Consider the following 55,283-nt stretch of genomic DNA (forward strand, 5'->3'; position numbering starts at 1 on the left):
TTCATTCTTGACGGTTCAATTCGAAAAGGTGAAACGATAAAAAGTGCTACCGAAAATCAGCTATTCCGCGTCAATAGTTTGCGTCTGCGCGATGAGAAGGAAGTTCCCAATGAACCTGGGTACTGCGTCAAACATGGCTTCATGAGCGACAACAAGTATGAGAGTCAGGAAATGGCAGATGCGGGCCTATATTTCCCCAGCTTGCCAGATGTGACATTTTCCATCACATCGAATAAAAATGCCTACGGCGACTATCCTCCTGCTGAATATGATGCAAAAGTACGCGGGAAATTATCATTGCTTGCTCGTATCCAGCAGGCGAAAGACCAACAAGGCAGGAATTATCCTGCTCGCACGCTACTACGCGAAGGCAAACGTGACGTGCAGCATTGGCATGGCGAGGAATCACTGATACGGCGTACCGATGGCGTGCATGATTTCGAATGGACATTAGTAGGGACGCCGCGTGATATCGCCTATCCATCAGTGCTGGAAGCATCCATGTACACCAAAGTCGCCCACAATATGGTCGGTGCCGCCGAAGCCGCGTCGTTGACCGATGAGGAGGCCATTGCCTTGTGGGACAAGCTGTTGTCGGGTCTGAAGTTCCGGGTGAAGGTGCCGGGGGCGCCGCCGGGGTCCTACTACATCGATCCGGACAAGCCTGCGCAATGACGGCTTGATAAGCCCTTGCTGGCGCCATGTCAGCTATTGCGCTAGCATGACCCTTTTGCCCGGAAAGCCTCCATGACCATCACCCTGCGCCCCGCCCTGTCCGACGACATCGCCGCCCTGTGGGCGCTGCGCACGGTGGCTGTGCGCGTCAGTTGCGCCACGCACTATGCGCCGGAGCAAATTGGCGTGTGGACGGCCTCGCCCGTGCCGGACGGCTATGCCGCCATGCTGGCTGCCGGTGGCGGCATCGTGGCGATGCAGGGCGGGATCATCGCCGGCTACGCCATGCTGGACGCCAATAAACAGGAAGTCGATGCCGTGTTTGTCGATCCCGCGCGCGCGGGACTCGGCATCGGCAAGCGGCTGCTGGCGGCGCTGGAACAATTGGCGCGCGGGCGCGGCATTGCCCGCCTGCACCTGTCCGCGTCGCTGAACGCCGTGCCGTTTTACGCGGCGGCCGGTTTTACGGCCTTGCGCGAGGAAGCGTATGCGCATCCCAGCGGCATCAGCCTGGCCAGCGTGGCGATGGAAAAGGCGCTGACGCCCGCCTGAACCTTCAGTCGGGCACCGCGCCCGCCTCCGACTCTGCCAGGCATTGCTGCAGCTTCGCGATCAGGGCGCACACTTCGTCGTCGCCCAGGTCCAGCGGGCTGCCTTGCGCACCGACGGCAATCAGGCAGATGGCCGAGCCGTCGTACCAGGCGTCGAGGCGTTCTTCCTGATTATTCATACTGTTCTGCCTCCTGCTGCAAGTCCGCCAGCAAATCGCCAGGCGCCGCGACGCTGGCGCTGCCTTGCGGCACGGGAAACACGAACGCCAGCTGGTGATTCTCCGCCATGCCAGGCAGCCATTTATTCAGAAAATCATCGAGCGCGATGGCGCGCGGCTGGAAATGTTCCCAGTCGTCGCTGGCGCACGCCTGTGCAAACGCCGCTTCCGGCCAGAACGGAAGCGCCACCTTGCCCTCAAGCTGCGCCGTGGCCCAGCCGTCATGGTGCAAGCCCCACACTTCTTGCGTATCGGCCACCTTGCGCACAAAGTAAGCATGGCGTTCGGCGGACGACAGCGCCGCCACCTGCTTGAACTTTTCAGGATGCACGGTTGCCCCCTGCCTCGTCCCATACCCGTAACTCCGGACCGCACCAGCCCGTCACCATGTCGAGGGCGTCCAGTATCGTGTCTTCCAGCGCCTCATCCTGCGTGGCGGCACGCAGCTCCTGCAGCAAGCCGGCCACTTGCGCGGCCGTCACCCCGCTGGCCTGGTAGCGCAGCAGGATGGCGCGCAGCGTCAATAGACCTGCCCTGGCGTCCAGCGCAGCGAGCAAGTCCTTGTCGATGCCGGCGATGATGGTGTGCGGCATGTCAATCGGCTTCCCAGGCAATGACGGCCGGCTGCGCGCCGCCTGTCTTGAAGAAAGCGAGGAAGGCACGTTGGCATTGTTCCACATCAATGCACCACGCTTCCGGATACTCGTCCACCTGGCCATTGGTCAGCAGGTAGCTGCAGGCGCCATCCGCCTCCTCATCGCCCAGCGAGTGATAACTGAGGTCGTCCTGCCCCGACAGATACATCAGCCAGGCATTGCCGCCATTGCGCAGCATGCACAGGGCCGGCCCCTGCTCCGCATCCGTCGCCTGGGTCAGCCACAGCTCGCACTGGGCCAGCGCACGCGCCTGCTGCAGCGCTTGTTCCAGCGCAGCGATGCTGTCAATCGCACGTGCCTCGCCGTGCAGATTCAGTTCCATGCTCATGCCTTGCTCCCGCTCAAATCGTTTGTCGCCAGCGCCGTGCTCAGGTACAGCTTGCCGCTCAGGTCTTTCAATAAACTGCTCTGGCGCAAGCGGTCCATCACGGGGCCCTTCACTTCGGCCAGGTTCAGGCTGATGCCGCGCTTGCTCAGCGCGCCATTGAGCTCGATCAAGCCCAGCAGGGCCGTGCTGTCGATCTGGTTGACGGCCGACAGCACCAGCACCAGGTGGCGCGCCGTCGGATGGGCGTGCAACTCTTCTTCCACGCGCTCCGTCACCGCCTCGACATTGCCGAAGAACAGGCCCGCATCTATGCGCAGCAGCAAGACGTCCGGCAGGGTCTGCGCTTCATAGCGCTCCACGTTGCGGAAGTGCTCGCTATTCGGGATACGTCCCAGCACGGCGATGTGCGGACGGCTGGCGCGCCAGATCAGGGTACCCATCGACAGCAGCACGCCGATCACCACGCCCGCTTCCACGCCCAGCACCAGCACGCCGGCCGTCGTCGCCAGCAGGGCCAGCGCATCGCTGCGGTCGTAGCGCCACGACAGTTTCAAGGTGTCCCAGTCCAGCAGGCTGGCCACGGCAAAGATGATGGTGGCCGCCAGCACGGGCAACGGCAGCAGGGCCAGCCAGCCCGTGGGCGCCACCAGCGCCAGCGCCAGCAAGCCGGCCGTGATGATGCTGGCCAGCGGCGTGTTGGCGCCCGCCTGGAAATTGACGGCCGAACGCGAAATCGAGCCCGTGACGGGGAAGCCGCCCGACAGCGCGCTGGCCACATTGGCCGCGCCCAGGCCCAGCAGTTCGCGGTTGGTGTGCAGTTTTTCGCCGCGCTTTTGCGCCAGGGTCTGGGCGGCGGACATGCTCATCAGAAAGATGATGAAGGCGATCAGCAGCGCCGGCGACAGCAGGGTGCGCCAATGGGCGCCCGACGTGGCCAGGTTCAGGCCCGGCAAGCCGCTGGGCACGTGGCCCGTCGTCTGCACGCCCATGGCTTCCAGGCCGCAATAAGCGACCAGGGCGATGCCGGCCAGCACCAGCGCCATGGGTGCCAGGCGCGCGCCCACGTCGGCCGCCACCTTGTTCAAGCCGCAGCGCTGCAGCAGACGCGACAGATAGCGCTTGGCCAGCCACAGGAACAGCAGGCTGGACAGCCCCAGCACGAGGCTGGGCAGATGCCAGTGGGGCAGGCTCGCGCCCAGCAAGGGCGTGATCTGGCCCCAGATGATCAGGATGGCGGCGCCATTGCTGAAACCGCTGATCACGGGACGTGACAGGAAACTGGCCATGAAGCCCAGGCGCAGCACGCCGCACAGCAGCAGGACCAGGCCGCTGATGAAGGCCAGCTGGGCGGCCAGCACGATGTACAGGGAAGAGCCGGGATCGGCCAGCGGCGCGAGGGCCGCGGCCGTCATCAGCGAGACGATGGCCATGGGCCCCACCGATTGCGTCATGCTGCTGCCGAACAAGGCGTACAGCACGGGCGGCAGGATGCTGGCATAAATGCCCACCACGGGCGGCAAACCGGCCACCAGCGCATAGGCCATGCCTTGCGGCACCATCATCATGGCGACAACGATACCGGCAGTGATGTCCCCGGCCAACAGAGGACGCCGGTATTGCCTGAGCCAAAGCAGCATGATGAAATCCCAAAATCTGAAAACCGAAGCCTATCATGCGACGAGGCCGGCTGACAGGGGGTACTGCGGCTGCGGCGATCAGTCTTGCAGCAATTGCGCCTTCACGGCATCGAGGATTTCCCCCGACAGGGCTTCGTCATCGACGGAACGGGCCAGCACCATGGCACCCACCATGGCGGCAAACGTGGCGATCGCCTGCTGGCGCCGCGCTTGCGGCGTACCGTCGGGCAGCAAGTCTTGCAGCAAGGCAAACTGCTGCTGCGTGGCCCTGGCAAACACGGGACGCGCGCCGGGCGACATGCGCGCCACGTCGACACCCATGGCCGCCGCCGGGCAGCCGCCGCCGGGCTGGTCGCGGTGCCTGGCCGTCAGGTAATTGTCGATGATGGCCGGCAGCGCCCCTTGCGGATCCTGCTCCACGCGGGCGTGCCAGCCTTCCAGCGATTTATCCAGCGCATGCTGGCACGCCTCGATCATCAGGTCTTCCTTCGACGCAAAATGGCCGTAAAAGCCCCCGTGCGTGAGGCCAGCGTTCTTCATCAGGTCGGCCACGCCGATGCCGTCGTAGCCCTTTTCGCGGAACAACCGTGCCGCCACCTCGACGATGCGTTCGCGGTTCAGCGCCGCTTGCTCTCTGCTCACTTTCATGCTGCCCTCCCACAATAATGTCAACCATCATATAACTTTACACCTGTTTGCGCCACTCTGTTAACAAGCGCACCGTTCGATGCTTGTGCCGCGCCGATACTGGATCTTCGTTTCCACGGAGGCCAGCATGAACGAGAACAAGGACCAGTCCGCCGGCAACTTGCAGCGCAGCATACAACAGGAGCAAGATCAGAAAGACCAGCGGCGCGATGCCGCCAAGCCGGACAAACGGGACAGCAGGCAAGCCGTGCAGACGGGCAGCCGCAGCCAGCCGGCGCCGCCCCTGCCCGCCCAGCACCTGGCCAAGCCCGGCATCGAAGCGCAGATGGAGCTCAAACCCCGTTTCCTGGCCCCCGACTACTGCGGCAGCGGCAAGCTGGCCGGCATGGTGGCCATCATCACGGGCGGCGATTCGGGCATCGGCCGCGCCGTGGCCGTGCTGTACGCGCGCGAAGGGGCGGACGTGGCCATCATTTACCTGAATGAACATGCGGACGCCAACGAAACGAAGCGCTACGTGGAAGCGGAAGGCCAAAGCTGCCTGCTGATCCCCGGCGACGTGCGCGAGCAGGGCTTTTGCCAGCAAGCCGTCAGCCAGGTGATGGAAAAGTTCAGCCATATCGACGTGCTGGTGAACAACGCCGCGTTCCAGGAACATGCGGAGTCCTTGCTGGACCTGAGCGAGGAACGCTTCGACCTCACCATGAAAACCAATGTCTACGGCTACTTTCACATGGCCAAGGCCGTGCTGCCCCATTTGCAGCGGGGCGCGTCCATCATCAACACGGGCTCCGTGACGGGCTTGCAAGGGTCGAAACACTTGCTCGACTATTCCACCACCAAGGGCGCCATCCATGCATTCACCATGGCGCTGGCCGGCAACCTGCTGGACAAGGGCATCCGCGTCAACGCCATCGCGCCGGGTCCCGTGTGGACGCCCCTGAACCCGGCCGACAAATCGCCGGAAGACATCAGGAACTTCGGCGCGGACACGGACATGCACCGCCCGGCCCAGCCCGAAGAATTGTCGCCCGCCTACGTCTTCCTCGCCTCGCCCGCCTGTTCCAGCTACATCACGGGCATCGTGCTGCCCGTCACCGGCAAGGTGGGGGAATAGCAATGGCGCGCGCACTATGGAAAGGCGCCATCAGCTTCGGCCTCGTGCACATCCCCGTCGAGCTGATCTCCGCCAGCCTCGACCATGAACTGGACCTGTCCATGCTGGACCGGCGCGACTTCGCGCCCATCGGCTACAAGCGCTACAACAAGCGGACGGGCAAGGAAGTGGAATGGGACGATATCATCAAGGGCTATGAATACAAGACGGATGCATACGTGGTGCTGTCCGATGAGGATTTAAGGCAAGCCAATGTGAAGGCCACGCAAACCATCGACATCCTCGCCTTTGTCGATGCGTCAGAAGTGCCGCTGACGTTTTATGAACACCCGTATTACCTGCTGCCCGCCAAGGGCGGCGAGAAAGTCTATGCGCTGCTGCGCGAAACCTTGCGCAAAGCCAATAAAGTGGGCATCGCCAGCGTGGTCATGCGCACCAAGCAGCATTTATGCGCACTGGTGTGCGTGGGCGACGCCATCGTGCTCAACACCCTGCGCTACGCCGATGAACTACGTCCCACGGACGACCTGGATTTGCCCGCAAGCACCCTGAAAGCGGCGGGTATTTCCGACAAGGAACTCAAGATGGCGCTGTCGCTGGTGGAAGGCATGAGCGAGACTTGGCAGCCTGAGCAATACCACGACAGCTACCGTGAAGACGTGCTGGCGCTGGTCAAGAAGAAAATCAAGGCCAGGCAGACCAAGACCATCACGCCGCCCGCGCCGGAGCCGGAAGAAGAGCGCGGCAGCAATGTGATCGACCTGGTCGCCCTGCTGCAGCAAAGCCTGGGCAGAAAGGCGCCCGCCCCGCCGCCGCGCAAGCGAGCAACCAGCGCCGCGGCCCGCAAAGCGGCCCCAGCCAAACGCAAGGCGGCCTGAAGCACGCCTGCCGGCAGGATGACCCTGCAAGTAACTAAAGACGTTGACTTTGATCATGCTTCTCGCTAGCGTATGCACACAGCCTGCCGCCCGGCAAGCCCATTCATGCGTGCGGGAACGAAATGGATGCCGAGTTAGATCAGCTTATCCTCAGCGGCGCCCCTGGCGGCGTGGTCGTCACGAGCGAAGACCACGCCGTCGTGCGCTGGACGGCCGGGGCACAGCGCATCTTCGGCTATGCCGGCGACGAGGCGCTGGGCCGCACGCTGTGGGAACTGATTTCGCTGCCGGGACAGGCCGAAGCGGCCCCGCTGATCGACGAACAACTGGCCTTGCATGGCAGCTACGACCGCGAAGCGCTGCGGCGGCGCAAGGATGGTGAGCTCATCTATGTGGACGTGGCGTGCCAGCCGGCACAGGCCAGGGCGGACGGGCCCCGCTACCTGATTTCCACCATGAAAGATACGACCGTGCTGAGAGCGGCGCGCGACGCCCAGTTCGTCGACGCGCGCTACCGCGTGCTGTTCGAATCGACGCCGGACAGCGTCATCATGGTCAATGCCACGGGCGCCATCGTGCTGGCCAACCAGCAGGCGCAGCGCCTGTTCGGCTACGGGGAAGGCGAATTGAGCGGCAGGCAAATCGATAGCCTGCTGCCGCAGCGCCTGCGCCACGCGCATGTGGCGCACCGCGCGCGCTATTTCGACCAGCCCCGCACGCGCACCATGGGCGCCGACCTGGAATTGCTGGGCTTGCGCAAGGATAATGTCGAGTTTCCCGTCGAAATCAGCCTCTCGCCCATCCAGACGGAAATCGGCACCTTCGTCATCAGCGCCATCCGCGACGTCAGCGACCGGCGCCGGGCCGAGCAGAAGTTCCGCGGCCTGCTCGAATCGGCGCCGGACGCCATCGTCATCGTCAACGGCGACGGCGAGATCGTACTCGTCAATTCGCAGACGGAGCGGCTGTTCGGCCACTCGCGCGCGGAGTTGCTGGGGCGCAATGTCGAAGTGCTGATCCCGGCCCGCTATGCGGTTGAGCATCCGCACCACCGCCAGGCTTTTTCCGCCGCGCCGCGCGCCCGCTCCATGGGCGCGGGACTGGAACTGTACGGCTTGCGCCGCGACGGCAGCGAGTTTCCCGTGGAAATCAGCCTGTCGCCGCTGGAAACGGACGAAGGCGTGCTCGTTTCAGCGGCCATCCGCGACATCACGGAACGCAAGCACATCGAGCACACGCTCAACGAACAGAAAATCGAACTGGAACGGGCCAGCCTGGCCAAGGACCGCTTTCTCACCAGCATGTCGCACGAGCTGCGCACGCCGCTCAACGCCATCCTCGGCTTTGCCCAGCTGCTGGCCAACGAAGCCCTGCCCGCCACCTCGCTGCAAAAACGGGCGTTCGTGCAAAACATCGTCACGTCGGGCCGCCATCTGCTGACCCTGATCAATGAAATCCTCGACCTGGCAAAGATCGAATCAGGCAGCCTGAGCCTGTCGATGGAAGCCGTGGCCCTGCCCCCGCTGATCGAGGAAGTGCGCGTGATGGTGGAAGAACAGGCGCTGCAGCGCCAGATCCTGCTGGTCTTTCCGGCCTGCGCGCCGCTGACGGTCAGGGCCGACCATACGCGCCTCAAGCAAGTGCTGCTGAACCTGCTGTCGAACGCCATCAAGTACAACCGCCCGGCCGGCAAGGTGGAGCTGGAAGTCTCGCAGCCCGATGCGCAACGCGTGCGCATCGCCATCCGCGACACGGGCAAGGGCCTGGGCGACGCGCAGATGGCGGAACTGTTCCAGCCATTTAACCGCCTGGGACAGGAGGCGGGCAGCGAGGAAGGCACGGGCATCGGCCTTGTCGTCACCAAGCGCCTGGTCGAATTGATGGGCGGCTGCATGGGCGTGCACAGCTGCCTCGGCGTGGGCAGCGTGTTCTGGATCGAACTGGACACCATGGCCGCGCCATCGTCCAGCCTGCAACCGGAAACGGAAGCGCTGTCCGGACCCGCCGCCGACGCCGGCAACGACGCCGATGGTCAGGCGCTGCTGCTGTACGTGGAAGACAATCCGGCCAGCCTGCGGTTGGTGGAAGACATCGTCAGCTTCCTGCCCCACCTGCGCATGATCTCGGCCACGGACGCGCGCCAGGGCATCGCGCTGGCGCTGGAACGCCATCCCGACGTCATCTTGATGGATATCAACCTGCCCGGCATGAACGGCAACCAGGCGCAGCGCATCCTGCGCAACGATACGCGCACGGCGCACATCCCCGTCATCGCGCTGACGGCCAACGCCATGAAGGGCGATATCCGGCACGGCCTGGCGTCGGGATTTTTCCGCTACCTGACCAAACCCGTCGAGATTGCCCAGCTCACCGCGGCCATCGACGAAGCGCTGCAACTGGCGCGCGCCACCCTGCCCGTCAAGCGGGCGCCGTGAATCCCAGTTTCTGCATGGCCCCGTCGATTCCCCTGGCGCTGCGCGCATAGCCCGCCCATGGCGCATTGCCCACGTCGAGGCGGCTGTGGACATTGCCCACGTTCCACTGGTCGCCCGCCTTCAGCTGGTCGAGCTCATCCCAGGCCAGCGGCACGGAAATGCCCAGCCCGGAACGCGTGCGGGCCGACCACGCGCACACGGTGGTGGCCCCCTTACCGTTGCGTAAATAGTCGATGAATATCTTGCCCACGCGGTTCGCGGGGCCGCTTTTCACGACGAAACGCTCCGGTATCAGCCGGGCCATGTGCGCCACAATGGCTTGCGAAAACGCCTTGACCGTCTCCCAGTCGTGCTTGGGGCGGATCGGCACGACCACGTGCAAGCCCTTGCCGCCGCTGGTTTTCAGCCAGGCGGGCAAGCCCAGCTCCGTCAGGAAGGCGCGCAGCAGCACGGCCGCCTCGCGGATGGCGGGCCAGGCCACGCCCTTGCCCGGGTCCAGGTCGAACACCAGGCGGTTCGGCGTATCGTAGGCGCTGGCCAGCGCGTTTTGCGTGTGAAATTCCACTACGTTCCACTGCGCCGCCGACAACAAGCCCTGCACGCTGGCCACTTCCAGCATGGGCGGATGTTCGGGGTCCAAGCTTGCGCCGAGCTGCCGGACGCCGGGCATGGTCGACGTATCCGCATGCTTCTGGAAGAACAGCTCGCCGCCCACGCCGGCCGGCGCGCGCACCAGCGAGACGGGCCGCCCCTTTAAATGCACGAGCATCAGCTTGCCCACCAGCGCGTAATAGCGCACCAGGTCGATCTTCCTGGCGCCGCTGTCCCTGTCGATCACCCGATCCGCGTGGCTGACCTTGAAGCTGGCCGGCAAGACGCTGTCCGCCTCCCCCTCATCGTGCTTGCGCATGGTGTTCTCCTTGCCGTGGTCGATTCGCTGTGGCCGTTCCCGCACGATGGCGGCCGGCTGTTTATCCTGGCGCAAGCCGTGAAACACGGCATGGCGCACTGCCCCGCCGCTGGTCCATTGCGCAAAACCCACTTCCGCCACCAGTTGCGGCCTGACCCACCGGGGCTGGCGCACGCCGCCCGCCTTGCCCGAAAACGGACTCGTCTCGATGGCCAGCGCGTCGAGCCGGCGCCGCAAGTCGCGCAAGGCCGCATCGTCGAAGCCGCTGCCCACATTGCCCGCGTAGCGCAAATCCCCGTGCGCATCGTGCACGCCCAGCAACAGCGAACCGAGCCCTTCGCGCGCGCCCTGCGGCGCCGTATAGCCGCCGATGACGAATTCCTGGCGCAGCCCGCATTTGAGCTTGATCCAGTCGCCGGAGCGGCGCGTGGCGTAGGGCGAGCCGCGCCGCTTGCCGATCACGCCTTCCAGCCCCAGGCGGCAAGCGTGGTCCAGCAGTTGCTGCGGCGCAGCATCAAGTGCCTCGCTGAAGCGCACCAGCGGCGAGGCGGGCAAACTCCGCAGCAGCTGTTCCAGCAAGGCCCTGCGCGCCTCGACGGGCTGACCCCGCAGATCGTGGCCATCGAAATACGGCACGTCGAACAGGTAATACACGATCTCGCCCGTCGTTTCCCCGTCGAACGCCCGCTGCAGGGCGCCAAAGTCCGGGTGGCCGCTGGCGTCCTGGACGACGATTTCGCCGTCATACCAGCCTGGCGGCAAGCCCAGCCTTTCCAGCGCCTGCCGCAGCGTGGGCAACCTGGCCGTCCAGTCATTGCCGTTGCGCGTGATCAATTTAACCCGTTCGCCATCGCAGCGCGCAAGCAACCGGTAACCGTCGAACTTCACCTCGAACAGCCACTGCTGGGCATCTGGCGGCGGCGCATCGGCCAGGGTGGCCAGCTGGGGAGACAGGGTGGCCGGCAGCCTGGCCGCTGGCGCTGGCGCCGGCTCGCCGCTCTTCTTGCGCCTGGGCATGGCCTTGTGCGCGACGCTGTCAGCCTGCTCGTCGACGACGGAAAATTCCAGGGCGGGCCGGGCAAACCCGTCCTTTTCCTTGATCAGCAGCCAGGCCGGCTGCTTTTCGCTGCGTTGATCCCCCTTGCCTTTCATGCGCACCAGCACCCAGTTGCCCTGCAGCTTGTGGCCGTGCAAGGTGAATTTCAGCTCACCGGCCGCCAGGGCCGCGCGCGCGTCCGGCGTGGCGGGCTGCGGCTGCCACGTCCCCTTGTCCCAGATAATGACCTTGCCTGCGCCATATTGCTTGGCGGGAATCGTGCCTTCAAAACGGGCGTAGGCCAGCGGATGGTCTTCCACCTGCACCGCCATGCGCTTGTCGTGCGGGTCGTAGCTGGGCCCTTTCGGCACGGCCCAGCTTTTCAGCGTGCCGTCCAGTTCCAGACGGAAATCATAGTGCAGGCGGCTGGCCCAGTGCTTCTGGATCACGAAAGCCAGCGCCCCGCCCGCCTCTTCGCCGCCGCTTGCAGGCTCGGGCGTGACAGCGAAATTGCGCTTCGCTCGATAGGGTTTCAAGGCGGTTTTCAAGGCGGCTTTCATGGCGAACCCATGCGGTGACGATGGCATCGAGTCTAGGCCTCCATGGGCCGTGGCGCCGTACGCCAGCTAACAGAACGCCTCCGGCGCGCGCTGGTCCCGCAAGGCGGTTACGCGGCAAGTGTAAGTATTTGTAATTGCCTGTCAACGGTATTGGCGCACGGCGCGTTTTTGGCTCAGTGACAGGGGAAATGCATCTCCTGAACTACAACCCCACTTCTCGAGGAACTGCACCATGAAAAAAGTAATCGCTACTCTGATCGCCGGCTTGTTCGCTACCGCAGCCTTTGCTCAAACGCCAGCCGTGCCTGCCAAGGCCGAAGCCAAGCACACCAAGGAAGTGGCTAAAGCGGAAGCCAAGGAAACCAAAGCCGTCGTCAAAGCCGATGCCAAAGAAGCCGCCGTCGCTGCCGATGCCAAGGCCGATGTCGCCAGCGCCAAAGCTGACGCAGCCGCCACCAAGGCCAAAGCCCATCACAAAGCAAAAAAAGCCAAGGCCAAGGCTGACGAAGCCAAAACTGAAGCGACCGCAGCAGCAGCCAAATAATCAGTTCCGCGCATTTTTCGCGCCACACAAAAAGACAGCTTCGGCTGTCTTTTTTCATTTTCATGCCCGCATCACGCAGCAACAGCCGATAAAACACCTGATTGTAAGAAAGTGTAAACAAGGTCAACGAACTCATCTTGGGACGCGTTTTATGCTCAGTGACACGGGAATCATCCCGGCACCAACAGACATACCAGACAAACCACCACTGAGGACTGCACCATGAAAAAAGTTATCGCTACCCTGATCGCCGGCCTGTTCGCCACCGCTGCCTTCGCTCAAACGCCAGCAGCTCCGGCAGCGTCCGCCAAAGTGGAAGCAGCCCACACCAAGGCCGTCGTGAAAGCCGACGCCAAGGAAGCGCAAACGGCCGTGAAAGCGGACGCGAAAGAAGCGAAAGCCGTCGTCGCCGCGAAAACGGAAGTCGCCAGCGCAAAAACGGAAGCAGCGGCCACCAAGGCCAAGGCACACCACGCAGCCAAGAAAACCAAGGCCAAGGCAGATGCAAAACTGGCTTCGGCCACTGCGGAAGCCGCACCAGCAGCAGCCAAGTAATCCCCCACACAATCGCTTACCACTCGCCAGGAAAATAAAATGAAAAAAGTTATCGCCACCCTCATCGCCGGCCTGTTCGCTACCGCAGCCTTCGCCCAAACCCCTGCCGCTCCGGCAGCGCCCGTCAAGGCGGAAGCGGCCCACACAAAAGCCGTGGCCAAAGCAGAAGCCAAGGAAACCAAGGCTGTCGTGAAAGCCGATGCGAAAGAAGCGGTTGCCGCCGCCGACGCGAAAGCCGACGTGGCCAGCGCCAAGGCCGACGCCAAAGCCACCAAGGCCAAGGCCCATCACAAGGCAGGCAAGGCCAAGGTCAAAGCGGATGCGGCAAAAGCAGCGGAAACCGCTCCGGCAGCGCCAGCGAAGTAAGCGCGAATCCGGCCACGGGAGCGCGTCCGCCGGGTCTGCGCTTGCGTGGCTACCTTCGCCTGCAGTACAAAGGACAGCTTCGGCTGTCCTTTTTGCATGCCGGGGCGCCAGATATCGCCTGTTTCGCCGCGCCTTCATGCGACCTTCATCGAACAGGCCAGCTTGCGCGCGACAAAGCGGCGCACATGGGCGACACTGGCACTCCCGCCATCGCCACGAAAGCTGTCCATGCGCCACCTGCCCTTGCTGCTGCTTGCCGCCCTGTCCCTGCCCTGCGCCGCCAGCGCGCAAGAGGCCCCCGCCACCCTGGCGCAAGTGCTGCAAGCCCAGGACCGCGACAGCCATGGCGACTTGCGCGCCGTCGTCGTGCTGCGCGACGGCGCCATCGTCGCCGAACGCTATTACAACGGCGAGACGGCCGATACCCTGCACGACATCCGCTCGGCCGGCAAGAGCATCACTGCGCTGCTGGTGGGCGCGGCCGTGGCGCGGGGCCAGCTGGCGACAACAGGAACGGTGGGCGACTACTGGCCCGACGTGGCGGGCAGCCCCGCGGGCAAGGTGGTGCTCGACGACTTGCTGACCATGCGTTCGGGCCTGGCCGCCTTCGACGAAGACGAACACTCGCCGGGCAATGAAGACAAGCTCGATGAAGCGTCCGACCCCGCCGCCTTCGTGCGCGGCGTGCCGGCCGCCGCGGCGCCGGGCAGCGTCTACCGCTACAACTCGCTGGGGTCCTACATCGCGGGGCGCGTGGTGGAAAACGCCAGCGGCACCGACCTGGAAGCCTACGCCGCCAAGGTATTGTTCGCGCCGCTGGGCATCACGCGCTGGAGCTGGGGCCGCGACGTGGCAAACCACCCGAAAGGCCAAGGCAACCTGTCGCTGCGCGCGCGCGACACGGCAAGAATTGGCCAGCTGGTGCTCGACGACGGCAAGGTTGACGGCCGGCCCGTGATCGATGGGGCATGGATCAAGGCCGCGCTGGCGCCGCGCGTGGCCATCGGCGCCGCGGACCGCTACGCGGACAGCTACGGCTATTTCTGGTACGCGAAGATGCAGGACGTCGGCGGCCGGAAGATTGCCGTGTATTTCGCCTCGGGTAATGGCGGCAACAAGATCTATGTCATCCCCGCGCGCCGCATGGTGGTGAGCGTGGCTTCCAGCGCCTACGGCAAGGGCTACGGGCAGCGCCGTTCGGAAGACATCCTGAAAGCCATTTTGGCCGTGGATGCAACGCAGATGTAAGCGTTTGTAATGACCGTCAACGCAAGCGCTCGGGGCCGCGTTTTATGCTCAGTGACACGGGAATCATCCCGGCACCAACAGACATACCAGACAAACCACCACTGAGGACTGCACCATGAAAAAAAGCATTTTCAACCTGAGCGCTACCCTGATCGCCGGCCTGTTCGCAACCGCTGCCTTTGCTCAAACGCCCGCAGCTCCAGAAGCCTCGGTTCCCGCCAAAGTGGAAGCGGCCCACACCAAGGCCGTCGTGAAAGCGGATGCAAAGGAAGCGCAAGCCGTCGTCAAAGCGGACGCCAAGGAAGCCAAGGCAGTCGTCGCCGCGAAAACGGAAGTAGCCAGCGCCAAAACCGACGCTGCCGCGACCAAGGCCAAGGCCCACCACACGGCGAAAAAAACCAAGGCCAAGGCAGATGCGAAACTGGCATCGGCCACCGCCGAAGCGGCACCAGCCAAGTAATTCCCGCACACTTTACTGACCACACCATACCAAGGAATTCATCATGAAAAAAGTTATCGCTACCCTGATCGCCAGCCTGTTCGCCACCGCCGCTTTCGCCCAGACGCCAGCCGCGCCTGCAGCACCGGCCGCTCCGGCAGCTTCTGCCGCCGCCGTCGCACCAGCAGCCAAGGCTGAAGCGCCAGCCGCCGTCAAACCGGCAGCGCACAAGAAAGCCAAGCACCACAAGGCGAAGAAGGCAGCACCGGCAACGCCAGCAGCTCCGGCCGCAGCGGCAGCTTCCGCACCAGCAGCAGCGCCAGCCAAGTAATCGGCGCCATGCAGGCAAAAAAGACAGGGGTTTCCCTGTCTTTTTTTTCGTCCGCTATTTCGTACTCTCTTTCATCCGCTTATTTCGGCATCAGGACCGTGTCGATGACATTGATCACGCCGTTCGATTGGTACACGTCATAGGTGCTGATGTTGGCGCTGTTGCCGCTCTCATCCATCACGACGATGTTGTGCATGCCGTTCATGGCGAACATCAGCTTGCCGCCGCTGGCCGTAGGCAAGGTGGCTTTACCATCGTGCATCTTGATTTCCCGGGCCAGCGCCTTGAAGTCGTACTTGCCGGGCACCACGTGATAGGTGAGGATTTTCGTCAGGGTCGCCTTGTTTTCCGGCTTGACCAGGGTGTCGACGGTGCCAGCCGGTAACTTGCCAAACGCCGCATTCGTCGGCGCGAACACGGTGAACGGGCCCTTGCCTTTCAAGGTATCGACCAGGCCGGCAGCCTTGACGGCAGCGACCAGAGTCGTGTGGTCGGCCGAATTGACGGCGTTGTCGACGATGTCCTTGCTGGGATACATGCTCTGGCCGCCCACCATGGTCGTCATGTCGGCGGCAAACGGGGCGCTGGCGGCCAGCATGGATGTGACAAACAGTGCTGCGGGAATAAAGGTGCGCATGATGGTATCTCCTGGATGACTGCGTTTGCATGATTGCAGGAGTACTTACGCGGCCTTGCCGCAAACGGATTCAATTCACTGAAAACAAAAAAACGGCGCCGTGCAAGCGCACGACGCCGTTTTGACGATGTTCCTTGCCGCGGGCAGGACATGCCAGCCCGCGGTGCCGGAAATCAGTTGGCCGCCACCTGCGGCTCCGTCTCGCCCCAGCCGCCGCCCAGGGCGCGGATCAGCGCCACCGTGGTGACGGCGCGGTTGCCGCGCAGCTGCACGGCATTGCGCTCGATGGACGCCAGGTTGCGCTGCGCGTCGAGCAGGTCCAGGTAGCTGGAACGGCCCGCGTCGTACAGCTTTTGCGCCAGGTCGGCCGAACGGCGCGCCGAGACGACGGCTTCGTCGATCTGCTGCGTCTGGCCAGACAGGATGCGCAGGCCGGCCAGGTTGTCTTCCACCTCGGCAAAGGCCACCAGCACGCTCTGGCGATACGTCGCCACCGATTCTTCCAGCTGCGCTTCGCTGCGGCTCACGGCCGCCTTGTTGCGGCCGCCGTCGATGATCGGCATCGACATCAAGGCGCCCAGCAGCCAGGAGCGGCTGCTCCACTTGAAGATGTCCGAGAACGTGTCGGACGCGCCGCCGCCGGATGCATTCAGGGTCAGCGCGGGGAACATGGCCGATTTCGCCACGCCGATGCGGGCATTCGACGCTTCCATGGTGCGCTGCGCCGACGCGATGTCGGGGCGGCGCTCCAGCAGCGACGACGGCATGCCGGCCGGGATCACGGGCAGGAAGCCGCTGTCCTGCAGCGGGTTGACGGTCGCCGTGAAGCTGGCGGCCGGTTTACCCAAGAGGACGGCCAGCGCATGCTCGCTGGTGGCGCGCTGGCGCTGCAGGCCGATGGCTTCGGCACGCGTCGTCGACAGCTCCGTGCGGGCACGGGACAGATCGAATTCACCGATGTCGCCCAGGTCATAGCGGCGCTGGTTCACATGCACGCTTTCCTCGCGCAGGCGCACCGTCTGTTCCAGCGTTGCCAGTTCGGCGTCCGTGGCGCGCAGCTGGAAGTAGGTTTGCGCCACGTCGGCCTGCAGGGACAGCAGCACCGAGCGGTAGGTCGCTTCCACGGCCAGCGCATCGCTGCGCGAGGCGCTGACGTTCGATGCCACGCGGCCGAACAGGTCGACTTCGTAGCTGGCCGTCAGGTTGGCCTGGTAGACATTAGTGGCCGCCACCGGCGCGCCGTTCGGCAAGCCCAGCGACACGGCCGAGGCGCGGTTGCGCTGGCCGCCCACGTTCACGCCCACTTGCGGGATGCGGTCCGCTTCGGCGATGCCGGCAATGGCCCTCGCCTGCTTGACGCGGGCGGCGGCCACGGCCAGATTGGCATTGGCCTGCGTGGCTTCGCTGATCAGGCTCGTGAGAGCCGGATCATTGAACGCCAGCCACCACTCGCCGCGCGCCTGGCGCTCGGCTGGCACGCCCTGTTTCCAGCGCGTGCCATCGGCTGCCGTCTGCACGGCAGGCGTTTGCGCTTCCTTGAACGCCGTCGGCGTCTCGATCTGCGGCTGCTTGAATTCGGGCGCCGCGCAGGCGGCCAGCAGTACGGCGGCGGCCATCGCGGTCAAGGCCGTGCGCAGCACGGTGACCCGCGTAGTTGCGTTGGTTTTCAATATATATCTCCTTCCAGGTTCAATGCTGGCGCGGCGGCAGGCTTGGCGGCAGCATCGGCTGGTTTTTTCTCAAAACGCTGCGCCAGGGTGCGCAGCAATACATAGAACACGGGCGTCAGGAACAGGCCGAAGAAGGTCACGCCCAGCATGCCGGCGAACACCGCCACACCCATCGCATGGCGCATTTCCGAACCGGCGCCGTGCGAGAACACCAGGGGCACCACGCCCATGATGAAGGCGATCGACGTCATCAGGATCGGACGCAGACGCAGACGGCACGCTTCCAGCGCCGCTTGCACGACGGTGCGTCCATGCTCTTCCAGTTCGCGGGCAAATTCCACGATCAGGATCGCATTCTTCGACGCCAGCCCCACCAGCACGAACAGCGCGATCTGCGTGAACACGTTGTTGTCGCCACCGGTCAATTTGACGCCCAGCAAGGCGCACAGGATGGACATCGGCACGATCAGGATCACGGCCAGCGGCAGGGTCCAGCTTTCGTACTGGGCGGCCAGCACCAGGAACACCAGCAGCACGCACAGCGGGAAGACATAGATCATCGTATTGCCGGACAAGATGTCCTGGTAGGTCAGCTCCGTCCATTCATACGAAATCCCCTGCGGCAGCACTTCCTTGGCGATGCGTTCCAGCGCAACCTGCGCCTGGCCACTCGAGACGCCAGGTGCGGCGCCGCCATTGAAGTCGGCTGCGGCGTAGGCGTTGTAGCGCTGCACGCGGTCCGGACCATAGCTGTCCTTGACGCGCATCAGCGACGACAGTGGGATCATCTCGCCCTTGTCATTGCGTACCTTCAGCTGCGCGATATCCTGCGCATGCGAACGGAACGCGGCATCGGCCTGCACGCGCACCTGGTAGGTGCGGCCAAACTGGTTGAAGTCATTCACGTACAGCGAACCGAGGTTGATCTGCAAGGTCTGGTAGATCGTTTGCAGCTGCACGCCCATCTGCTTGGCTTTCACGCGGTCGACGTCGGCAAACAGCTGCGGCACGTTGATCTGGTAGCCCGAGAACACGCCCGCCAGTTCCGGCGTCTGGTAAGCCTTGGCGGCCAGCGCCTGGGTGGCGTTGTACAGCGCGTCGTAACCGAGGTTGCCGCGGTCTTCGATCATCATCTTGAAGCCGCCGATGGTACCGAGGCCGTTGACGGGCGGTGGCGGGAAGACCATGATGAAGGCGTCCTGGATGCCGCCCAGGCGCTTGTTGATCTCGGCCGCGATGGCGCCGCCGGACAGCTCCTTGGTGGTGCGTTCGTCGAACGGTTTCAGGGTGGCGAACACGATGCCGGCGTTCGGCGCATTGGTGAAGTCGTTGATCGACAGGCCGGGGAAGGCGATCGTCGATTCGACGCCAGGCACCGACTTGATGACGTCGGACATGCGGCGCACGACATCTTCCGTGCGGTCCAGCGAAGCGGCGTCGGGCAATTGCGCAAAGCCCACCAGGTATTGCTTGTCCTGCGCTGGCACGAAGCCGGCCGGCACGGACTTGAAGGTGAAGATGGCGGCAACGACCAGCAGCGCATACACGCCCAGCGACGCGCTCTTGCGGCCCAATACCCCCTTCACGCCAGCTTCATAGCGGTGCGAAGCGCGGCCGAAGAAACGGTTGAACCAGGCGAAGAAGCGGCCGAAGACCATGTCCATGCCGCGCGTCAGCGCGTCTTTCGGCGCATCGTGCGGTTTCAGCAGCGCGGCCGACAGGGCCGGCGCCAGGGTCAGCGAGCTGAAAGCGGAGATCACGGTCGAAATGGCGATCGTCAGCGCGAACTGGCGGTAGAACTCGCCGGACAAGCCCGGCACGAAGGCGATCGGCACGAACACGGCGCACAGCACCAGGGCGATGGCGACGATAGGACCGCTGACCTCTTTCATGGCCTGGATGGTGGCGTCGCGCGGCGACAAGCCTTCCTCGATGTTGCGCTCGACGTTTTCCACCACCACGATGGCGTCATCGACGACGATACCGATGGCCAGCACGAGGCCGAACAGCGACAGGGTGTTGATCGAGAAGCCAAAGCCCAGCATCACGGCAAAGGTGCCGACAATCGACACGGGAACGGCCAGGAGCGGAATGATCGATGCGCGCCAGGTTTGCAGGAAGATGATCACCACCAGCACCACCAGGGCGATGGCCTCCAGCAGCGTATGGATCACCGCTTCGATGGACGAGCGCACGAACTGCGTGGGGTCGTACTCGATGCGGTATTCCACGCCTTGCGGGAAGTCTTTTTTCAGTTCATCCATCTTGGCGCGCACGTCGGACGACAGCTGCAGCGCGTTGGCATTCGGGGCTTCGAAAATACCCATGCCAACGGCCGGATTATTGTTCAGCAGCGAACGCAGCGAGTAGCTGTTGGCGCCCATTTCCACGCGCGCCACGTCCTTGAGGTGCGTGACGGCGCCGTCGGCATTCGTGCGCACGATGATGGCGCCGAATTCCTCGGGCGTCTGCAGACGGCCCTGGGTATTGACGGTCAGCTGGAAGTCCGAGTTCTTCGCCGGCGAAGCGCCGATCACGCCGGCAGCTACCTGCACGTTCTGCTCGCGGATGGCGTCGACGACGTCATTGGCCGTCATGCCGCGCGCCGCCACTTTCTGCGGGTCCAGCCAGATGCGCATGGCATAGTCGCCGGCGCCGAAGATCTGGATGTCGCCCATGCCGGGCAGGCGTGCCAGTTGGTCCTTGACGTTCAGCACCGCGTAGTTACGCAGGTACATGTCGTCATAGCGCTTGTTCGGCGAAACCAGGTGCACCACCATGGTCAGGTTGGGCGAGGACTTGACGGTCGTCACGCCGATCTGGCGCACTTCCTCGGGCAGGCGCGGCAAGGCGCGCTGCACGCGGTTCTGCACCTGCGTCTCGGCCTGCTCGACGTTGGTGCCGATCTTGAAGGTCACGGTCAGCATCATCGCGCCATCGGACGTGTTTTGCGAGGACATGTAGAGCATGTTCTCGACGCCGTTGATCTGCTCTTCGAGCGGCGCGGCCACGGTTTCGGCGATCACTTTCGGGTTGGCGCCCGGGTATTGCGCGCGCACCACCACGGACGGCGGCACGACGTCGGGATATTCGGAGATGGGCAGGCCGAAAATCGACAGCAGCCCGGCCACGAATATGACAATCGACAGCACCGCCGCGAAAATCGGCTTGTCGATGAAAAAGCGGGAAAAATTCATGTTTATTCCTTGGAAGTCGATGCTGCTTTCGCGGCGATCTTGGCGTCTTTTGCTTCAGGTTTCGCTGGGGCGACAGGTGCGGTCGGGTCGAAGTCCATGGCCACCATCTGCGGCGTCACGGGCGCGCCGGGACGCACGCGCTGCAAGCCGTTGACGACGATCTTCTCGCCAGCCTTGAGGCCTTCGCGCACCACGCGCAAGCCGTCCGAATTCGGGCCCAGCTTGACGGCGCGGTATTCGGCCTTGTTGTCGGCGCCCACCACGTACACGTATTTGCGGCTCTGGTCCGTGCCGACGGCGCGGTCGCTGATCAGCAGCGCCGTGCTTTGCGCCTGCGGGCCGTTGCCGCCGTCGAGCTGGATGCGCGCGAACAGGCCCGGCACCAGCTGGCGCTCGGCGTTGGCGAAGGTGGCGCGCATGCGCACGCTGCCCGTGGCCGGATCGAGCTGGTTGTCGACGAATTCCAGCTTGCCTTCATGCGGGAAGCCCGTTTCGTTGGCCAGGCCCACCTTGACGGTGACGGGCGTGCCCTTTTGCGCCGTGCCGGCCACGCGCAGATACGTATCTTCATCGCCGTCGAAGCTGGCGTAGATGCGGTCCGTCGACACCACGGAAGTGAGGATGGCGGAAGCGTCGATCAGGTTGCCGACGGTGATTTCCGCCTTGCTGACGCGGCCGCTGATCGGTGCCTGCACCTGCGTGTACGACAGGTTCAGCTTGGCCGCTTCATATGCGGCTTGCGCCGAGCGGGCGTTCGCGTCCAGCTCTTTCAGGCCTGACGCTTTTTCATCGAATTCGCGCTGGGCGATGGCTTTTTCGGCCAGCAGCTTTTCAGCGCGCGACAGTTCCAGCTTGGCCAGTTCCGCCTTGGCGCGGGCCGAGGCGGCCGTACCTTCGGCGCGCGACACTTCGGCCTGGAATGGACGCGGATCGATGACGAACAGCACGTCGCCTTTTTTGACTTCGCTGCCCGGCTTGAAGTTGACGGCCGTGATGAAGCCGCCGACTCTCGAGCGGATTTCCACGCGCTCGATCGCTTCCAGACGGCCCGAGAATTCCTGCGTTTCCGTGATCTGTTTTTCCACCACGGCGGCGGCCGAGATGGGCGGGCCGCCGGCCGCTGGCGCGTCGGGCACCTTGCTGTTGGCCGAATCGCAGCCGGCCAGGCTCACTGCCACCAGTCCTGCCAGCGCCAGCGAGGCAGCCAGGGGCTTCAGCAGAGTGGAAAATTGTTGAACGTTTTTCATTTTATTTCCCTGTTTTATGAAAATTTCTAATGGTATGGGCGGCAGGAAGCAACCCAGCTTAAAAAGTGAATGGTGGTGCCATGGCGCCCGACGGCGCTCGATCAAAGGTAAACAGGCCGCCAGCTGCTTAAAAGCGGACGGGGACGACGAAGCTGGCTGTGCGAACGCACAACTCAGGCAGGAAGGGAACTACACTGCGTAGTGTAGCAACCAAAACTCAAAAAGTAAACTGATTAGTGTAAGTTTTTTTGCGGTGCCGCGGATGGCAGCGTCATGACTCGGGCTCCTGCCCCAGTCCGGCGACGAAACTGCTAATTTCGCTCAATACCTGTACCTTGCACGCGCACTCATTGCGGGCGGTGGCGTCTTGCAGCGGCGCGGCGGCCATGCGCCGCACGGTCGTCTTGATGCCGCAGGCGATCAATTTGCTGCCGTATTGTTCAGCCTCGTCGCGCAATGGATCATCTTCGCTGGACAAGATCAAGGCTGGCGGCAGGTTCTTCAGGCGGCTCGACTGCAATGGCGACGCGTACGGGTGGGTACGGTCAGCGGCATTCGGCAGGTAGCCGCGGTAGGCGGCGGCGCACTGGTCGGCCACCTCCGCCAGGTCAGGACAGGTCGGCAAGGTGCGCATCGAGCACGTCGACAGGCCGGGATCGAGCATCGGCATGATCAGTACCTGGCCCGCGAGGGGCGGTCCGCCCCGGTCGCGCGACATCATCGCGCATACGGCGGCCAGGTTGGCGCCCGCCTCGATGCCCGACACCACCATCTGCTTGCCCGTCCAGCCCAGCTTGGCCTTGTTCTTCTTTGCCCACAGCAGCACGGCATGCGCGTCTTCCACGGCGGCGGGGAATGGCCGCACACGGGCCAAGGTATAGTTCGCGGCCAGCACCACGTGGTCGGGGTTGCTCAGCACGAGGCAGCGCAGGAAGTCGTCCGCATCGTCCAGGTCGCCGTCGACAAAGCCGCCGCCATGGAAGAAGACCATCAGGTTCGGCTGCTTGGCGCCCGGCACGCCGGCCGTGTAGACACGCGCGCCCAGCGCATCCTGCGCACCCTGCACCTGGATGTCGCGTATCTTCAGCGCCTGGCCAGGGGCCAGCTCGGCAGCGGTCTCGGCAAAACTCATTGCGCCACCACGGGCTGCACCGCAGCATCGAGCATGGTGTCGTTCAGGCACAACAGGGCGACGCCGCCCACTTCATGGGTCAGGGCGCTATAACCGCTGGCTTCGCTTTGCGCCGCCATCGAGTATGCATCCGTCGATACCATCGCGGCCAGAGCGAGCGAGCTCATAGCGAGAGCGAGCACTGCAAAGATTCCATTCCGATGACCCATGATTTTTCTCCTATGAACTTCCTGCGGCAATCACATTTATGCTGCAGTACAACAACTATAGACTTGATCTACAATCTGATAAAGAGTGCAATGGCGAATTGATTGTTCAGAATCCTGAATAATCGCGCAAAAAGTGATAGGGAATCAAGTGAACAAGCTGCAAGCCATGGAAGTTTTCATCCAAGTCGTCGATGCGGGCGGCTTTACGCGCGCGGCGGAAAACATGCAGCTACCGAAAGCCACCGTCTCGACCCTGATCCAGTCGCTGGAAACGAGCCTGTCGGTTAAGTTGCTCAACCGCACCACGCGCCACGTCAGCATCACGTCCGACGGCGCCGCGTATTACGAACGCTGCGTGCGCATCCTGTCGGACGTGCGCGAGGCGGAGGAATCGCTGTCGCGCACGCGCCTGAGCCCCAGCGGGCGGCTGCGCGTGGACGCGCCCACGGCCCTGGCCAGCGAACTGATCATCCCCGCCCTGCCCGACTTCTTCGCCCGCTATCCCGACATCTCGCTGGAACTGGGCTGCAGCGACCGCCCCGTCGACCTGATCGAGGAAGGCGTCGATTGCGCCGTGCGCGGCGGGGAGCTGGGCGACCTGAACCTGATCGCGCGCCGCGTCGGCGTGCTGCATTTCATCACCTGCGCCGCGCCCGGCTACCTGGCGCGGTACGGCACGCCGCTGCATCCGAACGACCTGGCGCAGCACCGGGGAGTGAATTTCTTCTCCGCCAAGACGGGCAAGACCTTCGACTGGGATTTCACGCGCGCCGGCGAACGCATCCAGATGTCCATGCCCAGCCATATCGCCCTGAACGACTCGAACGCCTACGCGGCCGCCGGACTGGCGGGCCTGGGCATCGTGCAAATGACGCATTTCATGCTTGCGCCGCTGATGGAACAGGGCAAAATGGTGGAATTGCTGGGCGATTGGGAATCCGACCCGCTGCCCATCCACGTGATCTATCCGCCCAACCGCCACCTGTCCGCCAAGGTGCGCGTGTTTGTCGAATGGGTTGCCGACATGTTTACCAACCACCCGGCCACGCAACTGAAGGGCAAAAGCAGCCTTCCCGGCGCGCGCGCCACCCAGACCGAGGCCCAGCCATGACCGCAGCAAGCACATCGTCCCACCGCATCGTCTTCCTCGACCGCGACAGCCTGATCGCCACCGTGCGCCCGCCCGCCTTCGCGCACCGCTGGGAAGAGCATGCGCACACCCGGGGCAGCGCACAGACGGTGGAACGCCTGCAAGGCGCCACCATCGCCATCACAAACAAGGTGCCGCTGCGCGCAGCCGAGCTGGCACAATTGCCGGACCTGCAAATGATCGCCGTGGCCGCCACGGGCACGGATATCCTGGACCTGGCCGCCTGCCGCGAGCGGGGCATCGTGGTGGCCAATATCCGCGACTATGCGCGCGCCACCGTGCCCGAACATACCCTGGCCCTGATGCTGGCCCTGCGCCGCCAGCTCGTTGCCTACCGCGCCGATGTGGAAGCGGGACTGTGGCAAGCCTCGGAGCGTTTCTGCCTGTTCGGCCACCCCATCCGCGACCTGGCGGGCAGCCGCCTGGGATTGCTCGGCTATGGCGCGCTGGGCAAGGCCGTGGCCCAGCTGGGACGCGCCTTCGGCATGCAGGTGATCGTACACAACCGTTCGCCCATCAATGAGAATGGCGTGAAGGAAGTGGGCTTCGACGACCTGCTGGCCAGTTCCGACGTGCTGAGCCTGCACCTGCCCCTGACGGACAAGACGCGCAACATCATCGGAGCAAAGGAACTGGCGCGCATGCAGCCCACGTCGCTATTGATCAACACGGCGCGGGGCGGCCTCGTCGACGAGGCGGCGCTGGCCGACGCCCTGACACGCGGCGTCATCGCCGGCGCCGGCTTCGACGTGCTGTCCAAGGAACCGCCGCCGCCCGACAACCCGCTTCTAAATTTGCGCCTGCCCAACTTCATCCTCACGCCCCATACGGCCTGGGCCAGCGGCGAGGCCATGCAGAAGCTGGCCGACATCCTGACCGCCAACGTGGAAGCGTTTGAACGGGGCGCGCCCACGAACGTGGTGGCATGAGCGTCTTGAACGAGCTCGATGCACTGCTGGGCCTGGACGGCGACGAATACGACCGCCTCGACCTGTTCCTCGAAGCGGACGAGCTGATCGGGGAACTGCAGCCGGCCGACGTGCCGCCGCTGCTGGCCCTGTGGCCGCAGCGCAGCCTGAGCTGGCAGCAACGCTACACGCAGGCGAGCACCGGCATCGACGGCGCCGTGCTGCGCACCCTGCTGGCCGGTTTGCTGCAGATCAGGGAGTCCACCCACGGCGTGTTTGAACTGATGAGCCGTCTGCCGTCCGTGGCGGACGCCTCCCCGCTCAGCGAGGCGCTGCTCGATTACGCGCAGCGCGCCTGGCATGCAGCGGAACCGGCAGGCCGCCGGCAGATCCAGATCAGCTGCTGGAGCTGCGGATTATCGGGCCGGCTGCTGAAGCGGCTGGGTCTGGCGTCGTGGAAGGAAGCGGGACTGTAGCGACTACGGCGCAGCGGGACCTTCAAAGCTGAACCCCGGCGCATATGCATGATAGCCATCGAAATCGCCCTTGCCGATGGCTGCGCCGGCGCTGCGCGCGATCGCATACGCCATGCCGAAATGAAAATAGAAATTCGGCAGGATGTACAGGTTCAAATACTCGCCGGCGGGCAAGGCCAGGTCGACGAAGCCGGCGCGGTCGCTGCAGAGGCGGTCTGGCGGTCCGTCAAAACGCTCCGGGGGAATGTCCTTGAGATAGCGCATGGTCTGAGCGATCTGTTCCTGCAAGCTGGCGGCCGCGCTGAAATCGGCCACTGCCAGCCCCGCCAGCGGACAGCAGCCGCGCAGCGAAAAACTCACGGCCGCGCGCACTTGCTGGGCGAACGGCAGCATATCCGGATGCAAGCGTGCCGCCAGCATCTGCGGCGCCGTGCCGGTCTTGTCGAGCATGGCGGAGAGCTGCGCCAGCGAACGGCAAAAGATGGTGACGGGATGGTTGTTCATCATTTCCTGGTGCAAGAGTCAAGATGAGCAGAGTGTGCCACAGCCTCCCGCCTCCTCCCTAGCCTTAGCGCCGGTGCCTGCTGAAAAATTCCCAGATCACCTCATTGGCATCGATGGCCCGCGTGGTCTTGCCGATGGGCAGGCCGATATTGAAGGCATCGGCTCCGGGCCATGTGTGGCCGCCGTCCTGGACCGTGAGCAAGGCCACGCTGGCGCCGCCGGCACCACTCCCCTGCTCCAGCCAGCTCACTTGCGTGGCGTCGCCGGCAGGGCCCGGAATCAGGCGGGGCTGCGGCGCGGCGCCGCCGATGCCGTTGTGCCTACGCCAGTAATCGAACGTGGCGTCCGCCGACAGATAGCTGGCAGCCTTGCCCTCGAACAGCACCACCTTGTCGGCCGTCCCCTGTATCAGCAGAACGCCCACCTTGCCCGTGTGCGTGTGGTGCTGCACCACGGGTTCCGGCATGGGCGCGCCCACCGAAGCGACGGCCGCGAACTGCCGGGGCAGCTCGGCCGCCAGGCGCAGGGCAAAGAAGCCGCCGCGCGACAGGCCCGTCGCATAGATGCGCTTGTCGTCGATGCGGTAATCCTGTTTGAGTTTACTCAACATCGCTTGCGTAAAACCGACATCGTCCGTGCCCGCCAGGTAATCCATGCCGAAGCCCACGTTCCAGTCCTGCTTGATACCTTGCGGATACACGACAATGAACTGGTGCCGCTCGGCCGCCCCGTTCATCTGCGTGTACAGCATCTGTTCCCCCATGCTCATGCCGCCGCCATGGAAATTGAAGACGACGGGAAACGCTCGCCGCGGCTGGCTTTCATAAGCGGCCGGCGTGTAGACGATGTAGCGGCGCTTGTCGTCCTTGTGCTGCAGCGATTGCACCTGGGCCAGCACGGGCGTGGACAGGCAGCACAGGAGCAACAGGCTGATGGCGGTTTTCATGGGCATCCCTTCACAGTAAAAGAGCCGCCAGCATAAGCAGGGGCAGGTGAAATCGCGGTGAAATTGCGCTCTTTTATGGCCCCGGGACGGGCACGATGACGACGCGGTACTGCGCCGCGCCCGGGTGGAAGACAATGTGCCAGCCCATCGCTTGCGCCAGGCGCAGCAACAGGTCCTGGCCATGCGCGAAACCGTGAATGCGCCGTGGCTGCCCCGCCTGCACCGTATTGACGATGCTCAGCTGGCCTTGCGCATACGCAATATCGATGCGGCAATCAGGACCGCCATGAAACAGCGCATTCGCCAGGCAATTATTGATGAGCAACATCATCAGCTGCCCGTTGCCCAGCACGTCCAGCCGCTCGGGCAAGTCCAGCGCCAGCAGGCTGGCATCCCAGGGCGTGTCTTCGAGCAGGCGCAGCAGGCATTGCTCGATGCAGCCGCGCAACTCCACTAGCTCGCCGGGCAGCTGCTCGGCCCGCGCCAGGGCAAACAGCACTTCGATGGTGGCGCGCATCTCGTCCACGCCTTGCCGCAGCTGCACCTGCCCTTGCGCAGTCAGCGGATGCGCGTCCGCCAGCGCCAGGTGCATGAGGGTCAGGGGCGTGCGCAGCTCGTGGCTGACGTCGCGCGCGAATGCGTGTTCGCGCTGCAAGGCCGTTTGCAGCTCGGAAAATGTGCTTTCCAGACGGCGCGCCAGGAAACCGATCTCGTCGGGGCGGTCGCGCTCGCTGAAATGGACGGCGCTGCCGGGCGCCAGCGCGCGCGCTTCCCGGGCCAGGCGCTGCAAGGGCAGCACGAGGCGCCGCGCCAGCCAGTATGCGAGCAGCAGAGCCAGGCCGACCAGCGCCAGCGCCACGCCGGCGACGACACCACCCACTTCCTGCGCCAGGCGCGACACCACCAGCACGGGCGCCACGTCGGCCAGCAGATACGCGCGCTGCGGCTGGCCCGCGGCAACGAGGTCCAGCGCCAGCACGTGATAATGCTGGCCCGTCGTGGTAAACACTTCGGCGCGGGGCGCCGATGGCGGCACGTGCTGGCGCACCGCTTGAGGCAAGTCAAGGTAAGCACCATAAACCGTGATGAGGTCGCTGCCCGAAGGCGTAAGCTCACCGTGCTCGCGCATGCGCTGGCTGACGGCCGCCGCTTCCCGCTCCAGCAGGCGCTGCACCAGCATGTCTTCCGTCACGTAGGCAATCACCAGCGCCAGGCCCGTGTAGCACAGGCACAGCAGGACGGTGAAGCCGGCCAGCGCGGCAAACAGGCGCTGCCGGATCGACTTAGCCATGCTCAGCCGCATCGAAGGCCAGGCGGTAGCCCAGCTGCGGTATGGTCACCAGCAAGCCCGCCGCGCCAGCCCCGCCAACCAGCTCCAGCTGCTTGCGCAGCGCATACACGTGCGATTTGAGCGCATCGCTGTCGGGCGGCTGGCTGCCCCACAGCTGCTGCAGCAAGGCCGAGCGCGACACGGCATGCGGGTATTCTCGGCACAGCAGCAGCAAGATCTTGAAACCCGTCCGCGTCAGCGGCAGTGCCGCATCGCCGAGCAGGGCGCGCCCTGCGCGCGTCTGCAGGGTGAATGGCCCCACGCGCATTTCCTCGTGCACGTGCAGCTGGTGCCGGCGCGCCAGCGCTTCGCAGCGCAAGGCCAGTTCGCGCAAGTCGAACGGCTTGGTCAGGTAATCGTCGGCGCCATCGCGAAAGCCCCGCGCCTTGTCTTCATACGCGTCGCGCGCCGTCAGCATCAAAATCGGTACATTGCTGGGCGCACCGGCCTTGATGGCGCGGCACACGTGCAAGCCGTCGATGTCGGGCAGATTCAGGTCCAGCAGCACGACGTCATAGCGGTTGCGCGTGGCCAATTGCACCGCCAGCGCGCCCGTGCCCGCATGGTCGGTCTGCCAGCGCAAGCCATCGAGGAAGTCGAGCACCTGGCGCGCGATGGCCAGGTGGTCTTCCACCAGCAAGATGCTCAAGGGAGGCTTGCTCATGGATTGCCGGCAATGCGCGCATACAGCCAGAAGTTTCCGGACTTACCCCGAATCTGGCGGTAGCAGCGCAAATAGCCTTCCCGCGCGAAAGCGCAGCGTTCGAGCACGCGGATCGAACGTTCATTGCTGTCGAGCACGGCCGCCTGGATGCGCACGAAGCCGAGGCGCTGCAAGCCCCAGTCCACAACAGCGTTCACAAGGGACGTGGCCACGCCCTGCCCCCACACGGCGGGCGCCAGGTCGTACGCGATCTCCGCCGTGCGGTGCTGCGGGGAAATCGCATTGAAGCCGATGGTGCCCACCAGCTGGCCGCCATCGCGCAGCACCACGGCAAGGCGCATGGGCGACGCAGGCTCGGCCGATGCATACGCATCAAAATTGGGCAGCAGGTCGACGATGCCACGCAAGTCCCAGCTCGTATGCTCCACGACGGCGGGGTCGGCCAGGTACGCATACCAGGCGCGCGCATCGTCGCGCTGCAAGTGGCGCACGGTCACCAGGGGGTGGGTGGAAACAGGCAGATCGGCGGTTTTCATCGCGTTGCCCCCGCGTCAGCCGACTGGACAGCCATCGGCCAGCCAGGCGTGAAAATCATCGGCGACCCGCTCGAAATCGTCGCGCTGCATGGAGCCGTGGCCCACCAGATACACGGCGCGGTCGCCGCCATCGAGGGCCAGCATGACGGCGCGCCCGCCGCTGTCGTCGCCGATGGTCACGTAGCCGGGGCAAGCTTGCTGCGTGTCATAGGTTTCGTTACGCTCCCGCAAGCTCTCTGCGCCGTACAGCAATACCTGTTCGCCGCGCATGTCTTCGTGCCAGTCCTTGAGAAAAGCCAAATAGTACGCTGGCAAGGTGTGGCCCAACGCTTGCTGGAAGGCTTCGATTTCTTGCATCGTCTTACTCATGACTCCGGATCCTGTCTGCGCCTCAGCGGCACTTGCATTGTGTCGGCCCCTTATCTCTCATTCCCGCCGTTTGCTGCGTGCTATGGAGATACTCCAGATAGCCGACCTGGTTCTCCTGCGCGCACGTAGCGGTGCACATCTCCTGCTCTGAGGGGAAAAAGCGCGACAGGTAAGCGGCCAGCACATACACGCTGATCGTCGCAATGATGGCCAGCGCCACGATCGCAGGGGACGACCAGCGCGCAGTCCTGTGCTCTCGCATGTTTATTCCACCAGCAGGCGCCGCGCTTCCCACTCGCGCCGCAGCAAGCCGTACAGAGCCGTATCGCTGACGTGGCCGCCGACGATCCACCGTTCAGGCAAGAAACCTTCCTTGTTAAAACCCTGGCGCTCCAGCGCGCTGGCCGATCCCGTATTGAGCGGGTCGATATCGGCTTCCAGGCGGTTCAGGTCGCGCTCGACGAATGCGTATTCCAGCAGCGCCGTCAGCGCTTCCTGCATATAGCCCTTGCCCCAGTGCGGGCGCGCCAGCGCATAGCCGATTTCGGCGCGGCGGTTCTGGCGGTGCTCGGAAAACAGGCTGCAGCTGCCGATGTATTCGCCCGTCGCCTTCAGCGTGACGGCGAAGCGGAAATAGTCTTCCCTTTCGAAGGCGGCGATATCCTCGGCAAGCTTGCCTGCGGCGAGGCTGGGGTCTTGCCACGGCGGTTCGCTGAAATAGCGCATCACTTCAGGGTCGGAATGCATGGCGAACAAGTCCGCTTCATCCGATGCCTGCGGTTTGCGCAGGATCAGGCGTTCAGTGGTGAGGATTTTCGTGTAGGCCATGCAACTCCAATCTGGATTCAAATGATCGACGCCTATTATTCCATGCAACTATAACGATGTGGCAACTTTGTGCGCGTGCTTTTAATGTAGTATGGCAATATTTTCCACATATCATTGATGCAACTTCACGATGCGCTTATGGATGCAGTAAAGGACGCCGCCAATCACAATGCACGGGACACCGGTGCCCTCCCCGCGCAGCCCGAGGCCGCGGGCAGCCACAAGCGGCCGCTGATCGCCTGGGCCGGCATCGCCTTCTTTTGCATGTGCGCCATGCTGCTGGGCATGACCATCTGGATCGTCTGGTCTTCGCGCGAAGTGCGCCTGCGCGAAGCCAGGGCGACGACGGAACACATGGCGCGCACCCTGGCCACGCAAGCGTACATGGAACTGGAAATTGCCGATGTCATGCTGGAAGATATCGTCGAACAGATCCGGCGCGAAGGCAATAGTGACGCGACGGGCGAGCGCCTGCAATCGCATCTGCAGCAGCTGTCGCGGAATATCGTGGAAATTAACGGCGTCTACATCTTTGACCGCCAGGGGGAGTGGCTTGCCGCCTCGTCCGGCGTCCAACAGGACGGCAACAATGCCGACCGCAATTACTTTATCTATCACAAGACGCATGCGCAGTTAAGCAGCCACATCAGTGCCCCCGTGCGCAGCAAATCGAGCGGGCAATGGGTCTTGCCCGTGTCGCGCCGGGTCGAAGCGGCGGACGGCTCGTTTGCCGGCGTGGTGCTGATCACCCTGGGCCTCGATTCCTTCGAGCGCGTGTATGCCACGCTCAATCTCGGCAATACGGGCACGGCCTTCTTTGCCCTCGATGACGGCACGCTGATCTACCGGCGGCCCTTCCAGGCCGACGTCATCGGCATGGATATCTCGTCGGGCGCACTCCTGCGCGCCTACCGCGAAAAAGGGCCTGTCGGCACGGCGATGATGACGGCGAAAGTGGATGAAATCGAGCGGCTGTACAGCTATCGCCACCTGGAGCGCTTTCCCCTCATCGTGGCGGCGGGCTTGTCCCGGGAAGATATCTTCGCCGAATGGCAAAGGCTGAGCATTCAAATCGTGCTGGCGTCGCTGGCGGCAGGGGCGGCGCTGATCTACCTGTTCCGCAAGCTGATGCGCCAGATTGCGCTGCGCGACCGTATCGAGGCCAGCCTGCGCCTGGCCACAACGCAATTGCAGCGCGCCAATGCGGACCTGGCAGCGCGGGCCTCGCAGGACGGCTTGACGGGGCTGGCCAACCGCCGTTGTTTCGATGAAACGCTGGCCCAGGAATTGAAGCGCGCCCAGCGCAGCGGGAACGGGGTGTCGCTGATCATGCTCGACGTGGATTTCTTTAAAAAATTTAACGACCAGTATGGCCATGTGGCGGGCGACGCTTGCCTGCAAGCCGTTGCGGGCGCCGTGGCGCACAGCGTCGGCCGGAGCGAAGACCTGGCGGCCCGCTACGGCGGCGAAGAGTTTGCCGTGATCATGCCCGGCACCGGCGCCGCGGGTGCGCTGGACGTTGCCGAAGCCATCCGGGCGGCCGTGGAAGCGTTGCAGATCCCCCACGCGGCCAGCGCCAGCGGCGTCGTCACCGTCAGCCTGGGCGCCGCCACGCTCCATCCGGAGCAGGACCACCACACCGACAGCAGCGCGCTGATACGCCAGGCCGACGCCTTGCTGTACCAGTCGAAAAACAGCGGCCGCAATCGCGTCAGCAGCGACGCGCCGGCAACATGAGGCCAGCCATGTCCATCCCTAAAAAAATCCACCTCAGCATGCCGCTCGCCATTGCCGCGCTGGCCGTCTGGCTGGGCCTGACCGTGGGCGGGCGCTGGCTGGAATCGGTCGGCCGCGCGCCCCTGGGGACAACGGTGACCGGCGGCATCGGCCTGTCGTGGGCGCTGGCCGCCGTGTTCGCGCTGGCGCTGCTGCTGGCGTCAAGCCGGCGCCGCGCGGCGGGCCTGTGCGCGCCGCCGCTGAAAACGCTGTGGCTGGTCTGGCCGCCCCTGCTGTATGCCTTGCTGATGCTGTTGCTGGCCTGGGCCGGCGGCTGGCCCCAGCCGCGCGTGCTGCTGATCGTCGCCTGCAATGCGGCGCTGGTGGCCATCTCGGAAGAACTGATGTTCCGCGCCATTTTGCTGCAAGGCATGCTGGACCGCTACGCCGTCTGGCCAGCCGTCTTGATGTCGTCGGCGCTGTTCGGCCTGGCTCACACGGCCAACGGCCTGGCCACAGGCGACGTCAGCGGCGCCCTGTGGCAAGCGATCGCCGCCACCTTGCAGGGCGTCGGCTATGCAGCCATCCGCCTGCGCACGCGCTCGGTATGGCCCATGGTGTTCGTGCATGGGCTGTGGGATTACGCGCTCGTGACGGCCACCTTGCCGCACCCGGCCGAAGACGGCGCCTCGATCCTGCCCTATGTCGCGCTGCTGGCCGTGCTGCCCCTGTGCCTGTACGGCGTCTACCTGCTGCGCCCCAGCCAGCGCGCCGCCATCACGCTGTCCGATGCGGCCGCATAGCGCAACAGGCATGGCGAGCTCACGCCACCCCCATGAGGTGGCAAGTTTTTTTTGATTTATTGAAGGAGTAGCATGGCGTTTTTTTCACGTGATTACGAAGTCTTCCTGCTGCTGGCCGCGCCCGATGCCGCGCCGCTGTGGGAATCGGCGCAATGGACGCCGTTCGCCGCCAGCCTCGATGGCATCGTGGCCCAGGCGGGAACGCGGGGCAAGGCTGGCGTGCGCAGCCTGCAATACACGCCCAAGGGCAAGCCGGTTTCCTTTGGCCGCCTGGGCTGGGACGAGAAATCGCATGCGAAGTGGACGCATGGGCCGGCGACGACGGAGGCACGCTTCATGAGCCTGGAAGCATGGGCACCCGCCTGGACCATCTGCGAAAAGGACGGCCAGGCGCCCGATTTGTTCCTCGCCCTGGTCAACGAATCGCTGCTGGGACTGGCCGGCAAGCCCTTGCAGTTCGGCCAGCGCCTGGTGTGCGCCATCGCCACGGACCTGGGTCCCGCTGCGGCCGCCACCGTGCGACAATCCCTGGCGCAACTGGCCGCGCAGCAAGACGCCGTCATCTTCGCCCACACGCGGCGCCAGTGGGGCAGCGCCTCGCCGTACGGCGGCTTCACGCATGCCATCCAGGACATGCCGATCGGCGGCCTGTTCCGGCAAGACGACCCGCATGCGCACCCGCTCGACGGGGAGGCGTTCAGCGAGCCATGGACGCGCATCGGCCCCGCTTGACAGCGCGACCCATCGCATGGCATCGTTGCATCATGCAACCGACCTACAACCCCCTGCCCTCCATTATTGCCGCCATTTCAACGATGGTGGCTTAGCAGGAGTGTCGTTGCCAAAGCCGCCTGAGAGGCGGCTTTGATTTGCAGTCACTGGTCAAAACGTCTCGCAGGCTTGATTTTCCTACTTAGCGAGCGCCCATGCAAACCACGTCCCGTCCTGCCGTCCCTTCCGCCCCCACCCTGCACCTCGTGTGCGGCAAGATCGCCTCGGGCAAATCCACCTTGAGCGCCCGGCTGGCCAGCGCGCCGCATACGGTGCGCATCAGCGAAGACAGCTTGCTGGCGCAGCTGTATCCGGGCCAGATCGCCAGCCTGGCCGACTATGTGGCATGCGCGGCGCGGCTGCGCGCGGCCATCGCGCCTCTGGCCCTGCAGATGCTGCAGGCGGGCGTGTCCGTCGTCCTCGATTTCCCCGCGAATACGCCGGCCAGCCGCGCCTGGATGCGCGACTTGTTCCAGCAGGCCAGCACGCCGCACGTGCTCCATTACCTGGACGTGCCGGACGATACATGCAAGGCCCGCTTGCGCCTTCGCAATGAAAGCGGACTGCACCCGTTCTCCACCAGCGACGCGCAATTTGATGAAATCACGCGCCACTTCGTGCCGCCCGACGCATCGGAAGGGTTTCACATCGTGCGCGTAACGGCTTAAAACGTTCCCGGCAGCAGGATTTTCTTGTCCACCTGCTGCAAGTCGCGCAAGCCGCAAAACGCCATCGTCAGGTCCAGCTCGTTGCGGATGATGTCCAAGCACTTGGTGACGCCCGGCCCGCCCATGGCGCCCAGGCCGTACAAAAACGGACGGCCGATGTACACGCCCTTGGCGCCCAGGGCCACGGCCTTGATCACGTCCTGGCCCGAGCGGATGCCGCCGTCCATGTGCACTTCGATCTGGCTGCCCACGGCGTCGACGATGGCGGGCAAGGCGGCGATCGACGATTGCGCGCCATCGAGCTGGCGTCCGCCGTGGTTCGAGACGATCAGCGCGTCGGCGCCGCTGCTTACTGCCAGGCGCGCGTCTTCCGGGTCCATGATGCCCTTGATGATCAGCTTGCCGCCCCAGCGCTGCTTGATCCATTCCACGTCGGCCCACGACAGGCTCAGGTCGAACTGCTGCTGCGTCCAGGCCGACAGTGACGACATGTCGGACACGGACGTGGCGTGGCCGACGATGTTGCCGAAACCGCGCCGTTTCGTGCCCAGCATGCCCGCCACCCAGCGCGGCTTGGTGGCCATGTTAATAATGTTGGCAATGGTGAGCTTCGGCGGCGCCGACAGGCCGTTGCGCAAGTCCTTGTGGCGCTGGCCCAGCACCTGCAAGTCCAGCGTCAATACCAGCGCGCCGCACTTGGCCGCCTTGGCGCGGTCGATCAGGTGGTTGATGAATTCGCGGTCCTTCATCACGTACAGCTGGAACCAGAACGGCTTTGTCGTGTTGGCCGCCACGTCCTCGATCGAGCAGATGCTCATGGTCGACAAGGTGAACGGCACGCCGAAGCGCTCGGCGGCCTGGGCCGCGAGGATTTCGCCATCCGCATGCTGCATGCCCGTCAAGCCCGTGGGCGACAGGGCCACCGGCATCGAGACGTGCTGGCCCACCATGGTCGAGGCCAGGCTGCGGTTTTCCAGGTTGACGGCCACGCGCTGGCGGAACTTGATCCTGGCAAAATCGCTGCTGTTGGCCCGGTACGTCGATTCCGTCCAGGAGCCGGAATCGGCGTAGTCGTAAAACATGCGCGGCACCCGTTTCTGGGCCAGCACGCGCAAGTCTTCGATGCAGGTGATGATACTCATGCGTTTCCTCGGTCGATGGCAAGTCGAACCATGATCGTGCATTTGCCCGCAATTGTCTATCCGGCGGGCAATGCCGCCGGACCTGGCGCCACACTTACCAGTCGCGCGCGCCGAGGATTTTCTCGCCCAGTTCGCTCAACTGCGCCTGCGGATAGCGCAGCTTTTCCTTTTCCTCGGGGTCGCCGGGAAACGCATAGCCTTGCGGCGCGCTGCGCTCGCGCCAGCTTTGCACGCGCCAGTCGCGCAAGGTTTGGTTGTCTTCCTGCGCTGGCGTGAAGGAAATGTACTGCGCCAGGCGCACCTGGTCCGCCGACGTGTTCGGGCGGATGCCATGCGCCAGCAGGCTGTTAAAGATCAACAACTCCCCTTTCTTCATGGCGATAAATTCCATCGGATACGGCACCGTCGCCAGGTCCGGCTGCCACGGGTTGCGGTCCAGGGGCACGGTCTTGCGCCACGCCAGCAAATTGTTGAACAGTTCCGGATAGCACTGGAAACCGCCGCTGTCGGGCGAAGTGTCGGACAGGGCCAGCACGCCCTGCACGTTGACGGGCAGCGGGTCCAGCGTGGTATCGGCATCCCAGTGGATGAAGCCGCCGAACTTGCGCTTGCCATTGTTGGGCGTATTCAGGTTGGCGCGGTCGATGGTCACCCACAAATCCTGGCGGTCCCAGATGTCGACAAAGGCGTCGTAGACGCGCTGGGTCTGGCGGTTATCCCACAGGGTCTGGTTGTGGTACGCCTCGACCATGCCTGAACCGTTGAGCTCTTTCATCGCGTGGTCGCGCAACTGGTCCCGGTTCCAGGTGGACGCATCGTGCTGGTCGAGTCCCTGGAATTCCCACAGGAAATCCGTCGTGCGCTGCACCTGTTCTGGCGGCACGGCATCCTTGACGATCACGTAACCGTAGGTTTGCCAGTGCAGGAAATCGCTGTCGGACAGCACGCGCAGCGGCAGCTGTTTCCGGATGTCGCGCAACTGCGTCTGTTCCGTGTAAGCCACGGACGGGTTGCCGGGACGGTCTACGCCGTATTGCGGGTTGACGTGCTGAACCTGGTTTTGCATCGCTGTCTCCTGTATTGGTGTGAGACAGATTGTGCGATGGAAGCTCGGGAGAAAATGCGTGCGCAGCAACCAATACTGGTACTATCCTGACTACTGCAACGCTTCAAACGTCACAATGACGCCTTTATTCGAACAAGTCACGATACCGACGGGCCACTCCTGGGGCTTGCTGTGGCGCGAACTCGACACCATTCCCTTCATCTGGCATTACCACCCGCAGTTCGAACTGACCTTGACCGTCAATGCCCGGGGACAACGCTACATCGGCGACCACCTGGGCGATTTCGAACCGGGCGACCTGGTGCTGCTGGGGCCGAATTTGCCGCACACGTGGTCGGCCAGCGAGCGCATCGACAGTACGCAACCCATGCTGGCCGTCGTCGTGTGGTTTTCCCTGGAGTGGGTGGAGCAATTGGCGACCTGTTTTCCGGAATTGCACAGCTTGCGGCAACTGGCGGCCCGCGCCGGCCCGGCCCTGCATTTTTCAGCGGACACGAGCGCGCGCAGCGCGGCCAGGCTGCTGCTGCTGCATGCGCTGCCCGTGCCGCAGCGCTTGCCGCTGCTGCTCGACGTGCTGCTGGACCTGGCGGCGGATGGGGACGCGCGGCCGCTGGCCTCGACCGCGCAGGCGGCGCTGCCCGACGGGCAGCAAAGGCGCATGGCCAGCGTGTTTGACTTCATGCACGCGCATTTCCGGGAAGAAATTGCACTGGAAACGCTGGCGCAGCGGGCGGCCCTGTCGCTGGGCGCCTTTCACCGCGGCTTCAAGCGCCACGCGCATTGCACGCCGGGCGAGTACCTGGCGCGGCTGCGCATCGGCCGCGCCTGCCAACAGCTGATCGAAAGCGACCTGGCCATTGCAGCCATCGCGCAAGAGGCGGGCTACCGCAACCTCGCGCATTTCAACCGCCAGTTCCGCGCCGCCAAGCAAGTCACGCCGCGCGCGTTTCGCCTGCAATACCGGCGCGGCGCCAAACGCGCGTCGTAAAACCATTCGGAAACGAAAAAGGGGATCAGATTTTACAATCTGACCCCCAATATTCTGGTGCGGCTGGCAGGAATTGAACCCACGACCCCTTGGTTCGTAGCCAAGTACTCTATCCAGCTGAGCTACAGCCGCCTAAGACAAGATTATAGCAGGGCTTTGCAGAATGGCAAAGGGCGTAGCGGCGATATTTCACAATTGACGTCCACCCCTGTTTTGCGGCGGCACGCGCATCCAGCACAGTTATCTATTTAATCATGTTTATTTTTCAACTGCGGCGCAAAACCGACACGCACATTACTTCTTCATCATTATTAATGCATTCAAGAAAAATAAATTGCAATTGTTGGAAAACTTTGAGAATGTTTACTAGCAGTAATTTTAAAAAAAATACTAAGGGGATGTCATGAAAATGAATATGCGCCAATTATTGCCTCTGGCGGCCGCCTGCGCCGCTACCCTCATGCTTGCCGCCTGCGGCGGCAGCAGCAGCTCCGCCGACCCGGTTGCGCCCGTTGCACCCATTCCCCCCGTCGTGCCCGTCGCACCGCCGCCGGCCACGACGCTCAGCGGCACAGCCGCCGTCGGCGCGCCCGTCTCGGGCAGCGTGATCGCCATCGACAGCAAGGGCAAAATATCTGTCGCCGTCAGCACCGGCGCCGGCGGCGCCTATACGCTCGACGTGGGCGGCATGACGGCGCCCTTTCTCCTGAGCATCACCGGCACGGCCGGCGGCAAGCAGGTGACCATGAATTCCATCGCCACCGCAGCGGGGCAAACCGTCAATATCACGCCGCTGACGGACCTGATCGTCTCCGCAGCGTCGGGCCAGCCCGGCGGCACTGCCCTGGCCAGTGTCTGCGCACCCGTTGCCAATACCGTGCCGGCCGCCTGCACGGCGGCGCTGGCCAGTGCCGCGACCCAGCAACGGCTCGATGCGGCCATCGCCGCAGTCGTCGCCATGATCAAACCGATTAACACCAGCAATACGAATCCGCTGACGGGCGCCTTTGTTGCCAACGGCACGGGCATGGATGCCGTGCTGGACCAGATCCTCGTCGCCCCCGCGGAAGCGCAAGGCGCCATGGCGACGGTCACCCTGATTGCCACCAACAGCACGCTGGGCAGCGTGACCTTGCCTGCCGCCGCCGGCGGCGCGTCGACGATACCCGCCGCGACGCCGCCATCGGATGCCGACCTGGCCAAGGCGAACGCCGCGGCCAGCGTCTTGCCGGAAATCCGCGCCTGCATGGCTTCGCTCAGCGCGCTGTATCCGAAGACGGGCTTTGTCGTGCCGTCGGCGGCCGCCGTGTCGCCGTTCGTCGATGGCACGTTCAACATGGGTACGGCGGTGGGCAAGGCGGAAATCGTGTCGGCCCTGACCAGCACGGACCAGGCCGCCCATGCGGGGCTGACGATCGAAGCACTGGGCCTGGCGAGCGTCAACATGCAACCGTTGAGCACCGACGAAATTGCCGCGCTGACCTCGTCGACCAGCACTTCGACGACGCGCGTGGCGGACTTCATCGGCAATCGCCTGGGCGCCGGGGCGACGGCCATCGCCTTCACCGCAGGCAAGCCGAGCAGCGCATGGGTGCAGCTGCGCATCGGAACGGATGCGGGCATGCTCAACTGGAAGCTGGTCAAGACGAGCGACACCAGCGGCTGCGCCGGCGGCTGGAAACTGGCCGGCAGCGGCCACCTGGACATGCACATGAATGCGCGCATCCAGCGCAGCCTCGATGGTGCGGGTACAGCCAGCTTTGCGCGCGAATGGGCCGCGCACGTCGAGCTCGACACCGTGCTGCAGGAGAATCCGGCCATCAACAAGATCGACGTGCGGGGCCCCGGCCTGACGACATTCGGCGACTTCCAGACACCGGGCACGGCCGGCAGCAAACTGCAGCTGATCCTGCCAGCCACGGGCTACACCCACATGCGGATTGCCGACAGCAATGGCGCTGCCAGCGCTTTCTACAATAACGCCGAAGCGATCCAGAGCTGCCAGGACCTGGCCAGCCTGCCCGCCGGCACGCCGGGCCTGGGCGCCGGCACGGCCTGCATCGACGAGACGAAAGCGGCGCCTGGAAAAGTCTACGTCTGGACCCTGAAAACGCCGAACGGCGCCGTCAGCGCCTTCCCGTTCCAGATCAATGCCGTGCCGTTGTCGAAAGCGTTTGCCCGGGCAAACCAGGCCAGCCTGTTTGCCACGATCACCAGCATCACGCCGGCAAAACTGTCATCCATTGCGGCCGCGACCCTGCTCGACGGCGCGGTGACCTTCAACTACACGCAATCTGCCACCTACGGATCGAAAATGGATAATTGCGGCCTGTACCTGTTCAATACAGACATACCGGTGCTGAACGCGGAGCAAAATGCCGTTGGACAAGAAACCTCGTGCACGTTCACGACCTCGGGGCTCAATGCCCTGGCGTCGAATGTGGCGGACCCGGCGCAGCCGGGCACCTCGCTGTTCAAGTTCACCGGCCCCGTGACAGCTGGCGGACTGTGGGTGACCACCATCGTCCTGGGCAACCAGGCATCGTCGGGCCAGCCCTATCCGAATTGACGCGGCATTTGCGGACTGCAGCGCGCCGCGATGCCGGCGGCGCGCTGCAAGCGGCCGTTGCCATGGACGAAAAAAAACCCGGAAAGCAAGCTTTCCGGGTTTTTTCTTTACTGCTGATACTGGTGCGGCTGGCAGGAATTGAACCCACGACCCCTTGGTTCGTAGCCAAGTACTCTATCCAGCTGAGCTACAGCCGCAAACTCTGACACACTTCGCCGGACGGCGCGAAGCTTGAAACTTTCATCAACACGGGAAACCCGATGTTGGCAATACTGGTGCGGCTGGCAGGAATTGAACCCACGACCCCTTGGTTCGTAGCCAAGTACTCTATCCAGCTGAGCTACAGCCGCAAAACTTCTACAACATTCCATTGACAACATGGAGGTGAAACTTGTTACAACAAAACCAGGCAAAGTCTGATTTTCAGTATTCTGGTGCGGCTGGCAGGAATTGAACCCACGACCCCTTGGTTCGTAGCCAAGTACTCTATCCAGCTGAGCTACAGCCGCGCAGGCAAACATTATAGCGTATTCATTTCGCTTTGAAAAGTTCGATTTTTCAATCGCTTAGCTGATTTTGCAGAATACCGCCCCGCACCATCAACCACCTTTTCACTGCCAAAAGCTTCGGCCTTGCACGATGGATGCTCCTGCTTTCACAGTGGCATTCAGCGCATCGAGAAGTTGCTGTCTCGAAAGAAGCGGGATTATAGGGACTGCTCCCCGCCCTGTCCAGTGCTATCTGCAAGCAATGGCAAAGTGGCGGCGCCGGGGCGCGCAAGCGTGCGGTGGCGGCGCGCCGCTTGGGGCTACAATAACAGGCAGGCAGGGGTGCTTGCGCTTGCGCCTCCATCCACTTATCCATGACGGCTGGCAGACCCCATCATGACGCATTCGAATGAGCTCAGCGACGGCGGCACGCGCTGCCAGAGTGCCGCCAGGCGGCGGCCCGTACGGCAAACTAACTGGTGCAGGATTTCCGATGGCCAAGCATGACCGCAAGCAATATCTGCTGCCCCCATCAGCGCCGCTGAGCCTGTCAGACGAGCGCCTGGCCAATTTACTGGAAAGCATTACCGACGGTTTCTGCCTGCTCGACCCCGACTGGACCATCCGCTATATCAATACGCGCGGCGCCGACATGTTTGCCCCGCAGCGCCCGCCTGACGCCAGCCTGGCAGGCCGCAGCCTGTGGCAAGCCTGCCCCGACTTGCAGGGCACGGAACTGGAAGTGCAATACCGGCGCGCCATGGCACAGCAGCACAGCAGCAGTTTCGAGCTGCTGTATTCGCCGCTGGGACGCTGGCTGGAAGTGCGCATCTTCCCTTCCAGCGACGGCTTGACCACGTACATCCAGGATATCAGCCAGCGCAAGGCGGCCGAGGAAAGCTTGCGCCAGAGCGGGGAAGACTTGCGCGCGCTGGCCAATTCCATCCCGCAGCTGGCCTGGATCGCCAGCTTCGACGGCACCATCGCCTGGTACAACCAGCGCTGGCACGACTACACGGGCACCAGCGCCGAACAGATGGCGGGCGACGGCTGGAGCATCGCCTACGACGCGCAGCACCTGCCGTCCATGCTGCAAGGCTGGAAGGCCGCGCTGCGCGATGGCGCGCCGTTCGAGATGGAGTTCCCCATCCGCGGCGCCGACGGCCAGTACCGCTGGTTCCTGACGCGCGCCAATCCCGTGCGCGACCGGGGCGGCCAGCTGCTGCGCTGGTTCGGCACGAGCACTGACGTCGACCAGGTCAAGCGGGCGCAGGAAGCCTTGCGCGATGAAACGCGCGTGCTCGAACTGCTCAACAACACGGGCGCGGCCTTGGCCGGCACGCTCGACCTGCCCGCCCTGCTGCAGGAAACCGTCGATGCGGCCACGCGCATCAGCGGCGCGCGCTTCGGTGCCTTTTATTACGACGAGGCGGGCGACATCCACGACAGTCCCGGCACCCTGCCCGCCGCGCGCGCCGTCAACGGCATCAGCCTGCGCCAGGCCGAAGCCATCGCCACGGAACTGCGCCAGGGCCCCGCCACGCGCCAGAACGACTTGCTGGCGGCGCCCGACGCCAGCGCCGACGGTGCGCCCACCTTGCGCAGCTGCCTGAGCCTGCCCGTCAGCTCGCGCTCGGGCCTGTTGCTGGGGCGCTTGCTGCTGGGCCATCCGCAGACGGGCATGTTCAGCGCGCGCAGCGAACGCATCGTCTCGGCCATCGCGGCCCAGGCTGCCGTCGCGCTCGACAATACGCGCCTGTACGCAGCCGCCACGCGCGCGGCCGAAGAGCGCAAGGTACTGCTCGACAGCGAACGCGAGGCGCGCGCCGAGGCCGAACGCACGAACCAGCTGAAAGACGATTTTCTCGCCACCCTGTCGCACGAACTGCGCACGCCGCTGTCGGCCATCCTGGGCTGGGCCCAGGTGCTGCGGCGCGGCACGCGCGACCAGGCGGACCTGCACCGCGGCCTGCAAAGCATCGAGCGCAACGCGCGCGCGCAAGCGCAGCTGATCGAAGACTTGCTCGACATGAGCCGCATCACTTCCGACAAGGTGCTGCTCGACCTGCAGACCCTCGCGCCCGCCAGCATCATCGCCTCGGCCATCGAAACCCTGCGCCCGGCGGCCGACGCCAAGCACATCGCCATCCACAGCAGCATCGCCAGCGATGCGGGCAGCATCACGGGCGACCCCAGCCGCATCCAGCAAGTGATCTGGAACCTGCTGTCGAACGCCCTGAAGTTCACGCCGCAAGGGGGACGCGTCGATATCGGCGTGCGCCGCGAAGCGGGCCGCCTGGCGATCACGGTGGCCGACAACGGCGTCGGCATCCGGAAGGATTTCCTGCCCCACGTCTTCGACCGTTTCCGCCAGGCAGACGCCTCCACCACGCGCCGGCATGGCGGCCTGGGGCTGGGGCTGGCCATCGTCAAGCATCTGGTGGAGCAGCATGGCGGCACGGTCGCGGCCAGCAGCGCCGGCGACATGCAGGGCGCCAGCTTCACCGTGCGCCTGCCCCTGGCGACGCCGGCCGCGCCGGCGCGCCAGGCGGGCAGCGAGCGGGCCGCCAGCCACGACTTGCGCGGCGTCAAGGTGCTGCTGGTCGATGACGAAGCCGATGCGCGCGAACTGACGGAACGCATCTTGCGCGACAACAACGCCGAAGTGCATTGCGCCGGCAGCGCGGCGCAAGCGCTGCTACTGCTGGACCAGGTGGCGCCGCACGTGCTGGTCAGCGACATCGGCATGCCCGATGCGGACGGTTTCGACTTGCTGGCGCAAATCCGCGCGCGCGCTTCCCACGATGCGGCCAGCCTGCCCGCGCTGGCGCTGACGGCGTTTGCACAGCCGCAAGATCGCCAGCGGGCGCTGGCCAGCGGCTTCCAGGCCTGGGTCTCGAAACCGCTGGACCCGGCCGAACTGCTGGCGGCCGTGGCGCAGCTGGCGGCGGCGCGCATGAGCGCCACCCCGTCCTGATGGAACTTCCCTGCCCTAAAAAGATGATGCAAAGAAATACATAGTGCAGAACAAAATGACTATTTTGTGGTTTAGCCTTCCTACTTTCAGACGCGGCACTGTCCTACAAGCAACTAAGATCAAGTTTGCTACACTGAAATGCAGAAGCACACCTGCGCGGCAGGCAGGAGAGCGTCCGCCTTGGCTGCCATGCATGGCAGAAGCGAGTTCAAGCGCAGTTGTGCGCCCTATCTTGTTGCAAGGCGCTACTATCTTTCCAGCCCGCCGTCAGCCGCCCCGCCAGCCCGTTCGCTGCGGTGAAAGCCAGCGTTGCATAGACCGCATTAACCGAGACCCTACATGCCCAGCCAAGATGAGATTTTGAAAGCCAAAATTTTGGTCGTTGACGATTCACCCGACAATGTCGACCTGATGCTGGAAATCCTGCGCGATGCCGGCTACACCAATGTCACGGCTACCATGCGTCCGGCCCAGGTCTGCCCCCTGCACCGGGAACATTGCTACGACTTGATCTTGCTGGATCTGCAAATGCCGGAACTCAATGGTTTCCAGGTCATGAAAGGCTTGAAGGAAATCGAGCATGGCGGCTACCTGCCCGTGCTGGCCCTGACGGCGCAGCCCAGCTTCAAGATCGCCGCCCTGGAAGCGGGCGCGCGCGACTTCATCAGCAAGCCGTTCGACCTGATGGAAGTCCACAAGCGCATCCACAACATGCTGGAAGTGCGCCTGCTGTACAAGGAACTGGCCCAATACAGCAAGCAGCAGCAGGAACTGGCCCTGCACGATCCCCTGACGGGCTTGCCGAACCGGCGCCTGCTGGAAGACCGCATCGAGCACACCCTGCAGCAATCGGCCCGCAGCCGCGGCAAGTCGGCCATCCTGTACCTGGACCTGGATGGCTTCAAGGCCATCAACGACAGCTACGGCCACGGCTATGGCGATGAAATCCTGAAAATGGTGGCGGCCCGCCTGGTGGGCGCTTCGCGCAAGGAAGACACGGTGGCGCGCATCGGCGGCGACGAATTCGTCATCGTGCTGGGCAACCTGGCCGGCAAGGGCGACGCGCGCGAACCGGCGGCCAAGCTGATCGAAGTCATTTCCGAACCGTACTTCATCAACGACCTGACGTTGCGCCTGTCGACCAGCATCGGCATCGCCATCTACCCGGACGACGCCAGCACCGTCGAATCCCTGCTGGGCGCGGCCGACACGGCCCTGTATGAAGCCAAGCGCGCCGGCAAGAACCGCTTTTGCTGCTCGCCCCACGAAGTGATGGCGTCGCAGGTGAACATGCAGAAAAGCAGCATCCCCTCGATCGCCTGACGTTACGGCGCGCGGCACGTGAAAAAACCGGCAAGCCATCGGGGCAAGCCGGTTTTTTTATGGCCGGGATACCTTACTTTTTGCCAGCCGTCACTTCATGCTGGCCCGCATGCTGGTGGTCCGTCTGCGCATTGACGGTTTCCGGCGGCACTTCGATGCGCGTGATGCCGGCATCGACGGAAATCGGGTCGCTGGCGGGAAAGGTCATTTCCACGGCGTCATCGAGCAATTCTTCCTTGGCCCGCTCTTCGCCGCTCATGCCCTCTTCATCGGCCAGGATGGCCAGCGCACTGGCCCATTTGACGAAATTGAGGTTGGACAGTTCGCGCACGGTGGTCACGCCGAACGCCTGCTGCAAGGCCTTGGCATCCTTCGCGCTGACGCCGCGCAAGGCGCTGATGGGGGCATTGACGATGTCGCGGAAGCTTTTGTCGAGGTATTCCTTGTCGACGATGGTATCGATATTCATGGCATGTCCTTTCGTTTCAATAAGCGGGCCGGTGCTGCGCCCTGCGCCGCGGGGCGGCTATGCTGCACGGGAGAATGCATGGCCCCACTATGGCAGCGCGCGCGATTTCGGTATGTGCGCAGCCGTACGTAACGGCGGGAACGGTTACGCCATGATGCAAACGATAACAATGCCCATAACACAATAATGATGGGAGGAGATTAAAATTGCCGAAAAGACAGAAATTTTCCATCCATGCGCCTTGCGATGAAATCCTCATGTATGATCCACCACTGGAATTTTGGTCCTTACTTTTCACCATACACGGGGCGCTATGTCCGCACAAACAGATCCGAACAAGGAAGCGGCCCAGGCCGATGCGGAACGCGCCGCCGATCTCAGCGAGTTGCTGGGTCACGTCAATACCAGCTGGGACAATGAACGGCGCGCCCTGTCGCGCCAGCTGCACGACAGCCTCGGCTCCTCGCTGACGGCGCTGACCATGCATTTGTCGCTGCTGACGCAAAAGATGCCGCAGGAAGCGGCCTTGCTCGACCGTGCGGCGACCATGAAGCAATTGCTGCTCAATGTGATCGAAACCAACCGCCAGATGCAGATGAAGCTGTGGAACGACAAGCTGGAGTTTCTGGGCGTCAATGTGGCGCTGGGCGAGCTGGCCGCGCAATTTGCCGAACAGCACAAGATCACCGTGCGCTGCAGCCTGCCCGACGATGAACTGATTTGCCCGCGCAACGTGGGCGTGGCCCTGCTGCGCACCCTGGAAGAGGCGCTCAGCAACATCGCCACGCACGCCAACGCCACGGAAGTGGACATCATCATCGACGACAACGATGAAGCGCTGATGATGACCGTCAAGGATAACGGCAAAGGCCTGCCCGCCAGGGAAGCCGTGGAAATGAGCAAGCACGGCTTGCGCTCCGTGCGCGAACGCGTGCACTACCTGGGCGGCAGCCTGAACCTGACGGCCAATCCGCAAGGCGGTACGGCCCTGAGCGTCGTCTTGCCGCGTATTACGCCAAAAGAATAATCTCCCGCGGCGGGCGCCCTGCCCGCCTCAGCGGGGCAACGGCATGCCCTCTGCCGGCCACAGCAGGTGCGCCCCCAGCACGTCGCGGCGCGCGCCATGTGCGTCCAGCTTGGCGCGATTGCCTTCCAGCACCTGCAAAAAATGCACGACACGCAGCACATCCGTCAATTGCGCCGCCAGCGCGGCATCGGCCGGAGAACCCGCCTGCCGCCATCCCAGCACCAGCAGGGTTTGCCAAATGTCGGGCAATGCCGCGCGCCAGCCGGCCGAGGCGAGGAAGGCGCCGACAGGCTGGCCCAGCCGCCCGCTGGCCCGCGCCAGCAATTCCTCGCGCGCCAGCTCGCCGGGCCAGCCTTCGATCTCGGCGCGCCACAGGGGGAAGGTGGCGAGCGGCGCCGGCAACGCGTCCAGGCTGCTGATGAAGCGGGCCTTGCCATAGCCATCCGTGCGGAAACGGACCACTTGCCGCAGGCTTTCCTCGGCTTCCCCCCTGGCCCTGCAGGCCAGCAGCAGCTGGTAGAAATCGAGCTGCTCCGGGTCCAGGCCCAGGCTGTTCAAGCTGATGTAGCGATAGTCGGACTGGTCCGGCCTGGCGGCGCCGTGCGGCTGCGTGGAAGTGTCGTGCATGGTGGTCCTTGGCGTAAGGGTGGTGAGGGACGGCATCTTTCCCGAGTATAAAGTGTTTGCCGTGCGCGGCCCAGCATCGGCTACACTGGGCAAGCGCGCCGCCGGCGCGCCCTGGTGACCGCCAACACATCGCAACGACAGGAGACGGCATGCAACGACTCGCAACTACCTTGCTGGCAGCGCTGCTGGCCATGGGCGCCGCCCAGGCCGCGGAAAAAACCGTGCCGCCGCCGGAAACCGTGGACAAGCTGGCCTGGCTGGCCGGCTGCTGGAACGTCGACGGCGCCGAACCTGGCTCAGGGGAACAATGGAGCACGGCCGCCGGCGGCACCATCCTGGGCACCAGCCGCACCGTCAAGGGCGGCAAGACGACGGCCTTTGAATTCGTGCAGATCCGCCTGACCGACCCGGGCCAGTTGGCCTACGTCGTGCAGCCGTCGGGCCAGCCGCCCGTCATCTTCAACCTGCTGCGCCAGGACAAGCCGAATGAATTCATCTTCGCCAACCTGGACAACGACTTTCCGAGCCGCATCATCTACCGCCGCGACAGCGAGCGCATCCTGCATGCCAGCATCGTTGGCACCCTGAAGGGCAAGTTCACCACCATCGACTTTCCCATGACGCGGGGCCGCTGCGAAGCGGCGCCTGTGGCGCGCAGCAAATAAAAAGGCTCTGTCATCGGCAAGTAGGGGCAATGCCGGAATCTTCCGTTGGCTGTGCTGTCTGACTCTGCATATTCACAATGCAGGGAGCCGATCATGCAGCCAGCCGAATGGATCCGTTTTATCGCCCAGTTTGCTCGCCTGAACCGGCGCCAGCGGCAGGCAGGCATGGCCTTACTGCGTGGCAACGTACCGCACGACGCGACTGTCGCGCTGCTGGAAAGCGTGGCGCAGCAGCGTTTGGCCTGCCCCGCCTGCCACGCGCATCACCTGCACCGGCATGGCCAGGCGCACGGCTTGCAGCGCTACCGCTGCGTGCCTTGTGGGCGCACCTTCAACGCCTTGACGGGCACGCCGCTGGCCCGCTTGCGCCATAAATCGTTGTGGATTGAATATGCCGCTTGCCTGCTCGATTCCAGATCGGTGCGCCAGGCAGCCAGCCAATTGGGCGTGCACCGCAACACCACGTTTCGCTGGCGCCACCGTTTTCTCAGCGTCCCCAGGACGGATCGGCCGCATGGCCTGCATGGCATCGCCGAGGCCGACGAGTTATACGTGCTGGAGTCGGAAAAGGGATCCAGGCAGATGACGCGTCCGGCCCGCCGCCGGGGCGGCCATGCCCGCCAGCGCGGCATTTCCAATGAACAGGTCTGCATCCTGGTGGCGCGCGACCGCACAGGCCAGACCCTCGACTTCGTCACGGGCAAGGGAGCCTTGACGAAGGCACAGCTGCACCGCTGCTTGCTGCCCGTCATCGACAAGGATGTCCTGCTGGTAACGGATGATCATGCCGCCTACCGGGCGTTTGCCAGGGAAGCGGGTATCAGCCACCAGGCCGTCAACTTGCGCGCCGGCATCCGTATCCAGGGCGCCGCACATGTGCAGAACGTCAATGCGTATCACAGTCGTCTGCGGGACTGGCTACGGCCCTTTCACGGCGTGGCTACGCGCTACCTGCCCAATTACCTGGGCTGGCGCTGGATACTCGACGCCAGGCGCATCCGCTCACCAGAAACATTATTGAAAGCAACGCTGGGAGCATTCCCACATTTGACGGTGACATAGCCAATAAAAAAAGGGCCTCGCGGCCCTTTTCTACGTTGATACGCATGGTTTAATGCAGCTTGACCTGCGGCGTGCTGCGCTTGATCAGGAAGCGGCCCATGGCCATGACGGCCGTGCGTACGCTGCCCAGCACGGCATTATGGTGCATCAGGTGCAGGCTCACATACATCATGCGCGCGACAAAGCCTTCGACGAACCAGCTCAAGCCCTTCAGGGAACCCATCAGGGTGCCCACCGACGTGGTGCGGCCGAACGATACGAGCGAACCGTAGTCCAGGTATTCATACGGCTTCGTTTGCGGCGGCTTGCCCTTCGCTTGCAGCAGAAAGGTTTTCAGCAGGTAATCGGCTTGCTGGTGGGCAGCCTGGGCGCGCGGCGGCACCAGCTTGCCGTCCGGCCCCGCGCAGGCGGCACAGTCGCCCAGCGCAAAGATATTCGCGTGGCCCTGCACATTGAGCATGCCCGTCACTTCCAGCTGGCCGGCGCGGTTGGTCGGCAAGCCCAGGGTGGACAAGAATTCCGGCGCGCGAATGCCGGCCGCCCACACGCAGATGTCGGCCGCATAGCTGGTGCCGCTGGCCACCGTCACCTTGTCGGCCTCGATGGTGGTGACGCGCGTATCGGTCACCACGGTGATGCCATGCTGGTACAGCAGCTTCGAGGCGGCGATGGACACGCGCTCGGGCAGCGGCGCCAGGATGCGCGGCGCCCCTTCGAGCAGGGTGATGCGCACATCCTTGATGGCGTTGAGATTCTGGAAACCGTACGCGGCATACACGCCGCTCGCTTCGCGCAACTCGGCCGCCAGTTCCACGCCCGTGGCGCCGCCGCCGATGATGACGATGTCGACGCCCGGATGGCCCGCGTCGCCCTGGCGCTGCTCGGCCATGGCCAGCAGCTTGAGCAGGGTCAGACGGAAACGTTCGGCGTCTTCCGTGGCATTCAGGGAAATCGTGTTTTCCTTGGCGCCGGGCACGCCGAAGTAATTCGAGGTGCTGCCCACGGCCAGCACCAGCTGGTCGTAGCTGACCTGGCGCTGCGGCAGCAGCAGCTCATCCTTGTCGGTGGCGATGGCGCCCACGGTGAGGCTGTTCGAGCCTGCGTCGAGCGCGATCAGGGGTCCGTAGACATAGGTGAAACCATTGTCATGCGCGAGCATCTGGTACGACAGGCCCTCCTGGTGTATGTCCAGGGTGCCGGCCGCCACTTCATGCAGCGACGGCTTCCAGATATGGTACAGGCGGCTGTCGACCAGGGTCACCTGGCCGGCGCCGAGCTTGCGGCTGAGTTTGCAGGCCAGCTCCAGGCCGCCTGCGCCGCCACCTACGATAACGATTTTACTATGCAAAGATCCTCCTGCTTGCGTGTTTAGTCCCTGCGCCCGTTGCCGTTGCCATTGCCGTTGCCATGACCCCTGCCCGGATTGTCGTCATGCTTGTCGCGCTTGCCTTCGTGCTTGTCGCGCTTGTCATCATGCTTGTCAAAGTGCTTGTCATGCTTGTCGTCATGACGGCCGCGGTCGCCGTAATCGGGACGACCATGGTCGCCATGCTGCTGGCGGTAACGGGGCACATACTGGTTGTTATACCAACTATCTTGGACGAAATATACCTCTTGGTTACAGGCATTATACTTGCGGCAGTGCTTGGACCAGTTTTTCGCATGGCCGGGCGGCACGCGCAAATAGATGGGACGGGCCGAATAGTATTGGGGGCGCTGCACGATGACGGGCTGGGCGTAGATCAATTGGGGCGCGGGATAGTCGCCAATGTCGAGGCGTCCGTAAAAGCCTGGCTGGCCCACGGTGACGGAAACGCCCACCTGGGCAACAGCGGCGGTGGCGGCCGACAGCAAGGCGGCGGCGAGAATCAGGGTTTTCATGGGGACACTCCTTTTATCAGTTATGTCTCCATTGTAGACCTTGTGCATCAACTGGTTTGTTCGCAAGGACACATAGGGATGGCCGTGGCAAACTCACCACAGCTTGCCCAAAGGCACGACCAAGCCGCTGAACAGCGACCAGTCCGGCGATGCCGCCGTCAAGCCGCGCGCCATGCCGATATCGATGGCCAGCCGCGGCGTGGGGCTGTAAGTGGCCGCCAGCAGCAGCTGCGCCGTGGCCGGCGCGCCGCGCAGGCGCGTGCCCGACACTTCCGCCGTGGCGCCCCAGCGCGCGCTGACGGGCGTGGAAAAGGACGCCGCCCAGCCCGTTTGCACCGTGCCCGTGCCAGGGTCGGCAGCCCCCAGGCGCGTGGCGTTCAGGTTGGCGTCCATGTGCACGGCGCCCAGGTCGCGGCTGAAAATGCCGTTCAGCGACACGTCGCTCTTGCCGCTGCCGATGCTGTCCTTGGCCGTCGGCAACTTCCAGCCCAGTTCCAGGCCCAGCGCCGTGGCGCTGTCGAGCACGAAGGCGCGCTTGAGCACGACGGTCGTGTCGCCCACGCCCGTTTCGCGGCGCCCCGTGTCATCGCGCGCGCGCACGATACCCTCGCCTTCGAGCAACACGCCCCATTCGGGCGTGAACGCCAGTTTGAACGTGTACGGCAGGCTGGCGCGGCGCGTGCCGTCCGTTTTCGACAGCAGGCCGCCGGCTTCGAATTCCAGCTGGCCCGGCACGGGCAGTTGGGCGGGACTGGCCACGGAAGGCCGGTAAGGCAGGACGGGGTCGCCGTCCTGCGCCTGCGCCAGGGGCGCCAGGGACGACAACAGTAAAGAAAGACACAACAGCGGCAGAGAGGAAGACGGCATGGGAAACCCGGAAGTGGCAAACGCGCAATACCGACAGCCTACCACCAAGCCCATGCGTCCGTGGCACGCGATCAAGCCAGGCGCCGCACGCCCTGCCTGACGGCCGGCGCCGGCCGGCGCAGCGGCGTGACATTGCTGGCCGGCGCCACGGCCAGTTGTTGCGCCTGAGCATGCAGGCGGAACACGCCCACCAGTTCCGTCAAGGTCTGCGCCTGGTCCTGCAGCGACTCGGCAGCGGCCGCCGCCTCTTCCACCAGAGCCGCATTCTGCTGCGTCACCTGGTCCATTTGCAGCACGGCCTGGTTGACTTGCTCGATGCCGGCGCTTTGCTCGGCGCTGGCGGCCGTGATTTCCTGCATGATGTCGGCCACCTGGCGCACGCTGGCGACCACTTCGTCCATCGTCCTGCCCGCGTCATGCACGAGTTTGGAGCCGATTTCCACCTGCTCGACGGAGTCGCCGATCAGGGTCTTGATTTCCTTGGCGGCGCTGGCGGAGCGCTGCGCCAGGTTGCGCACTTCGGACGCCACGACGGCGAAGCCGCGCCCCTCCTCGCCCGCCCGAGCCGCCTCCACGGCCGCGTTCAAGGCCAGGATATTGGTCTGGAAAGCAATGCTGTCGATGACGCTGATGATGTCGACGATCTTGCGCGAGGACGCATTGATCGATTCCATCGTCTGCACCACCTGCCCCACCACGGCGCCGCCCTTGCCGGCCACCTCGGAGGCGGCGCCGGCCAGCACATTGGCCTGGCGCGCATTGTCCGCATTCTGGCGCACGGCCGACGTCAGTTCTTCCATCGAGGACGCCGTTTCTTCCAGCGAGCTGGCCTGCTCTTCCGTGCGGGAAGACAAGTCGAGATTGCCCTGGGCGATTTCGCCGGACGCCGTATTGATGGTGTCCGTGCCCGAGCGCACCTGACTGACGATGCCCACCAGCTTGTCGCGCATGGTTTTCATGGCAAACAGCAAGCTGGTGCTGTCGTGGCTGGCCGTGCGGATATCCACGGTAAGGTCGCCCTCGGCAATGGCGCCCGCGATCTTGACGGCATACGCCGGTTCGCCGCCCAGCTGGCGCGTCAGTCCGCGCGTGATCAGCGCCCCCAGCGCCAGGCCGGCCGCCACGCTGCCCAGCACCAGCGCAATCATGAAGCTGCGGCTGGCCTGGTACACGCCGGACGCCTGCACGGCCGCCGCCTTGGCGCGCTCTTCTTTCTGCAGCGACAGCTTGTCCAGCACACCGTCGAGTTCATCGGCATGCAGGCGCGTCTTGTTGAGCAGATCCGTCAGCTGCGCGCTGCGCTGGGCCAGCGGCTCGGCCGCGGCCAAGGCCAGCGCCTGCTGCATGGTGGCAATATATTCCGCTTCGACAGCGGCAAAGCGGGCAAACAGCTCCTTGGCGGCCGGCGTGACGAACAGCGGTTCCGCCTTGGCCAGATAGCTTTTATTCATGTCGAGGAATTTGGCGATGTCCGCCTGGCGCGTGGCGCGCTCCTCGGCGGTCGTGGCCAGCAAGAAATTACTACGGGCGCGGCCCACCTTGATCAGGGCGATATTGGCTTCCTTAATGTACGACAGGCCCAGCAATTCGCTGTGGTACATCTGCCCTGCCATGGTATCGATCTTGCCCATGTTGAAGATACCGATGCCGGCCACGATAGCCCCCATCAGCGCGACACAGAAAAATGCCGCCAACAAGCGCGTTCCCACCTTCATCCGGTTCAACATGATTTCTCCCGTAGACTGGCCGATACTCGATGTAACTGGAGCGTACTGGCTTGAATATAAAGAAAAAACAGGGAAAAAAATGCTCGGATTGTCACCAAACAACAATTCCTTGATATACAGCAACATACGCAACGGCTTGCCGTGCTAGGCAAGCCGCGCGCTGATTTCAGGGAATGCGGAGGAATTAGTGCCCGCTGTGGCCGGCCGGCTTGCGCACCGTCATTTCCACACTTCCCTTGGCCGCCGCTTTGCCCGCGCCCTGGCCCCGCACGGGTTCCGGCAAGGCGCCCGTCCATTCATACGCCACGCTGCCGGCCGGGTGCTTGTACCAGCCCGGATCGCGGTAGTCGCCCGGCTTCTGGTCCTTGCGCACCTTCACCGTGGTAAACATGCCGCCCATGCCGATGGCGCCGAACGGGCCGTCGCCCGCCATCATCGGCAAGGTATTGTCGGGGATCGGCATCTGCATTTCGCCCATGTCGGCCATGCCCCGTTCGCCCATCACCATGTAGCCGGGCACGAGCTGGTTGATCTTCGCCGCCACGCCCTGGTGGTCGACGCCGATCATGGTGGGCACGTCATGTCCCATGGCATTCATCGTGTGGTGCGACTTGTGGCAGTGAAACGCCCAGTCGCCCAGGTCCGTGGCCGTGAACTCCACGGCGCGCATCTGGCCCACGGCGATATCCGTCGTTACTTCGGGCCAGCGCGATTCGGGGCGTGTCCAGCCGCCGTCCGTGCCCGTCACCTCGAATTCATGGCCATGCATGTGGATCGGGTGGTTGGTCATGGTGAGATTGCCTACGCGCACGCGCACCTTGTCGCCCTGGCGCACCACCATGGGGTCGATGCCGGGGAAGACGCGGCTGTTGAAGGTGAACAGATTGAAATCCGTCATGGTCATGATCTTGGGCGTGTAGCTGCCCGGATCGATGTCGTAGTTGCTGAGCAAGAAGACGAAATCGCGGTCCACCTTCATGAAATTCGGGTCTTTCGGATGCGTGACCCAGAAACCCATCATGCCCATGGCCATCTGCGTCATTTCATCGGCATGCGGGTGGTACATGAAGGTGCCGGGGCGCTTGGCCACGAATTCGTACACGAAGGTCTTGCCGGGAGGAATGCCCGCCTGGGTCAGGCCCGTGACGCCATCCATGCCGTTCGGCAAGCGCTGGCCATGCCAGTGCACGCTGGTGTGTTCCGGCAATTTGTTGGTGACAAAGATGCGCACCCGGTCGCCCTCCACCACTTCGATGGTGGGACCGGGCGACTGGCCGTTGTAACCCCACAGATTGGCCATCATGCCGGGCGCCAGTTCGCGCACGACGGGTTCGGCTACCAGGTGAAATTCCTTGACGTTGTTGTTCATGCGCCAAGGCAGGGACCAGCCATTCAGGGTGACGACGGGGTTGTACGGCCGCCCGTTCGGCGGCGGTGGCGGCGCTTTCGTGTCCGCGCCGGCCATGCTGACGGCTTCCGGCAACGAGGCCGCACCCACGCGGCTGACGGCCG

Annotated in this window: 54 protein-coding genes and 4 tRNA genes (2 of these 58 cut by a window edge); 25 read left to right on the forward strand and 33 right to left on the reverse strand. The window is 64.1% G+C overall.

Features of this window, described 5'->3' with window-relative positions; translation table 11 throughout:
- Both GCN75_RS29150 and GCN75_RS09990 read left to right on the forward strand, forming a co-directional pair.
- Positions 1–675 carry the 3' portion of a T6SS immunity protein Tli4 family protein gene (locus GCN75_RS29150; RefSeq protein ID WP_226941254.1) on the forward strand. Its footprint begins 453 nt before the window's first position, so 675 of the gene's 1,128 nt are visible here — the last part of the coding sequence; its start codon lies beyond the left edge, outside the window; its stop codon occupies positions 673–675.
- Positions 676–747: 72 nt separating this feature from the next.
- Complete coding sequence (locus GCN75_RS09990) at positions 748–1,227, forward strand: GNAT family N-acetyltransferase (RefSeq protein ID WP_152282387.1); 480 nt, start codon at positions 748–750, stop codon at positions 1,225–1,227.
- A gap of 4 nt (positions 1,228–1,231) precedes the next feature.
- Here the strand turns inward: GCN75_RS09990 and GCN75_RS29155 are convergent, their stop codons facing one another.
- The 6 genes from GCN75_RS29155 to GCN75_RS10015 form a co-directional block, all read right to left on the reverse strand.
- Entirely contained in the window at positions 1,232–1,405 is a 174-nt protein-coding gene (locus GCN75_RS29155) for a hypothetical protein (RefSeq protein ID WP_193317440.1), read from the reverse strand.
- Positions 1,398–1,775: a DUF2750 domain-containing protein gene (locus GCN75_RS09995; RefSeq protein ID WP_152282388.1), complete on the reverse strand. Its 378-nt coding sequence runs from the start codon at positions 1,773–1,775 to the stop codon at positions 1,398–1,400. The genes GCN75_RS29155 and GCN75_RS09995 overlap by 8 nt, the downstream gene beginning before the upstream one ends.
- A complete protein-coding gene (locus GCN75_RS10000) occupies positions 1,765–2,037 on the reverse strand; it encodes a hypothetical protein (RefSeq protein ID WP_152282389.1) in 273 nt (90 codons plus the stop codon). Before GCN75_RS10000 ends, GCN75_RS09995 begins: the two co-directional genes overlap by 11 nt.
- Position 2,038: 1 nt before the next feature.
- Positions 2,039–2,428, reverse strand: coding sequence for an Imm1 family immunity protein (locus GCN75_RS10005; RefSeq protein ID WP_152282390.1), 390 nt, complete (start codon positions 2,426–2,428; stop codon positions 2,039–2,041).
- On the reverse strand, positions 2,425–4,065 hold the full coding sequence (locus GCN75_RS10010) for a SulP family inorganic anion transporter (protein ID WP_152282391.1): 1,641 nt from the start codon (positions 4,063–4,065) through the stop codon (positions 2,425–2,427). The genes GCN75_RS10005 and GCN75_RS10010 overlap by 4 nt, the downstream gene beginning before the upstream one ends.
- A 78-nt stretch (positions 4,066–4,143) precedes the next feature.
- The gene (locus tag GCN75_RS10015; protein WP_152282392.1) at positions 4,144–4,713 is read right to left on the reverse strand and encodes a TetR/AcrR family transcriptional regulator; all 570 of its coding nucleotides are present in this window, start codon (positions 4,711–4,713) and stop codon (positions 4,144–4,146) included.
- A 127-nt stretch (positions 4,714–4,840) separates the two neighbouring features.
- Between GCN75_RS10015 and GCN75_RS10020 the strand changes: the two genes are divergently transcribed.
- From GCN75_RS10020 to GCN75_RS10030, 3 genes are all read left to right on the forward strand, one after another.
- Entirely contained in the window at positions 4,841–5,830 is a 990-nt protein-coding gene (locus GCN75_RS10020) for an SDR family oxidoreductase (RefSeq protein ID WP_152282393.1), read from the forward strand.
- 2 nt (positions 5,831–5,832) lie between these two features.
- Positions 5,833–6,708 carry a non-homologous end joining protein Ku gene (gene ku / locus GCN75_RS10025; RefSeq protein ID WP_152282394.1) on the forward strand — a complete coding sequence of 292 codons (876 nt, stop codon included), beginning with the start codon at positions 5,833–5,835 and terminating at the stop codon, positions 6,706–6,708.
- Between the two features lie 122 nt (positions 6,709–6,830).
- Positions 6,831–9,143: a PAS domain S-box protein gene (locus tag GCN75_RS10030; RefSeq protein WP_193317441.1), complete on the forward strand. Its 2,313-nt coding sequence runs from the start codon at positions 6,831–6,833 to the stop codon at positions 9,141–9,143.
- Here GCN75_RS10030 and ligD read toward each other — a convergent pair.
- A complete protein-coding gene (ligD, locus tag GCN75_RS10035; protein WP_152282395.1) occupies positions 9,127–11,649 on the reverse strand; it encodes a DNA ligase D in 2,523 nt (840 codons plus the stop codon). The two genes, GCN75_RS10030 and ligD, sit on opposite strands and share 17 nt — an antisense overlap.
- A gap of 232 nt (positions 11,650–11,881) precedes the next feature.
- Between ligD and GCN75_RS10040 the strand changes: the two genes are divergently transcribed.
- From GCN75_RS10040 to GCN75_RS10065, 6 genes are all read left to right on the forward strand, one after another.
- Positions 11,882–12,193 (forward strand): hypothetical protein, encoded by a 312-nt coding sequence (locus GCN75_RS10040; protein ID WP_077406305.1) that lies wholly within the window; start codon positions 11,882–11,884, stop codon positions 12,191–12,193.
- 222 nt (positions 12,194–12,415) lie between these two features.
- Entirely contained in the window at positions 12,416–12,748 is a 333-nt protein-coding gene (locus GCN75_RS10045; RefSeq protein ID WP_152282396.1) for a hypothetical protein, read from the forward strand.
- A 39-nt stretch (positions 12,749–12,787) separates the two neighbouring features.
- On the forward strand, positions 12,788–13,114 hold the full coding sequence (locus GCN75_RS10050; protein ID WP_152282397.1) for a hypothetical protein: 327 nt from the start codon (positions 12,788–12,790) through the stop codon (positions 13,112–13,114).
- A 228-nt stretch (positions 13,115–13,342) separates the two neighbouring features.
- A complete protein-coding gene (locus GCN75_RS10055; protein ID WP_152282398.1) occupies positions 13,343–14,362 on the forward strand; it encodes a serine hydrolase domain-containing protein in 1,020 nt (339 codons plus the stop codon).
- A 115-nt stretch (positions 14,363–14,477) separates the two neighbouring features.
- Positions 14,478–14,822, forward strand: coding sequence for a hypothetical protein (locus tag GCN75_RS10060; RefSeq protein ID WP_152282399.1), 345 nt, complete (start codon positions 14,478–14,480; stop codon positions 14,820–14,822).
- Between the two features lie 43 nt (positions 14,823–14,865).
- Positions 14,866–15,132, forward strand: a complete 267-nt coding sequence (locus GCN75_RS10065; RefSeq protein WP_152257397.1) for a hypothetical protein — start codon at positions 14,866–14,868, stop codon at positions 15,130–15,132.
- 79 nt (positions 15,133–15,211) lie between these two features.
- Here GCN75_RS10065 and GCN75_RS10070 read toward each other — a convergent pair whose 3' ends face one another.
- The 6 genes from GCN75_RS10070 to GCN75_RS29160 form a co-directional block, all read right to left on the reverse strand.
- Entirely contained in the window at positions 15,212–15,769 is a 558-nt protein-coding gene (locus GCN75_RS10070) for a fasciclin domain-containing protein (protein WP_405002797.1), read from the reverse strand.
- Positions 15,770–15,942: 173 nt separating this feature from the next.
- On the reverse strand, positions 15,943–17,385 hold the full coding sequence (locus tag GCN75_RS10075; protein WP_152282504.1) for an efflux transporter outer membrane subunit: 1,443 nt from the start codon (positions 17,383–17,385) through the stop codon (positions 15,943–15,945).
- A 50-nt stretch (positions 17,386–17,435) separates the two neighbouring features.
- A complete protein-coding gene (locus tag GCN75_RS10080) occupies positions 17,436–20,636 on the reverse strand; it encodes an efflux RND transporter permease subunit (protein WP_152282400.1) in 3,201 nt (1,066 codons plus the stop codon).
- Between the two features lie 2 nt (positions 20,637–20,638).
- Positions 20,639–21,883 carry an efflux RND transporter periplasmic adaptor subunit gene (locus GCN75_RS10085; RefSeq protein ID WP_152282401.1) on the reverse strand — a complete coding sequence of 415 codons (1,245 nt, stop codon included), beginning with the start codon at positions 21,881–21,883 and terminating at the stop codon, positions 20,639–20,641.
- 271 nt (positions 21,884–22,154) lie between these two features.
- Positions 22,155–23,015: an alpha/beta hydrolase gene (locus GCN75_RS10090; RefSeq protein WP_152282402.1), complete on the reverse strand. Its 861-nt coding sequence runs from the start codon at positions 23,013–23,015 to the stop codon at positions 22,155–22,157.
- Positions 23,012–23,182, reverse strand: a complete 171-nt coding sequence (locus GCN75_RS29160) for a hypothetical protein (RefSeq protein WP_193317442.1) — start codon at positions 23,180–23,182, stop codon at positions 23,012–23,014. Before GCN75_RS29160 ends, GCN75_RS10090 begins: the two co-directional genes overlap by 4 nt.
- A gap of 190 nt (positions 23,183–23,372) precedes the next feature.
- On the opposite strand from GCN75_RS29160, the gene GCN75_RS10095 reads away from it, so the two are divergent.
- From GCN75_RS10095 to GCN75_RS10105, 3 genes are read left to right on the forward strand one after another with little or no spacing between them, the layout of a single operon-like run.
- Positions 23,373–24,335 (forward strand): LysR family transcriptional regulator, encoded by a 963-nt coding sequence (locus GCN75_RS10095; RefSeq protein WP_152257402.1) that lies wholly within the window; start codon positions 23,373–23,375, stop codon positions 24,333–24,335.
- Entirely contained in the window at positions 24,332–25,303 is a 972-nt protein-coding gene (locus GCN75_RS10100; RefSeq protein ID WP_152282403.1) for a D-2-hydroxyacid dehydrogenase, read from the forward strand. Before GCN75_RS10095 ends, GCN75_RS10100 begins: the two co-directional genes overlap by 4 nt.
- The gene (locus GCN75_RS10105; RefSeq protein ID WP_152282404.1) at positions 25,300–25,758 is read left to right on the forward strand and encodes a hypothetical protein; all 459 of its coding nucleotides are present in this window, start codon (positions 25,300–25,302) and stop codon (positions 25,756–25,758) included. The genes GCN75_RS10100 and GCN75_RS10105 overlap by 4 nt, the downstream gene beginning before the upstream one ends.
- Positions 25,759–25,761: 3 nt before the next feature.
- Here the strand turns inward: GCN75_RS10105 and GCN75_RS10110 are convergent, their stop codons facing one another.
- The 7 genes from GCN75_RS10110 to GCN75_RS10140 form a co-directional block, all read right to left on the reverse strand.
- Positions 25,762–26,262: a DUF1993 domain-containing protein gene (locus GCN75_RS10110; RefSeq protein ID WP_152282405.1), complete on the reverse strand. Its 501-nt coding sequence runs from the start codon at positions 26,260–26,262 to the stop codon at positions 25,762–25,764.
- Positions 26,263–26,326: 64 nt separating this feature from the next.
- Positions 26,327–27,208: an alpha/beta hydrolase family esterase gene (locus GCN75_RS10115; protein ID WP_152282406.1), complete on the reverse strand. Its 882-nt coding sequence runs from the start codon at positions 27,206–27,208 to the stop codon at positions 26,327–26,329.
- Positions 27,209–27,281: 73 nt separating this feature from the next.
- Entirely contained in the window at positions 27,282–28,499 is a 1,218-nt protein-coding gene (locus tag GCN75_RS10120; protein ID WP_152282407.1) for a sensor histidine kinase, read from the reverse strand.
- Positions 28,492–29,202 (reverse strand): response regulator transcription factor, encoded by a 711-nt coding sequence (locus tag GCN75_RS10125; RefSeq protein ID WP_152282408.1) that lies wholly within the window; start codon positions 29,200–29,202, stop codon positions 28,492–28,494. Before GCN75_RS10125 ends, GCN75_RS10120 begins: the two co-directional genes overlap by 8 nt.
- A complete protein-coding gene (locus GCN75_RS10130; RefSeq protein ID WP_152282409.1) occupies positions 29,199–29,738 on the reverse strand; it encodes a GNAT family N-acetyltransferase in 540 nt (179 codons plus the stop codon). Before GCN75_RS10130 ends, GCN75_RS10125 begins: the two co-directional genes overlap by 4 nt.
- A gap of 15 nt (positions 29,739–29,753) precedes the next feature.
- Complete coding sequence (locus GCN75_RS10135) at positions 29,754–30,107, reverse strand: SMI1/KNR4 family protein (protein WP_152282410.1); 354 nt, start codon at positions 30,105–30,107, stop codon at positions 29,754–29,756.
- 264 nt (positions 30,108–30,371) lie between these two features.
- Complete coding sequence (locus GCN75_RS10140) at positions 30,372–30,935, reverse strand: GNAT family N-acetyltransferase (protein ID WP_152282411.1); 564 nt, start codon at positions 30,933–30,935, stop codon at positions 30,372–30,374.
- Between the two features lie 138 nt (positions 30,936–31,073).
- Between GCN75_RS10140 and GCN75_RS10145 the strand changes: the two genes are divergently transcribed.
- From GCN75_RS10145 to GCN75_RS10160, 4 genes are all read left to right on the forward strand, one after another.
- Positions 31,074–32,672 (forward strand): sensor domain-containing diguanylate cyclase, encoded by a 1,599-nt coding sequence (locus GCN75_RS10145; protein ID WP_193317443.1) that lies wholly within the window; start codon positions 31,074–31,076, stop codon positions 32,670–32,672.
- 8 nt (positions 32,673–32,680) lie between these two features.
- Positions 32,681–33,454: a CPBP family intramembrane glutamic endopeptidase gene (locus GCN75_RS10150; RefSeq protein WP_193317444.1), complete on the forward strand. Its 774-nt coding sequence runs from the start codon at positions 32,681–32,683 to the stop codon at positions 33,452–33,454.
- 72 nt (positions 33,455–33,526) lie between these two features.
- A complete protein-coding gene (locus tag GCN75_RS10155; protein ID WP_152282414.1) occupies positions 33,527–34,186 on the forward strand; it encodes a hypothetical protein in 660 nt (219 codons plus the stop codon).
- 194 nt (positions 34,187–34,380) lie between these two features.
- Entirely contained in the window at positions 34,381–34,893 is a 513-nt protein-coding gene (locus GCN75_RS10160) for an AAA family ATPase (RefSeq protein WP_152282415.1), read from the forward strand.
- On the opposite strand, the gene GCN75_RS10165 is transcribed toward GCN75_RS10160, so the two are convergent.
- Both GCN75_RS10165 and GCN75_RS10170 read right to left on the reverse strand, forming a co-directional pair.
- Entirely contained in the window at positions 34,890–36,035 is a 1,146-nt protein-coding gene (locus GCN75_RS10165; protein WP_152282416.1) for an alpha-hydroxy acid oxidase, read from the reverse strand. The two genes, GCN75_RS10160 and GCN75_RS10165, sit on opposite strands and share 4 nt — an antisense overlap.
- Before the next feature lie 94 nt (positions 36,036–36,129).
- Positions 36,130–37,101 (reverse strand): phytanoyl-CoA dioxygenase family protein, encoded by a 972-nt coding sequence (locus GCN75_RS10170; protein ID WP_152282417.1) that lies wholly within the window; start codon positions 37,099–37,101, stop codon positions 36,130–36,132.
- A gap of 115 nt (positions 37,102–37,216) precedes the next feature.
- Between GCN75_RS10170 and GCN75_RS10175 the strand changes: the two genes are divergently transcribed.
- Positions 37,217–38,089 (forward strand): helix-turn-helix domain-containing protein, encoded by an 873-nt coding sequence (locus GCN75_RS10175; RefSeq protein ID WP_152282418.1) that lies wholly within the window; start codon positions 37,217–37,219, stop codon positions 38,087–38,089.
- Positions 38,090–38,144: 55 nt separating this feature from the next.
- On the opposite strand, the gene GCN75_RS10180 is transcribed toward GCN75_RS10175, so the two are convergent.
- Positions 38,145–38,221, reverse strand: a tRNA-Arg gene (locus GCN75_RS10180).
- 283 nt (positions 38,222–38,504) lie between these two features.
- On the opposite strand from GCN75_RS10180, the gene GCN75_RS10185 reads away from it, so the two are divergent.
- The gene (locus GCN75_RS10185) at positions 38,505–40,658 is read left to right on the forward strand and encodes a hypothetical protein (RefSeq protein ID WP_152282419.1); all 2,154 of its coding nucleotides are present in this window, start codon (positions 38,505–38,507) and stop codon (positions 40,656–40,658) included.
- A 120-nt stretch (positions 40,659–40,778) separates the two neighbouring features.
- Here GCN75_RS10185 and GCN75_RS10190 read toward each other — a convergent pair.
- From GCN75_RS10190 to GCN75_RS10200, 3 genes are all read right to left on the reverse strand, one after another.
- A tRNA-Arg gene (locus tag GCN75_RS10190) sits at positions 40,779–40,855 on the reverse strand.
- A gap of 76 nt (positions 40,856–40,931) precedes the next feature.
- Positions 40,932–41,008: transfer RNA gene (locus GCN75_RS10195), tRNA-Arg, on the reverse strand.
- A gap of 82 nt (positions 41,009–41,090) precedes the next feature.
- Positions 41,091–41,167: transfer RNA gene (locus tag GCN75_RS10200), tRNA-Arg, on the reverse strand.
- Positions 41,168–41,639: 472 nt separating this feature from the next.
- Between GCN75_RS10200 and GCN75_RS10205 the strand changes: the two genes are divergently transcribed.
- Both GCN75_RS10205 and GCN75_RS10210 read left to right on the forward strand, forming a co-directional pair.
- Positions 41,640–44,123: a hybrid sensor histidine kinase/response regulator gene (locus GCN75_RS10205; protein WP_152282420.1), complete on the forward strand. Its 2,484-nt coding sequence runs from the start codon at positions 41,640–41,642 to the stop codon at positions 44,121–44,123.
- A gap of 339 nt (positions 44,124–44,462) precedes the next feature.
- Positions 44,463–45,446 (forward strand): GGDEF domain-containing response regulator, encoded by a 984-nt coding sequence (locus tag GCN75_RS10210; protein WP_152282421.1) that lies wholly within the window; start codon positions 44,463–44,465, stop codon positions 45,444–45,446.
- A gap of 73 nt (positions 45,447–45,519) precedes the next feature.
- Here the strand turns inward: GCN75_RS10210 and GCN75_RS10215 are convergent, their stop codons facing one another.
- Positions 45,520–45,915, reverse strand: coding sequence for a hypothetical protein (locus tag GCN75_RS10215; protein ID WP_099378684.1), 396 nt, complete (start codon positions 45,913–45,915; stop codon positions 45,520–45,522).
- A gap of 313 nt (positions 45,916–46,228) precedes the next feature.
- Here GCN75_RS10215 and GCN75_RS10220 point away from each other — a divergent pair, with 313 nt between their 5' ends.
- Positions 46,229–46,942, forward strand: a complete 714-nt coding sequence (locus GCN75_RS10220; protein WP_152282422.1) for a sensor histidine kinase — start codon at positions 46,229–46,231, stop codon at positions 46,940–46,942.
- A 27-nt stretch (positions 46,943–46,969) separates the two neighbouring features.
- Here GCN75_RS10220 and GCN75_RS10225 read toward each other — a convergent pair whose 3' ends face one another.
- Complete coding sequence (locus GCN75_RS10225) at positions 46,970–47,569, reverse strand: hypothetical protein (protein WP_152282423.1); 600 nt, start codon at positions 47,567–47,569, stop codon at positions 46,970–46,972.
- Between the two features lie 149 nt (positions 47,570–47,718).
- On the opposite strand from GCN75_RS10225, the gene GCN75_RS10230 reads away from it, so the two are divergent.
- Together GCN75_RS10230 and GCN75_RS10235 are read left to right on the forward strand one after the other, a co-directional pair.
- Entirely contained in the window at positions 47,719–48,234 is a 516-nt protein-coding gene (locus GCN75_RS10230; RefSeq protein ID WP_152282424.1) for a DUF6265 family protein, read from the forward strand.
- Between the two features lie 93 nt (positions 48,235–48,327).
- Complete coding sequence (locus GCN75_RS10235) at positions 48,328–49,296, forward strand: IS1595 family transposase (protein WP_152282425.1); 969 nt, start codon at positions 48,328–48,330, stop codon at positions 49,294–49,296.
- A 49-nt stretch (positions 49,297–49,345) separates the two neighbouring features.
- On the opposite strand, the gene GCN75_RS10240 is transcribed toward GCN75_RS10235, so the two are convergent.
- The 5 genes from GCN75_RS10240 to GCN75_RS10260 all read right to left on the reverse strand — a co-directional run.
- Positions 49,346–50,644 (reverse strand): NAD(P)/FAD-dependent oxidoreductase, encoded by a 1,299-nt coding sequence (locus GCN75_RS10240; protein WP_152282426.1) that lies wholly within the window; start codon positions 50,642–50,644, stop codon positions 49,346–49,348.
- Positions 50,645–50,664: 20 nt separating this feature from the next.
- Positions 50,665–51,177: a hypothetical protein gene (locus tag GCN75_RS10245; protein ID WP_152282427.1), complete on the reverse strand. Its 513-nt coding sequence runs from the start codon at positions 51,175–51,177 to the stop codon at positions 50,665–50,667.
- A gap of 93 nt (positions 51,178–51,270) precedes the next feature.
- Entirely contained in the window at positions 51,271–52,044 is a 774-nt protein-coding gene (locus tag GCN75_RS10250; RefSeq protein ID WP_226941256.1) for a transporter, read from the reverse strand.
- A 71-nt stretch (positions 52,045–52,115) separates the two neighbouring features.
- Positions 52,116–53,771, reverse strand: a complete 1,656-nt coding sequence (locus tag GCN75_RS29915; protein WP_152282428.1) for a methyl-accepting chemotaxis protein — start codon at positions 53,769–53,771, stop codon at positions 52,116–52,118.
- A gap of 184 nt (positions 53,772–53,955) precedes the next feature.
- Positions 53,956–55,283, reverse strand: the 3' portion of a protein-coding gene (locus tag GCN75_RS10260) for a multicopper oxidase family protein (RefSeq protein WP_152282429.1). 55 nt of this gene lie beyond the right edge of the window; only the last 1,328 of its 1,383 coding nucleotides appear in the window; the start codon falls outside the window, past its right edge; the stop codon is at positions 53,956–53,958.

The sequence above is a fragment of the Janthinobacterium violaceinigrum genome (assembly GCF_009208555.1).
GTDB classification, from domain to species: Bacteria; Pseudomonadota; Gammaproteobacteria; order Burkholderiales; family Burkholderiaceae_D; genus Janthinobacterium; species Janthinobacterium violaceinigrum.

Bases quoted from the DNA above. Each gene is read 5' to 3' on its own strand.
- GCN75_RS09990 (WP_152282387.1), top strand. From the start codon at position 748: ATGACCATCACCCTGCGCCCCGCCCTGTCCGACGACATCGCCGCCCTG.
- GCN75_RS29155 (WP_193317440.1), bottom strand. From the start codon at position 1,405: ATGAATAATCAGGAAGAACGCCTCGACGCCTGGTACGACGGCTCGGCC.
- GCN75_RS10000 (WP_152282389.1), bottom strand. From the start codon at position 2,037: ATGCCGCACACCATCATCGCCGGCATCGACAAGGACTTGCTCGCTGCG.
- GCN75_RS10005 (WP_152282390.1), bottom strand. From the start codon at position 2,428: ATGAGCATGGAACTGAATCTGCACGGCGAGGCACGTGCGATTGACAGC.
- GCN75_RS10010 (WP_152282391.1), bottom strand. From the start codon at position 4,065: ATGCTGCTTTGGCTCAGGCAATACCGGCGTCCTCTGTTGGCCGGGGAC.
- GCN75_RS10015 (WP_152282392.1), bottom strand. From the start codon at position 4,713: ATGAAAGTGAGCAGAGAGCAAGCGGCGCTGAACCGCGAACGCATCGTC.
- GCN75_RS10020 (WP_152282393.1), top strand. From the start codon at position 4,841: ATGAACGAGAACAAGGACCAGTCCGCCGGCAACTTGCAGCGCAGCATA.
- ku (WP_152282394.1), top strand. From the start codon at position 5,833: ATGGCGCGCGCACTATGGAAAGGCGCCATCAGCTTCGGCCTCGTGCAC.
- GCN75_RS10030 (WP_193317441.1), top strand. From the start codon at position 6,831: ATGGATGCCGAGTTAGATCAGCTTATCCTCAGCGGCGCCCCTGGCGGC.
- ligD (WP_152282395.1), bottom strand. From the start codon at position 11,649: ATGAAAGCCGCCTTGAAAACCGCCTTGAAACCCTATCGAGCGAAGCGC.
- GCN75_RS10040 (WP_077406305.1), top strand. From the start codon at position 11,882: ATGAAAAAAGTAATCGCTACTCTGATCGCCGGCTTGTTCGCTACCGCA.
- GCN75_RS10045 (WP_152282396.1), top strand. From the start codon at position 12,416: ATGAAAAAAGTTATCGCTACCCTGATCGCCGGCCTGTTCGCCACCGCT.
- GCN75_RS10050 (WP_152282397.1), top strand. From the start codon at position 12,788: ATGAAAAAAGTTATCGCCACCCTCATCGCCGGCCTGTTCGCTACCGCA.
- GCN75_RS10055 (WP_152282398.1), top strand. From the start codon at position 13,343: ATGCGCCACCTGCCCTTGCTGCTGCTTGCCGCCCTGTCCCTGCCCTGC.
- GCN75_RS10060 (WP_152282399.1), top strand. From the start codon at position 14,478: ATGAAAAAAAGCATTTTCAACCTGAGCGCTACCCTGATCGCCGGCCTG.
- GCN75_RS10065 (WP_152257397.1), top strand. From the start codon at position 14,866: ATGAAAAAAGTTATCGCTACCCTGATCGCCAGCCTGTTCGCCACCGCC.
- GCN75_RS10070 (WP_405002797.1), bottom strand. From the start codon at position 15,769: ATGCGCACCTTTATTCCCGCAGCACTGTTTGTCACATCCATGCTGGCC.
- GCN75_RS10075 (WP_152282504.1), bottom strand. From the start codon at position 17,385: ATGGCCGCCGCCGTACTGCTGGCCGCCTGCGCGGCGCCCGAATTCAAG.
- GCN75_RS10080 (WP_152282400.1), bottom strand. From the start codon at position 20,636: ATGAATTTTTCCCGCTTTTTCATCGACAAGCCGATTTTCGCGGCGGTG.
- GCN75_RS10085 (WP_152282401.1), bottom strand. From the start codon at position 21,883: ATGAAAAACGTTCAACAATTTTCCACTCTGCTGAAGCCCCTGGCTGCC.
- GCN75_RS10090 (WP_152282402.1), bottom strand. From the start codon at position 23,015: ATGAGTTTTGCCGAGACCGCTGCCGAGCTGGCCCCTGGCCAGGCGCTG.
- GCN75_RS29160 (WP_193317442.1), bottom strand. From the start codon at position 23,182: ATGAGCTCGCTCGCTCTGGCCGCGATGGTATCGACGGATGCATACTCG.
- GCN75_RS10100 (WP_152282403.1), top strand. From the start codon at position 24,332: ATGACCGCAGCAAGCACATCGTCCCACCGCATCGTCTTCCTCGACCGC.
- GCN75_RS10105 (WP_152282404.1), top strand. From the start codon at position 25,300: ATGAGCGTCTTGAACGAGCTCGATGCACTGCTGGGCCTGGACGGCGAC.
- GCN75_RS10110 (WP_152282405.1), bottom strand. From the start codon at position 26,262: ATGAACAACCATCCCGTCACCATCTTTTGCCGTTCGCTGGCGCAGCTC.
- GCN75_RS10115 (WP_152282406.1), bottom strand. From the start codon at position 27,208: ATGAAAACCGCCATCAGCCTGTTGCTCCTGTGCTGCCTGTCCACGCCC.
- GCN75_RS10120 (WP_152282407.1), bottom strand. From the start codon at position 28,499: ATGGCTAAGTCGATCCGGCAGCGCCTGTTTGCCGCGCTGGCCGGCTTC.
- GCN75_RS10125 (WP_152282408.1), bottom strand. From the start codon at position 29,202: ATGAGCAAGCCTCCCTTGAGCATCTTGCTGGTGGAAGACCACCTGGCC.
- GCN75_RS10130 (WP_152282409.1), bottom strand. From the start codon at position 29,738: ATGAAAACCGCCGATCTGCCTGTTTCCACCCACCCCCTGGTGACCGTG.
- GCN75_RS10135 (WP_152282410.1), bottom strand. From the start codon at position 30,107: ATGAGTAAGACGATGCAAGAAATCGAAGCCTTCCAGCAAGCGTTGGGC.
- GCN75_RS10140 (WP_152282411.1), bottom strand. From the start codon at position 30,935: ATGGCCTACACGAAAATCCTCACCACTGAACGCCTGATCCTGCGCAAA.
- GCN75_RS10145 (WP_193317443.1), top strand. From the start codon at position 31,074: ATGGATGCAGTAAAGGACGCCGCCAATCACAATGCACGGGACACCGGT.
- GCN75_RS10150 (WP_193317444.1), top strand. From the start codon at position 32,681: ATGTCCATCCCTAAAAAAATCCACCTCAGCATGCCGCTCGCCATTGCC.
- GCN75_RS10155 (WP_152282414.1), top strand. From the start codon at position 33,527: ATGGCGTTTTTTTCACGTGATTACGAAGTCTTCCTGCTGCTGGCCGCG.
- GCN75_RS10160 (WP_152282415.1), top strand. From the start codon at position 34,381: ATGCAAACCACGTCCCGTCCTGCCGTCCCTTCCGCCCCCACCCTGCAC.
- GCN75_RS10165 (WP_152282416.1), bottom strand. From the start codon at position 36,035: ATGAGTATCATCACCTGCATCGAAGACTTGCGCGTGCTGGCCCAGAAA.
- GCN75_RS10170 (WP_152282417.1), bottom strand. From the start codon at position 37,101: ATGCAAAACCAGGTTCAGCACGTCAACCCGCAATACGGCGTAGACCGT.
- GCN75_RS10175 (WP_152282418.1), top strand. From the start codon at position 37,217: ATGACGCCTTTATTCGAACAAGTCACGATACCGACGGGCCACTCCTGG.
- GCN75_RS10185 (WP_152282419.1), top strand. From the start codon at position 38,505: ATGCGCCAATTATTGCCTCTGGCGGCCGCCTGCGCCGCTACCCTCATG.
- GCN75_RS10205 (WP_152282420.1), top strand. From the start codon at position 41,640: ATGGCCAAGCATGACCGCAAGCAATATCTGCTGCCCCCATCAGCGCCG.
- GCN75_RS10210 (WP_152282421.1), top strand. From the start codon at position 44,463: ATGCCCAGCCAAGATGAGATTTTGAAAGCCAAAATTTTGGTCGTTGAC.
- GCN75_RS10215 (WP_099378684.1), bottom strand. From the start codon at position 45,915: ATGAATATCGATACCATCGTCGACAAGGAATACCTCGACAAAAGCTTC.
- GCN75_RS10220 (WP_152282422.1), top strand. From the start codon at position 46,229: ATGTCCGCACAAACAGATCCGAACAAGGAAGCGGCCCAGGCCGATGCG.
- GCN75_RS10225 (WP_152282423.1), bottom strand. From the start codon at position 47,569: ATGCACGACACTTCCACGCAGCCGCACGGCGCCGCCAGGCCGGACCAG.
- GCN75_RS10230 (WP_152282424.1), top strand. From the start codon at position 47,719: ATGCAACGACTCGCAACTACCTTGCTGGCAGCGCTGCTGGCCATGGGC.
- GCN75_RS10235 (WP_152282425.1), top strand. From the start codon at position 48,328: ATGCAGCCAGCCGAATGGATCCGTTTTATCGCCCAGTTTGCTCGCCTG.
- GCN75_RS10245 (WP_152282427.1), bottom strand. From the start codon at position 51,177: ATGAAAACCCTGATTCTCGCCGCCGCCTTGCTGTCGGCCGCCACCGCC.
- GCN75_RS10250 (WP_226941256.1), bottom strand. From the start codon at position 52,044: ATGCCGTCTTCCTCTCTGCCGCTGTTGTGTCTTTCTTTACTGTTGTCG.
- GCN75_RS29915 (WP_152282428.1), bottom strand. From the start codon at position 53,771: ATGTTGAACCGGATGAAGGTGGGAACGCGCTTGTTGGCGGCATTTTTC.